The 53,878-nt window shown below is 62.1% G+C and carries 57 protein-coding genes and 2 pseudogenes (1 of these 59 cut by a window edge); 25 read left to right on the top strand and 34 right to left on the bottom strand.

Annotated elements, in window-relative coordinates:
* The 3 genes in view from INT12_RS18415 to INT12_RS18405 are tightly spaced (each overlapping or abutting the next) and all read left to right on the top strand, a layout consistent with a single transcriptional unit that may run on beyond the window.
* On the top strand, positions 1-701 hold the 3' portion of the coding sequence (locus tag INT12_RS18415; RefSeq protein WP_226926243.1) for a MetQ/NlpA family ABC transporter substrate-binding protein. Its footprint begins 94 nt before the window's first position; only the last 701 of its 795 coding nucleotides appear in the window; its start codon lies off the left edge, out of view; its stop codon occupies positions 699-701.
* On the top strand, positions 698-1,444 hold the full coding sequence (locus INT12_RS18410; protein WP_193039920.1) for a methionine ABC transporter ATP-binding protein: 747 nt from the start codon (positions 698-700) through the stop codon (positions 1,442-1,444). Before INT12_RS18415 ends, INT12_RS18410 begins: the two co-directional genes overlap by 4 nt.
* The gene (locus INT12_RS18405) at positions 1,441-2,106 is read left to right on the top strand and encodes a methionine ABC transporter permease (protein WP_126586018.1); all 666 of its coding nucleotides are present in this window, start codon (positions 1,441-1,443) and stop codon (positions 2,104-2,106) included. The genes INT12_RS18410 and INT12_RS18405 overlap by 4 nt, the downstream gene beginning before the upstream one ends.
* Before the next feature lie 4 nt (positions 2,107-2,110).
* On the opposite strand, the gene INT12_RS18400 is transcribed toward INT12_RS18405, so the two are convergent.
* Positions 2,111-3,538 (bottom strand): PLP-dependent aminotransferase family protein, encoded by a 1,428-nt coding sequence (locus tag INT12_RS18400; protein ID WP_193039919.1) that lies wholly within the window; start codon positions 3,536-3,538, stop codon positions 2,111-2,113.
* Positions 3,539-3,680: 142 nt separating this feature from the next.
* Here INT12_RS18400 and INT12_RS18395 point away from each other — a divergent pair, with 142 nt between their 5' ends.
* From INT12_RS18395 to INT12_RS18385, 3 genes are all read left to right on the top strand, one after another.
* On the top strand, positions 3,681-4,313 hold the full coding sequence (locus INT12_RS18395) for a LysE family translocator (protein WP_193039918.1): 633 nt from the start codon (positions 3,681-3,683) through the stop codon (positions 4,311-4,313).
* Between the two features lie 82 nt (positions 4,314-4,395).
* Entirely contained in the window at positions 4,396-5,454 is a 1,059-nt protein-coding gene (locus tag INT12_RS18390; protein WP_102617928.1) for a diguanylate cyclase, read from the top strand.
* Between the two features lie 137 nt (positions 5,455-5,591).
* Positions 5,592-6,458 (top strand): pirin family protein, encoded by an 867-nt coding sequence (locus INT12_RS18385; RefSeq protein ID WP_193039917.1) that lies wholly within the window; start codon positions 5,592-5,594, stop codon positions 6,456-6,458.
* Positions 6,459-6,658: 200 nt separating this feature from the next.
* Here the strand turns inward: INT12_RS18385 and INT12_RS18380 are convergent, their stop codons facing one another.
* Complete coding sequence (locus INT12_RS18380; RefSeq protein ID WP_193039916.1) at positions 6,659-7,885, bottom strand: MFS transporter; 1,227 nt, start codon at positions 7,883-7,885, stop codon at positions 6,659-6,661.
* Between the two features lie 224 nt (positions 7,886-8,109).
* Here INT12_RS18380 and INT12_RS18375 point away from each other — a divergent pair, with 224 nt between their 5' ends.
* Positions 8,110-9,555 carry a mechanosensitive ion channel family protein gene (locus tag INT12_RS18375; protein ID WP_193039915.1) on the top strand — a complete coding sequence of 482 codons (1,446 nt, stop codon included), beginning with the start codon at positions 8,110-8,112 and terminating at the stop codon, positions 9,553-9,555.
* Between the two features lie 5 nt (positions 9,556-9,560).
* Here the strand turns inward: INT12_RS18375 and INT12_RS18370 are convergent, their stop codons facing one another.
* Positions 9,561-9,998, bottom strand: a complete 438-nt coding sequence (locus tag INT12_RS18370; protein WP_193039914.1) for an Rrf2 family transcriptional regulator — start codon at positions 9,996-9,998, stop codon at positions 9,561-9,563.
* Positions 9,999-10,141: 143 nt separating this feature from the next.
* On the opposite strand from INT12_RS18370, the gene INT12_RS18365 reads away from it, so the two are divergent.
* Entirely contained in the window at positions 10,142-11,026 is an 885-nt protein-coding gene (locus INT12_RS18365; RefSeq protein ID WP_046488443.1) for an NAD(P)/FAD-dependent oxidoreductase, read from the top strand.
* A gap of 19 nt (positions 11,027-11,045) precedes the next feature.
* Here INT12_RS18365 and gudD read toward each other — a convergent pair whose 3' ends face one another.
* Positions 11,046-12,395, bottom strand: coding sequence for a glucarate dehydratase (gudD, locus tag INT12_RS18360; RefSeq protein ID WP_193039913.1), 1,350 nt, complete (start codon positions 12,393-12,395; stop codon positions 11,046-11,048).
* Between the two features lie 12 nt (positions 12,396-12,407).
* Positions 12,408-13,757 carry an MFS transporter gene (locus INT12_RS18355; protein ID WP_193058964.1) on the bottom strand — a complete coding sequence of 450 codons (1,350 nt, stop codon included), beginning with the start codon at positions 13,755-13,757 and terminating at the stop codon, positions 12,408-12,410.
* Between the two features lie 318 nt (positions 13,758-14,075).
* Here INT12_RS18355 and INT12_RS18350 point away from each other — a divergent pair, with 318 nt between their 5' ends.
* Both INT12_RS18350 and INT12_RS18345 read left to right on the top strand, forming a co-directional pair.
* Positions 14,076-14,777 (top strand): FadR/GntR family transcriptional regulator, encoded by a 702-nt coding sequence (locus INT12_RS18350; protein ID WP_193039911.1) that lies wholly within the window; start codon positions 14,076-14,078, stop codon positions 14,775-14,777.
* 78 nt (positions 14,778-14,855) lie between these two features.
* On the top strand, positions 14,856-15,443 hold the full coding sequence (locus INT12_RS18345; RefSeq protein ID WP_046383807.1) for a LysE family translocator: 588 nt from the start codon (positions 14,856-14,858) through the stop codon (positions 15,441-15,443).
* Here INT12_RS18345 and INT12_RS18340 read toward each other — a convergent pair.
* The 7 genes from INT12_RS18340 to INT12_RS18310 form a co-directional block, all read right to left on the bottom strand.
* Positions 15,385-16,278 carry an AraC family transcriptional regulator gene (locus INT12_RS18340; protein WP_193039910.1) on the bottom strand — a complete coding sequence of 298 codons (894 nt, stop codon included), beginning with the start codon at positions 16,276-16,278 and terminating at the stop codon, positions 15,385-15,387. The genes INT12_RS18345 and INT12_RS18340 overlap by 59 nt on opposite strands.
* A 65-nt stretch (positions 16,279-16,343) precedes the next feature.
* Positions 16,344-18,806 (bottom strand): TonB-dependent siderophore receptor, encoded by a 2,463-nt coding sequence (locus INT12_RS18335; protein ID WP_057004805.1) that lies wholly within the window; start codon positions 18,804-18,806, stop codon positions 16,344-16,346.
* Positions 18,807-18,903: 97 nt separating this feature from the next.
* Positions 18,904-19,854 carry a FecR domain-containing protein gene (locus INT12_RS18330; protein WP_104903401.1) on the bottom strand — a complete coding sequence of 317 codons (951 nt, stop codon included), beginning with the start codon at positions 19,852-19,854 and terminating at the stop codon, positions 18,904-18,906.
* Entirely contained in the window at positions 19,851-20,372 is a 522-nt protein-coding gene (locus INT12_RS18325) for a sigma-70 family RNA polymerase sigma factor (protein WP_046383803.1), read from the bottom strand. The genes INT12_RS18330 and INT12_RS18325 overlap by 4 nt, the downstream gene beginning before the upstream one ends.
* Before the next feature lie 209 nt (positions 20,373-20,581).
* Positions 20,582-21,007: a GNAT family N-acetyltransferase gene (locus INT12_RS18320; protein WP_046383802.1), complete on the bottom strand. Its 426-nt coding sequence runs from the start codon at positions 21,005-21,007 to the stop codon at positions 20,582-20,584.
* 74 nt (positions 21,008-21,081) lie between these two features.
* Positions 21,082-21,321: a hypothetical protein gene (locus tag INT12_RS18315; RefSeq protein ID WP_193039908.1), complete on the bottom strand. Its 240-nt coding sequence runs from the start codon at positions 21,319-21,321 to the stop codon at positions 21,082-21,084.
* A 70-nt stretch (positions 21,322-21,391) separates the two neighbouring features.
* Positions 21,392-21,883, bottom strand: a complete 492-nt coding sequence (locus tag INT12_RS18310; RefSeq protein WP_102617916.1) for a GNAT family N-acetyltransferase — start codon at positions 21,881-21,883, stop codon at positions 21,392-21,394.
* Between the two features lie 471 nt (positions 21,884-22,354).
* Between INT12_RS18310 and INT12_RS18305 the strand changes: the two genes are divergently transcribed.
* Positions 22,355-22,921, top strand: coding sequence for an isochorismatase family protein (locus INT12_RS18305; protein WP_046488425.1), 567 nt, complete (start codon positions 22,355-22,357; stop codon positions 22,919-22,921).
* A 238-nt stretch (positions 22,922-23,159) separates the two neighbouring features.
* On the opposite strand, the gene INT12_RS18300 is transcribed toward INT12_RS18305, so the two are convergent.
* Together INT12_RS18300 and INT12_RS18295 are read right to left on the bottom strand one after the other, a co-directional pair.
* Positions 23,160-23,453: a hypothetical protein gene (locus INT12_RS18300; RefSeq protein WP_046383799.1), complete on the bottom strand. Its 294-nt coding sequence runs from the start codon at positions 23,451-23,453 to the stop codon at positions 23,160-23,162.
* A 288-nt stretch (positions 23,454-23,741) separates the two neighbouring features.
* Entirely contained in the window at positions 23,742-25,157 is a 1,416-nt protein-coding gene (locus INT12_RS18295; RefSeq protein WP_169882078.1) for a purine-cytosine permease family protein, read from the bottom strand.
* Between the two features lie 216 nt (positions 25,158-25,373).
* Between INT12_RS18295 and INT12_RS18290 the strand changes: the two genes are divergently transcribed.
* Positions 25,374-26,285, top strand: a complete 912-nt coding sequence (locus INT12_RS18290) for a LysR substrate-binding domain-containing protein (protein WP_046383797.1) — start codon at positions 25,374-25,376, stop codon at positions 26,283-26,285.
* A gap of 83 nt (positions 26,286-26,368) precedes the next feature.
* Here INT12_RS18290 and INT12_RS18285 read toward each other — a convergent pair whose 3' ends face one another.
* The 5 genes from INT12_RS18285 to INT12_RS18265 form a co-directional block, all read right to left on the bottom strand.
* Positions 26,369-26,761: a hypothetical protein gene (locus tag INT12_RS18285; protein WP_141123522.1), complete on the bottom strand. Its 393-nt coding sequence runs from the start codon at positions 26,759-26,761 to the stop codon at positions 26,369-26,371.
* Positions 26,762-26,894: 133 nt separating this feature from the next.
* Entirely contained in the window at positions 26,895-28,037 is a 1,143-nt protein-coding gene (argE, locus tag INT12_RS18280; RefSeq protein WP_046488419.1) for an acetylornithine deacetylase, read from the bottom strand.
* Positions 28,034-28,711, bottom strand: a complete 678-nt coding sequence (locus tag INT12_RS18275; protein WP_046488416.1) for a DUF1028 domain-containing protein — start codon at positions 28,709-28,711, stop codon at positions 28,034-28,036. The genes argE and INT12_RS18275 overlap by 4 nt, the downstream gene beginning before the upstream one ends.
* A gap of 10 nt (positions 28,712-28,721) precedes the next feature.
* Positions 28,722-29,132 carry a RidA family protein gene (locus INT12_RS18270; protein WP_046383793.1) on the bottom strand — a complete coding sequence of 137 codons (411 nt, stop codon included), beginning with the start codon at positions 29,130-29,132 and terminating at the stop codon, positions 28,722-28,724.
* Between the two features lie 22 nt (positions 29,133-29,154).
* Positions 29,155-30,486: a flavin-containing monooxygenase gene (locus INT12_RS18265; RefSeq protein WP_413468879.1), complete on the bottom strand. Its 1,332-nt coding sequence runs from the start codon at positions 30,484-30,486 to the stop codon at positions 29,155-29,157.
* Between the two features lie 88 nt (positions 30,487-30,574).
* Here INT12_RS18265 and INT12_RS31330 point away from each other — a divergent pair.
* Positions 30,575-30,814, top strand: a pseudogene (locus INT12_RS31330) (hypothetical protein); the annotation flags it as partial.
* An 18-nt stretch (positions 30,815-30,832) separates the two neighbouring features.
* Complete coding sequence (locus INT12_RS18260; RefSeq protein ID WP_046383791.1) at positions 30,833-31,162, top strand: DHCW motif cupin fold protein; 330 nt, start codon at positions 30,833-30,835, stop codon at positions 31,160-31,162.
* Positions 31,163-31,177: 15 nt separating this feature from the next.
* Here INT12_RS18260 and INT12_RS18255 read toward each other — a convergent pair whose 3' ends face one another.
* Positions 31,178-31,645: a copper chaperone PCu(A)C gene (locus tag INT12_RS18255; protein WP_193039906.1), complete on the bottom strand. Its 468-nt coding sequence runs from the start codon at positions 31,643-31,645 to the stop codon at positions 31,178-31,180.
* Entirely contained in the window at positions 31,645-32,250 is a 606-nt protein-coding gene (locus tag INT12_RS18250) for an SCO family protein (protein WP_046383789.1), read from the bottom strand. Before INT12_RS18250 ends, INT12_RS18255 begins: the two co-directional genes overlap by 1 nt.
* A gap of 181 nt (positions 32,251-32,431) precedes the next feature.
* On the opposite strand from INT12_RS18250, the gene INT12_RS18245 reads away from it, so the two are divergent.
* The 6 genes from INT12_RS18245 to hemN all read left to right on the top strand — a co-directional run bounded on the left by INT12_RS18245 (position 32,432) and on the right by hemN (position 38,285).
* Positions 32,432-32,815: a DUF2946 domain-containing protein gene (locus tag INT12_RS18245; protein WP_193039905.1), complete on the top strand. Its 384-nt coding sequence runs from the start codon at positions 32,432-32,434 to the stop codon at positions 32,813-32,815.
* A 62-nt stretch (positions 32,816-32,877) separates the two neighbouring features.
* Complete coding sequence (locus INT12_RS18240; protein ID WP_193039904.1) at positions 32,878-33,423, top strand: putative natural product biosynthesis protein; 546 nt, start codon at positions 32,878-32,880, stop codon at positions 33,421-33,423.
* 223 nt (positions 33,424-33,646) lie between these two features.
* Complete coding sequence (locus tag INT12_RS18235) at positions 33,647-34,963, top strand: OprD family porin (RefSeq protein ID WP_046488407.1); 1,317 nt, start codon at positions 33,647-33,649, stop codon at positions 34,961-34,963.
* 95 nt (positions 34,964-35,058) lie between these two features.
* Complete coding sequence (locus INT12_RS18230) at positions 35,059-35,502, top strand: CopD family copper resistance protein (RefSeq protein ID WP_193039903.1); 444 nt, start codon at positions 35,059-35,061, stop codon at positions 35,500-35,502.
* 90 nt (positions 35,503-35,592) lie between these two features.
* Positions 35,593-36,903 (top strand): coproporphyrinogen III oxidase, encoded by a 1,311-nt coding sequence (locus INT12_RS18225; RefSeq protein ID WP_046488404.1) that lies wholly within the window; start codon positions 35,593-35,595, stop codon positions 36,901-36,903.
* On the top strand, positions 36,900-38,285 hold the full coding sequence (hemN, locus tag INT12_RS18220; protein ID WP_046383783.1) for an oxygen-independent coproporphyrinogen III oxidase: 1,386 nt from the start codon (positions 36,900-36,902) through the stop codon (positions 38,283-38,285). Before INT12_RS18225 ends, hemN begins: the two co-directional genes overlap by 4 nt.
* A gap of 95 nt (positions 38,286-38,380) precedes the next feature.
* On the opposite strand, the gene INT12_RS18215 is transcribed toward hemN, so the two are convergent.
* Positions 38,381-39,073 carry an NUDIX hydrolase gene (locus tag INT12_RS18215; RefSeq protein ID WP_193039902.1) on the bottom strand — a complete coding sequence of 231 codons (693 nt, stop codon included), beginning with the start codon at positions 39,071-39,073 and terminating at the stop codon, positions 38,381-38,383.
* Between the two features lie 145 nt (positions 39,074-39,218).
* Here INT12_RS18215 and INT12_RS18210 point away from each other — a divergent pair, with 145 nt between their 5' ends.
* The 3 genes from INT12_RS18210 to nadE (INT12_RS18200) are packed head-to-tail and all read left to right on the top strand — an operon-like array spanning position 39,219 to position 41,909.
* Positions 39,219-39,866, top strand: a complete 648-nt coding sequence (locus INT12_RS18210; RefSeq protein WP_104903391.1) for a nicotinamidase — start codon at positions 39,219-39,221, stop codon at positions 39,864-39,866.
* 11 nt (positions 39,867-39,877) lie between these two features.
* Positions 39,878-41,095, top strand: coding sequence for a nicotinate phosphoribosyltransferase (gene pncB, locus INT12_RS18205; RefSeq protein WP_046488396.1), 1,218 nt, complete (start codon positions 39,878-39,880; stop codon positions 41,093-41,095).
* 1 nt (position 41,096) lies between these two features.
* Positions 41,097-41,909: an ammonia-dependent NAD(+) synthetase gene (gene nadE / locus INT12_RS18200; protein WP_193039901.1), complete on the top strand. Its 813-nt coding sequence runs from the start codon at positions 41,097-41,099 to the stop codon at positions 41,907-41,909.
* A gap of 186 nt (positions 41,910-42,095) precedes the next feature.
* Here the strand turns inward: nadE (INT12_RS18200) and INT12_RS18195 are convergent, their stop codons facing one another.
* On the bottom strand, positions 42,096-43,184 hold the full coding sequence (locus INT12_RS18195) for a DUF3396 domain-containing protein (protein ID WP_193039900.1): 1,089 nt from the start codon (positions 43,182-43,184) through the stop codon (positions 42,096-42,098).
* 15 nt (positions 43,185-43,199) lie between these two features.
* On the bottom strand, positions 43,200-43,481 hold the full coding sequence (locus tag INT12_RS18190) for a hypothetical protein (protein ID WP_226926239.1): 282 nt from the start codon (positions 43,479-43,481) through the stop codon (positions 43,200-43,202).
* Positions 43,482-43,488: 7 nt separating this feature from the next.
* On the opposite strand from INT12_RS18190, the pseudogene nadE (INT12_RS18185) reads away from it, so the two are divergent.
* Positions 43,489-43,809, top strand: a pseudogene (gene nadE / locus INT12_RS18185) (NAD(+) synthase); the annotation flags it as partial.
* 21 nt (positions 43,810-43,830) lie between these two features.
* Here the strand turns inward: nadE (INT12_RS18185) and INT12_RS18180 are convergent.
* The 3 genes from INT12_RS18180 to INT12_RS18170 are packed head-to-tail and all read right to left on the bottom strand — an operon-like array spanning position 43,831 to position 46,151.
* Positions 43,831-44,919, bottom strand: coding sequence for a DUF3396 domain-containing protein (locus INT12_RS18180; RefSeq protein ID WP_193039899.1), 1,089 nt, complete (start codon positions 44,917-44,919; stop codon positions 43,831-43,833).
* 15 nt (positions 44,920-44,934) lie between these two features.
* A complete protein-coding gene (locus tag INT12_RS18175; protein WP_193039898.1) occupies positions 44,935-45,636 on the bottom strand; it encodes a VRR-NUC domain-containing protein in 702 nt (233 codons plus the stop codon).
* The gene (locus INT12_RS18170; protein ID WP_102617906.1) at positions 45,633-46,151 is read right to left on the bottom strand and encodes a PAAR domain-containing protein; all 519 of its coding nucleotides are present in this window, start codon (positions 46,149-46,151) and stop codon (positions 45,633-45,635) included. The genes INT12_RS18175 and INT12_RS18170 overlap by 4 nt, the downstream gene beginning before the upstream one ends.
* A 551-nt stretch (positions 46,152-46,702) precedes the next feature.
* On the opposite strand from INT12_RS18170, the gene INT12_RS31325 reads away from it, so the two are divergent.
* On the top strand, positions 46,703-46,966 hold the full coding sequence (locus INT12_RS31325; RefSeq protein ID WP_226926238.1) for a hypothetical protein: 264 nt from the start codon (positions 46,703-46,705) through the stop codon (positions 46,964-46,966).
* A gap of 228 nt (positions 46,967-47,194) precedes the next feature.
* On the opposite strand, the gene INT12_RS18160 is transcribed toward INT12_RS31325, so the two are convergent.
* Genes INT12_RS18160 through INT12_RS18130 form a run of 7 tightly spaced genes read right to left on the bottom strand, consistent with a single transcriptional unit; the run spans position 47,195 to position 53,634 of the window.
* Positions 47,195-48,226 carry an ABC transporter substrate-binding protein gene (locus INT12_RS18160; protein WP_079443607.1) on the bottom strand — a complete coding sequence of 344 codons (1,032 nt, stop codon included), beginning with the start codon at positions 48,224-48,226 and terminating at the stop codon, positions 47,195-47,197.
* A 14-nt stretch (positions 48,227-48,240) separates the two neighbouring features.
* Positions 48,241-49,338, bottom strand: a complete 1,098-nt coding sequence (locus INT12_RS18155; RefSeq protein WP_193058963.1) for an NAD(P)/FAD-dependent oxidoreductase — start codon at positions 49,336-49,338, stop codon at positions 48,241-48,243.
* Positions 49,335-50,678 carry an NAD(P)/FAD-dependent oxidoreductase gene (locus INT12_RS18150; RefSeq protein ID WP_193041084.1) on the bottom strand — a complete coding sequence of 448 codons (1,344 nt, stop codon included), beginning with the start codon at positions 50,676-50,678 and terminating at the stop codon, positions 49,335-49,337. The genes INT12_RS18155 and INT12_RS18150 overlap by 4 nt, the downstream gene beginning before the upstream one ends.
* Complete coding sequence (locus INT12_RS18145) at positions 50,675-50,965, bottom strand: (2Fe-2S)-binding protein (protein WP_046383765.1); 291 nt, start codon at positions 50,963-50,965, stop codon at positions 50,675-50,677. Before INT12_RS18145 ends, INT12_RS18150 begins: the two co-directional genes overlap by 4 nt.
* A complete protein-coding gene (locus INT12_RS18140; protein ID WP_102617903.1) occupies positions 50,965-51,759 on the bottom strand; it encodes an ABC transporter permease in 795 nt (264 codons plus the stop codon). The genes INT12_RS18145 and INT12_RS18140 overlap by 1 nt, the downstream gene beginning before the upstream one ends.
* A 4-nt stretch (positions 51,760-51,763) precedes the next feature.
* Positions 51,764-52,609 carry an ABC transporter permease gene (locus INT12_RS18135; RefSeq protein ID WP_046383763.1) on the bottom strand — a complete coding sequence of 282 codons (846 nt, stop codon included), beginning with the start codon at positions 52,607-52,609 and terminating at the stop codon, positions 51,764-51,766.
* The gene (locus INT12_RS18130; RefSeq protein WP_193041085.1) at positions 52,606-53,634 is read right to left on the bottom strand and encodes an ABC transporter ATP-binding protein; all 1,029 of its coding nucleotides are present in this window, start codon (positions 53,632-53,634) and stop codon (positions 52,606-52,608) included. The genes INT12_RS18135 and INT12_RS18130 overlap by 4 nt, the downstream gene beginning before the upstream one ends.
* Positions 53,635-53,878 lie beyond the last annotated feature (244 nt).

Genomic DNA, 53,878 nt, shown 5'->3' with positions numbered 1-53,878 from the left:
CCCATGCGCAAATCCTCGAATACGTGCAGAAGCTCGACCCGGACCTGAAGCTGAACATCATCGAGATCCCCAGCGGCGTGAACTCCAATGAGTTGCTGGCCCATGGCGATGTCGACGCCAATTACTTCCAGCACCTGCCGTATCTCAAGGCCCAGGAACAGGCGCTCGGCCAGACATTCGCGGTGGCGGCCACCGTGCATATCGAACCGTTGGGGATCTATTCGCACCGTCACACCCGCTTCGACCAGGTGCCGGACAACGGCACCGTCGCCGTGCCGAATAACGTCACCAACCTCAGCCGCGCCCTGTACCTGTTGCAAGCCAATGGCCTGATCACCCTCAAGCCGGGCTTCAACGATGCGTCCAAGGACCAGGCCACGCCCAGGGACATTGCCGAGAACCCCAAGCACCTGAAGATCCTGGAAATCGAATCGCCGCAGATCCCCCGGGCGCTGGAGGATGTCGACCTGGCAGTGATCAATGGCAACTTCGCCCTGGAAGCCGGGCTGCAACCGGCCAAGGATGCGCTGGGGCTGGAGAAGGCTCAGGGCAACCCTTACGCAAATATTCTGGTGACCACGCCCAAACTGGCGCAGGACCCGCGCATCCAGCAACTGGCCAAAGACCTGCGCTCGCCGGCGGTGGCCAAGTTCATCAGCGAGAAATATGCCGGTTCGGTGATCCCGGTGGCGCTCGAATGATCGTCGTCGAGGGTGTCAGCAAAACCTACGCCGACGGCCAGCCGGCGGCGCTGGACAACGTGTCGTTGCAGATCGCCGATGGTTCGATCTTCGGCATCGTCGGCCGCAGCGGCGCCGGTAAAAGCACGTTGCTGCGCTGCCTTAATCTGTTGGAGCGGCCGACGTCCGGGCGCATCCTCATGGATGGCCAGGACCTGACCCGGTTAACCGGCAAGGCGCTGCGCCAGCAACGCCAGCGCATCGGCATGATCTTCCAGGGGTTCAACCTGCTGCACTCGCGCAACGTGGCGGATAACGTCGCGGTGCCGTTGGAGATTGCCGGGGTGCCCAAGGCCGAGCGCGTCGCGCGGGTGGCGCAGTTGCTGGCGTTGGTTGGCTTGAGCGACAAGGCGGCGGCGTTTCCTTCGCAACTCTCCGGTGGGCAGAAGCAGCGTGTCGGCATCGCCCGCGCACTGGCCGCGCGCCCGGCGTATTTATTGTCGGATGAAGCCACCAGCGCCCTGGACCCGGAAACCACCGCTTCGATCCTGGCGCTGTTGCGCGATATCAACCGGCAACTGGGGTTGACCATCGTGTTGATCACCCATGAGCTGGACGTGGTCAAGGCGATCTGCGACAGCGCGGTTTCCCTGGCGGCGGGGCGCGTGGTGGAAAGCGGCACGCTGCTGCAACTGCAGGCCGACCCGTCCTCGCGCCTGGGCCGCGCGCTGGCGCCCAACCTGCAGGTGGTGAGGGCGGGATGAAAACCGACTGGAATGAAGTTCTCCAACTGCTGCTCAACGCCACCGGCGAAACCCTGTACATGGTGCTGCTGGCGGGGCTGTTCACCTTGTTGATCGGCCTGCCATTGGGCGTGCTGCTGTTTATCAGCCGCGCGGGTGGGCAGTTCCCGCTGCCAAGGCTCAACCGTGCGTTGGGTGCGGTGATCAATCTGGGGCGTTCGCTACCGTTTGTGGTGATGCTGATCGCGCTGATTCCGCTGACCCGCCTGATCGTCGGCACCACCCTGGGCAGCACGGCGGCGGTGGTGCCGATCACCATCGGTGCTTTTCCGTTTTTCGCACGCATCGTCGAGACCGCCCTGGATGACGTGGACAAGGGCCGCATCGAGGCAATCGTGGCCATGGGCGGCGATATCCGCCATGTGATTTTCAAGGTGCTGCTGCCCGAAGCCTTGCCGGCGCTGGTGGCCGGGGTCACGTTGACGCTGGTGATGCTGATCGGGTTTTCTTCCATGGCCGGGGTGATCGGCGGCGGTGGGTTGGGCGACTTGGCGATTCGCTATGGCTACCAGCGTTTCAACAACCAGATCATGGTGGTGACGGTGGTGGTGTTGGTGGTGCTCGTGCAGGGCGTGCAAAGCCTGGGCGATCGCTGCGTCAGGTCGTTGGCGCATCGCCGATGAGCCTTCATGTCGATAGTGATCGCGGCTCGCGCACAGCCTTGAGCAACAGCGTTTCGAAGGCTTGTTGCACCCCGGGCCCGTCACTGTGGGCCACATTGAAGCGCATCGAATCAGGCAGCGCCGGGTCGTAACCGAACAATGCCCCCGGTGCCAGCACCATGTTCTGCTTCAACGCCTCCTGGGCCAACTGTTCGCCGTTCACCCCCGGCGGCAGGCGGGCCCAGATGAACATGCCGCCTTCATACGCCATCGGCAATTGGCAGCCGCAGCGCTTGAGCCATTGTTCGACACGCGCACCGGCTTCCAGCAAGCGCTGCACCATGCGCTTGCGGTGCCGGGCGTAACTGCCTTCGCTGAGCATGCGGTAGACGATCTGCTCGAACAGCTCCGAGGTCACGCCGCCGCTCATCAACTTCATATGGGTCAGGTTGGCCGCCAGTTGCGGCGCGGCCACCACGTAGCTGACGCGGGTGTTGGCGCTGAGGATTTTCGAGAAGCCCGACAGGTAGGTGACCTGGTCCAGGCCGGCGATGGTGGCCAGGCGCGGCGGCGGGTTGGGATGCAGGTCGCCGTAGAGGTCATCCTCGACGATATGGCAGTGGTACTGGCGGGTCAGTTGCAGCAGACGAAACGCCTGGCTGGGGCTGAAAGAGTGCCCGGTGGGGTTATGCAACACACTGGTGGTGAGGTACAGGCTGGGGCGATGTTCGGCCAGCAACTGTTCGAGGGCGTCGAAATCGAAGCCATCCGGGCGCCGTTCGATCGTCACCACCTTGATCCCGTGCAGGGCCAGGTTGGCGTGGAAGTTGAAGTAGCAGGGCGCGTCGAGCAGCACCGTGTCGCCGGGGCGGGCGAGCAGGCGCATGAGCATGTCCAGGCCTTGCAGGGTGTTGGGCGTGGTGATGATTTGCTCCACCGGCACCGACAACCCTTCGGCATGCAGTTTGTGTTGCAATGCCTGGCGCAACGGCAGGAACCCGGCCGGCGTGCCCATCCCGGCAAGGCGCAGCGACGGCGCGCGCACCACGCTACGCATGGCTTGGCGAAGCGCCTCGCTGTTCAGCCACTCCTCCGGCAAATGCCCGCCACCGGGGCGCAGATCTCCATTGACGGTGACCAGCGGCCGGCGTAACACGCTGAGCAAGTCCTGGGGCAACAGGTCGACCCAGCTCGTCGAGGCGGCGCGGATGATGTCTGTTGTCACAAAGTGGCCAAGGCCCTGGCTCGAGGTCAACAGGTTGCGCCCGCGCAGGCGGTCCAGCGCTTCGTTGAGGGTGAACTTGCTCACGCCCAGGGTCTGGGTCAGCTCACGTACCGACGGCAACTTGCTGCCGGGCGCCCATTCGCCGTTCTCGATGGCCTGGCTGAACGCCTCGACGATCTGTTGCACCTTGGGTGCGCCAGCCCGAAAGGCGATGGCGGATACAAACATGCGGCTTCCTTGTCTTTGCTGGTGATTTTACCGGTGAAGTAGGGCCGGATTAGGCCTTACTTTACCTGCCCTGCGCAATGCCGCGGCCCTAGACTGCCGGCTATCCGGCCACTTTCCGGCTGTCTTCCCAAGGTCCAAGGCTATGACAAGCGCGTTGACGCTCTCTTCGTTTCTCTACTTTCTGCTGTTTTGCGCCACCGTGACGTTCAGCCCCGGCCCCATGACCTTGCTGCTGCTGAGCCTGGGCTTGAAGGACGGCTTGCGCGGCTCGATCCCGGCGCAGCTCGGCGCCAGTGTGTCGTACCTGGTCTCTATCCTGATCTTTGCCGTGGGTTTCTCGGAATTGATCAAAGGCAACCTCGCCATTACCCAGGGTATCCAGATGGTCGGCGTCGCCTACATTCTCTACCTGGCCTACAAACAGTGGACCGGCAGCGGCGTGTCCATCGACGGGGTCGTTGCCGTGGAAGGCGCACGCAGTCTGTTCGGCAAGGGCTTGCTGACCGGGTTTTCCAACCCCAAGGCGATCATTATGTTCAGCGCCGTGTTCCCACAATTCGCCGGGGCCGGGGAGCACAACTCGATGGCGGACATCGCTATCCTCGGGCTGACCTTTCTATTGCTGCAGTTCGCCAGCGGCTGCCTGTATGGCTATTTTGGCCAGCGCATCAAGCCGGTGCTGGAAAACCCCCGGCGGCGGGTCTGGTTGCAACGGATCACGGCATTGTTGTTGCTGGGCGTCGCCGGGATGCTGGCGCGGGGCTTTTCCCACTGACGGCGCTGAGCTTACAAGGGGTAGTGGCGATATGCTGTTGCCCTGATAGACTCCAGGCACCTACCCAGGATCGCACCTCACCATGCCAGCCGCCGGAGGAAATGGAGTTCCGCTCGCTACCCGCTTGTACAAAACCCGCACGTTGGGGCTGACACTTGGCTTTGCCTGCGTGGCCTTCGGCATGTCCGCGTTGAACCCACCGCTTTGGGTGTGGGTGTTGATGCTGATCAACGGCTTTGTCTGGCCGCACCTGGCTTATCAATGGGCACGCCGCACCGCCAACACATTGCGTTGCGAGCGCCACAACCTGCTGTTCGATTCGTTTTGCGGTGGCTTCTGGGTCGGTGCCATGCACTTCAACCCACTGCCCAGCGTCACCACCTTGTCGATGATGACCATGAACAATGTGGCCATCGGTGGTCCCCGTTTCATGCTGGCGGGCTGGGTGGCGCAGGTGTTGGGCGTCGGCGTGTCGCTGCTGATCTTCACCCCGGCGTTCATCGGCATAACCAGCCAGGCGCAGTTGTATGCCTGTTTACCGATCCTGGTGCTGTATCCGCTGGCCCTGGGCTGGATTTGCTATCGCCAGGCCGTGTCCCTGGCCGGGCACAAGCGTGAGCTGCTGGCCCTGAGTCGCACCGACAGCTTGTCCGGCCTGCTCAACCATGGCGCGTGGAAGGACCATCTGGACATCGAGTTCCAGCGCTGCCACGGCGGGCAGCAGGGCGCGGTGATTGCCCTGATCGACATTGATCATTTCAAAGTGATCAACGACACCTACGGCCATGTCACCGGCGATCTCGTCCTGCGCCAACTCAGTAAAGTGCTGCGCCAGAACCTGCGCGCCACCGACCTGGCCGGACGCTACGGCGGTGACGAGTTCTGCGTGATCCTGCCGGACGTGCCACTCAACCGCGCCACGCAAGTGATGGATACCCTGCGCGATCGCTTCAATGCGCTGGCCTATGCCCAGGACCCGACCCTGCGTGTCAGCTTGAGCATCGGCCTGGCGCCTTATCGGGTCGGGCATAGCGATTCGACCAGTTGGCTCAACGATGCCGACCAGGCGTTATATGACGCCAAGAGCAGCGGGCGCAATCGGGTCAGCGCGGTGCAGGGGCCTTGGTTGAGGTCGGTCTAGTGGGACGGCGTCCCCAGCCAGCAAAAACAAACTGAGGACGTGTTGATTGTCCTATGCATAGAACGAACAACGCCGCGTTTGCCGGCTAGTCCCCAAGGCCCTTGGGACTTATGGTGTAGGCACTTTGGAGGTACACCATGAAAAAACTCATCGGCATCTACACCAGCCCCCGCGCCCACTGGGTCGGCGACGGTTTTCCGGTACGCACGCTGTTTTCCTACGACACCCTGGGCAAGCACATCAGCCCCTTCCTGTTGTTGGACCACGCGGGCCCGGCCGATTTCACCCCGACCACACAGCGTCGCGGTGTCGGCCAGCACCCGCATCGCGGCTTTGAAACCGTGACCATCGTCTACGACGGCGAAGTCGAGCACCGCGACTCCACCGGGGCTGGCGGCACGATCGGCCCCGGCGACGTGCAATGGATGACCGCCGCCAAGGGCATCCTCCACGAAGAGTTCCACTCCGAAGCCTTCGCCCGTAGCGGCGGGGTGCTGGAGATGGTGCAACTGTGGGTCAACCTGCCGGCCAAGGACAAAATGGCCGACGCCGGTTACCAGACGATTGTCGACAGCGATATTCCGCTGCTGCCGCTGGCCAATGAGGCTGGCCAGCTGCGCCTGATTGCCGGTGAGTTCGCAGGCACCAAAGGCCCGGCGCGCACCTTCACGCCGATCGACGTGTGGGACCTGCGCCTCAACGCCGGCAAGGCGCTGACCCTGGACCTGCACGCCGGGCGGAACACGGCGCTGGTGATCCTGCGCGGCACGGTGCTGGTCAATGGCGAAGAAATCGCGCGCCAGGGGCAATTGGCACTGTTTGAGCGCGACGGCACGCAACTGTCGCTGGAATCCAGCGACGACGCCAGGGTGCTGTTGCTCAGTGGCGAACCGATCGACGAGCCTATCGTCGGCCATGGTCCGTTCGTGATGAATACTGAGCAGGAGATCCATCAGGCGTTTGCTGATTTTAACTCCGGTCATTTCGGGCAGATGCAGCACTGAAAGGCTGACGCCAAGCCTAATGTGGGAGCGGGCAAGCCCCCACATGCGTAATTGCATGGACTTGACCCGTGAGGCCGAGAGTGGTCGTTATGCTGTAAACGTTCGGCGGCGATCATGAGTTCGAACCGGCAGACTCTTCTTTGCGGACATGATCCGTATGCTTCCTTGGAATATGCTTACAAGCCTGCCGACGCAACTTTCTATTTTCCGGCTTCTTGGTCAGCTTCGAAAATCAAGCTCGGGGATGGGCCGCGAGCCTTTGCGAACCACCACAGGGCAAATGCCCCAAGAATAGTCGTTAACACGGCCAAAATCAGGATTACGGTCTGGGTGCCCAAGGGCGCAGCTAACAAAGCCACCAGTAAACCTGCCAGAGGCTGGGACATGTTGTTCAGCAGCGTGATCACACCTACCGTCTTGCCGAAGTCCTGAGGCGGTATCACCTGCTGCCGGATAGTGCGTATGTAGACGTTGAACATTTTGTCGAAGCCTGCGATCAACAGGAAACCCAGCACATAGCCGAGCAGACTCGGACTCAGGGCGCTGATGAATGCCCCCGTTGCGATCATCGAATATCCGACACCCCCGAGGACTCGCAGAGGCAGCACCACCCGAGCGAGAAGGAACAGGATCACGATTGTTGTCACCGCACCCGCCGCCTGAAGCCCTGCATAGCTATCCTTGCCGGCGCTGTACTGGCCGATCACCATGGCCGCCGAAGTTGCCAAGGTGACACCAACGATCAGGTTGACGCCTACCGCCAGAATGATGATTTTTTTCAATTCCGCCAGGCTACGGATATGCCCAAAAGCGATCCGCAAGGGCTGCAGCCAGATGTCTTGATGCTGCTCGAACACCTCTAGCGTCATACGGCCAAGACGTTGCCACGCCAGCATGCTCATGTCTGCCAGCAGGAACAATCCGGCGATCCAAAGCACCACCCAGTGCCAAGCCCAAACCTCAAGCATCAGTGCCGCCACCAGAGGCCCGAGGACCAGTCCCGTCTGGTCGGCGATCTGGGAGTAGGACAACGTCTTGGTGTAGCTGTAGTGCTGGAAGATATGCGGCATCAGCACTTCGCGAGCCATGATGCCTTGCGTGGTCAGCACTCCGCACAGTGCCGACAGCACCACTATCCAACCGATGCCACCAAAGATTCCGTAGAGCACCACCCCCAGCACACAGAGCCATGCCCGGTAGACCTGACTGATATGCAGGATCTTAATAGGCGGGTACTTGTCGCACAGCGCGCCGCACAGCGGGAACGCGAGAAATCGCGGCAGCGATTCGACGAAAAATGCTAGCCCTGCCCATGAAGCGCTGTTGGTGGTCTGGAACACCACCAGCGGCACAATAAACAACAGGATCTGATCCGCCAGCCTCGATAGAAAGAGCGCGATAAAAAAGGCGAGGTAATCCTTACGCATAGGGAACTCCTTTGTGTAAGCGACGTGGCATAGCGGTCTGAAGAAACATCAGTATGAGTTTACAAGGTGTCTAGATAATCCGGCGCGATGCAAACGCCTGGTCGGTGCTGATGCAATCAGGTGGTCAGATACGGTGCAATTTCCCACCCGCATTTTGCTCCGCGCTATACCCCCACATCCCCATTTCATGCGATCTTCTCGGCATTCACCCTGGAGTCGCCTGGATGCCCTCATTTATCGCTGATCACCCCATGTTGTGCGCCCTGGCGCTGATCTTTATCGACATCGGTGTGTGGCGCTTGATTTCCGCTGAGCTGGCCAATTGGAAGCTGGCGGCGCGGTTGGTGATTTTTGCGGTGTTCAGCGCCGTGTTGTTCAACGACGGCATGAACCCGATGCTCGTCGCGCCGTATGCCGACAACACCGCGCTGCACCTGGCCGCCACCGCGTTGCAGATCGGTTGGTGGCTGTTCGCGGCGCGGACCCTGACGGTGTTGCTCGGCGCGGTGATGATGCAGCGCGTGGGCCACACCGGTCGGCTGTTGCAGGACCTGCTGGGCGCGGTGATTTTCCTGATTGCGATCATCGCCGCCATGGCCTACGTGCTCGACCTGCCGGTCAAGGGCGTGCTCGCCACCTCCGGTGCGGTGGCGATCATCGTCGGCCTGGCGCTGCAAAGCACCCTCAGCGATGTGTTTTCCGGGATCGTGCTCAACACCACCAAGCCGTACCAGCTCGATGACTGGATTTCCATCGACGGCACCGAGGGGCGCGTCACCGATATTGATTGGCGCGCTACGCGGTTGCAGACCTCCCAGGGCAGCATGGCGGTGATCCCCAATTCGTTGGCGGCCAAGGCCAAGATCGTCAACTTTTCGCGCCCGGCGGATATGTTCGGGCTGTCGGTCAGCCTGCAAGTCAGCCCCCACGCCCGCCCGCAGACGGTGATCGAGGCGCTGGAGCGGGCGATGCAAGGGTGCCGGCTGCTGCTGGCCAAACCGGCGCCGAGCGTGGCGTTCAAAACCTCGGCCAGCGACGGCGTGGAGTATGAAATCAGCGGCTTTGTGCCGTCGATGCCGCTCAAGCGCGAAGTGCGCAACCAGCTGTACGACCTGGCTTTCCGGCACTTGCAGGCGGCGGGCGTCGGTTTGCTGTCTGCCACCGAAAGCAGCGCGCCGCCGGCGCTGTCGGGGGCGCGGGCGTTGCTGGAGCGCTCGTCGATTTTCTCCACCCTGCGCCAGGAAGAGAAAGACACCTTCAGCCAGAACATGACCCTGCACAGCTATCGTGCCGGCGCGGTGATCCTGCCGGCGGGGGAGGTCAGCGATCATTTGTTTATCGTCGAATCCGGCGTGGTCTCGGTGATGCTGGACAAGGCTGGGCACATGTTCGAAGCCGGGCGCATGGGGCCGGGGGAGGTGATCGGCGAGGCTGGGATCTTGTCCGACGAGGCCACGCTGGCGGACTTTCGCGCCAAGACCTTCTGCACCCTCTATCGCATCGAGAAGGAATACCTCAAGCCGTGCCTGGATGCGCGGCATGACATCGGCGAAGCGATGAAAGCGCTGCTGGATTTCCGCATACATGCGGCGCAGACCCTGGCCCAGGAAGCACCGGTGGTGCCGGTGAAGAAGGGGTTCCTGCAGTGGTTGCGCAAACGCCGGCTGTAGTGCGATCAGGGTGCCGGGGCGAGGCGGCAACGCTCGTCGAAATCCTCGGCCAACTGCGCCAGCGTCACATCCCCCAGCCGCGCCAGTAACAGTGCCTGGGCCTGGTCGAACGCGTCGCTCAGTGCCGCGTTCACTGCCTGTTCCACCAGGCATTGCGGGTGGTCGGTGGACAAGCCGATGGCGAATATCGACGGCGTGCCCAAGGCATTGTGGATATTCAGCAAGGTGATTTCACTCAAGGGTTTGCCCAGGGTCCAGCCGCCCTGATGACCTTTTTCCGAGCGGACATAGCCTTTTTCCTTGAGCAGCCCCAGTGTGCGCCGCACCACCACCGGGTTGGTGCCGAGCATCTGCGCGATGGTCTCCGAGGTGGCGCGCGCTTCATGGCGGTCCATATGGATCAGCACGTGCAGCATGCGCGAGAGGCGGGTGTCGTTTCTCATCAAAAAACCTCAAGTCGATTCGGTCGAAAGTATCCTTCGTAACCCAAAAAGTTGCGAGACACTTGACGTGCTATTTTTACGTAACTTATGGTGTGTCGTGAAAGCGCGCGGATAACCGCGCGCACCTGACAAGGGGCACTTTCATGATGCATGACGTCATTATCGTGGGCGGCAGCTATGCCGGCTTGTCCGCCGGCCTGCAATTGGCGCGGGCACGACGCAAGGTTCTGGTGATCGACGCGGGGCAGCGGCGCAATCGGTTTGCCGCCACCGCCCATGGCTTTCTCGGCCAGGACGGCCAGGCGCCGGACGTCATTGCCGCCGAAGGTCGCAGCCAATTGATGGAGTATCCGAGCGTCACCTGGGTGCAGGACAGCGTATTACAGGCGGCTACGGCGCCGGGCGGTTTCAGGCTACACACGCAATACAACGGCGGATTCGAGGGGCGACGCCTGATCCTCGCCACCGGGGTGGTGGACGAATTGCCCGCCCTCGAAGGCTTGGCGGAACGCTGGGGCAAGCACGTGTTTCATTGCCCTTACTGCCACGGCTATGAGCTGGATCAAGGCCGCATCGGTGTGTTGGCCACCTCGCCGCTGGCGATGCACCATGCGCTGATGTTGCCGGACTGGGGCAGCACCACCTTGTTCACCAACGGCGTGTTCACCCCGGATGCCGAGCAACAGGCGCAGTTGGATCGGCGCGGGGTCCGCGTGGAGCGCACCGCGGTGACACGGATCAGCGGTGAGCGCGTGGCTCTGGAACTGGCTGATGGCCGTGTGATTCAGCTGGACGGCGTATTCACGATGTCCCGCACTCGCCTCAGCCCCTTGGCCGAGCAGTTGGGCTGTGTGCTGGCCGACGGCCCCACCGGCCCGTACCTGCACACCAACGAAACCCGCCAGACCTCCGTGGCCGGCGTGTTTGCCTGTGGCGATGCGTCCCTTGCCGCCGGTTCCGTGGCGCTGGCGGTGGCCGAGGGCGTGCGCGCCGGGGTGGGCGCGCACGTTTCGTTGATTCACGGTTGAGGCTGGCCGGGATCGGCGCTCAGCGCACCAGGCACGGGCGCTTGTTATCGAAACTCCAACCGGGGATCAGGAACTGCATGGCCACGCTGTCATTGCGCGCACCCAGGCCCATGTCTTTGTAGCGTTCGTGGGCCTGGGCCACCGCGTCCATGTCGATCTCGACGCCCAGCCCCGGCTTGGTCGGCACCTGGATGTGACCGTCGACAATCTGCAATGGCGCCTTGGTCAGGCGCTGGCCGTCCTGCCAGATCCAGTGGGTGTCGATCGCAGTGATGTCGCCCGGTGCGGCGGCGGCCACCTGGGTGAACATCGCCAGGGAAATATCGAAGTGATTGTTGGAATGCGAGCCCCAGGTCAGGCCCCATTCATGGCACATCTGCGCCACGCGCACCGAGCCTTGCATCGTCCAGAAGTGCGGGTCGGCGAGGGGAATGTCCACCGATTGCAGCTGGATCGCGTGGCCCATTTCGCGCCAGTCGGTGGCGATCATATTGGTGGCGGTGGGCAGGCCGGTGGCGCGGCGGAATTCAGCCATGACTTCGCGGCCCGAATAGCCGTTTTCCGCGCCGCATGGGTCTTCGGCGTAGGCCAATACGTGATGCTGGTCGCGGCACAGGGCGATGGCTTCCTTGAGTGACCAGGCGCCGTTCGGGTCCAGGGTGATGCGTGCGTCGGGGAAGCGCTCGGCGAGGGCCGTGACCGCTTCGATTTCTTCGGCGCCGCGCAACACGCCGCCTTTGAGCTTGAAGTCGTTGAAGCCGTACTTGGCCTGGGCGGCTTCGGCCAGGCGCACGATGGCGTCCGGGGTCAGGGCCGGTTCATGGCGCAGGCGGCACCAATCGTCACCATCGGCTTCGCTGCGGTAGGCCAGGTCGGTCTGCTGGCGGTCGCCGATGTAGAACAGGTAGCCGAGCATCTTCACCGCGTCGCGCTGCTGGCCTTCGCCGAGCAGGGCGGCCACCGGCACTTCAAGGAACTGGCCGAGCAGATCGAGCAGCGCCGCTTCCATCGCGGTGACGGCGTGGATGGTGATGCGCAGGTCGAACGTCTGCAGGCCACGGCCGCCGCTGTCGCGGGCGGCAAAGGTGCGGCGCATGGCATTGAGAATGCTCTGGTACGCGCCGATCGGCTTGCCGATCACCAGGCTGCGCGCGTCTTCCAGGGTTTCGCGGATGCGTTCGCCGCCCGGTACTTCGCCCATGCCGATGTGCCCGGCGCTGTCCTTGAGAATCACGATATTGCGCGTGAAAAACGGCCCGTGGGCGCCGCTGAGGTTGAGCAGCATGCTGTCGTGGCCGGCCACCGGGATCACTTGCAGGTGGGTGACGATGGGGGCATGGCTGGCGTGGTGCTGGTGTTCTGTATTCATCAAAACGCTTCCTTATTTGCTCAGGACGGGGGCGGGGTGCAGCACGCTCGGGCTCTGGGCGCCGGGCCGGGTCTTGGCGAAGAACACCAGGATCGCCGCGAGGATCGAGGTGCCGGCCAGCCCATACAAACCACCCTGGATCGACCCGGTGGTCTGCTCCAGAAAGCCGAAGGTGGTGGGCGCGACAAACCCGCCGAGGTTGCCGATGGAGTTGATCAGCGCGATCACCGCCGCGGCGATGCGCGCATCCAGGTAGCCCTGGGGGATCGGCCAGAACAGCGACGATGCCGACTTGAACCCGATCGCCGCAAAACAGATGGCGACAAAGGCAAAGCCCGGCCCGCCGGTGGTGGAGAAAAACATTCCCGCCGCGGCAATCAACAGCGCCGTGGCCACCCACGCCTGTTGATGCTTGTACTTGCCGGCCAGGGCCGCGAACGAATACATGGCGATGATCGAAATCAGCCAGGGAATGGAATTGTAGAAACCCACCTGGATGTCACTCAGGTCGCCCATCTTCTTGATGATGCTCGGCAGCCAGAATGTGGCGGCATAGATAGTCAGCTGGATGCAGAAATACAGGGCGCAGAACAGCATGATCTGGCGGTCCTTGAGCAGCGCGCCCAGGCTCGGCTTGACCGTCGTGGCGGCGTCACGCTCGCGTTGTTCGCGCTCGATCTCGCCCACCAGCGCGTCCTGTTCGGCGCGGCTGAGCCACTTGGCGTCATGGGGTTTGGAGTCGAGCCAGAACCACACGAAAAAGCACAACAGCACCGAGGCCATGCCTTCGATGATGTACATCCATTGCCAGCCGTGCAGGCCCAGCCCGCTGATTTGCAGCAGCACGCCGGACAGCGGGCCGGAGATCAGCGAGGCCAGGGCCGAGCCGCTGAGGAAGATCGCAATCGCCTTGCCGCGCTCCACCCCGGGCAGCCAGCGGGTGAAGTAGTAGATCACCCCCGGAAAGAACCCGGCCTCGGCCACGCCCAGCAGAAAACGCAGGATATAGAAGTGGGTTTCGTTCTGGATAAAGGCCATCAGCGTCGCGGTGATGCCCCAGGTGAACATGATGCGGGTCAGCCAGATACGCGCGCCGACTTTTTGCAGCAGCAGGTTGGAGGGCACTTCGAACAACGCATAGCCGATGAAGAACAAGCCGGCGCCGAAACCGTAAGCGGCCGCGCCGATGCCCAGGTCGTGTTCCATGTGGGTGCGGACAAAGCCGATGTTGACGCGGTCGATGTAGTTGACGATGAACATGATCACGAACAGTGGCAGCACATGCTGCTTCACCTTCTTGATCGCGCGGGCCAGGACGGGGTCGAGGGCAGGCGCAGCTGTCGCAGGGTTGGAAGCGGTCACGGGGTAGAACTCCCACGGATTATTGTTGTGCGGGGATGGGTTCAGGGCTGCCGGGGGTGCCTGGCAACTTGATAGACATCATACAACTGCTTTTTTCCGCGTCGCAACGTAAATTTTGGCTGTACGAGCACGCGAAAGGGCTTGTATTCCTGTTTTACAGGCGCCATAGCGCATGAAATCAATCGCGCTGATGCAATCGCAGGTAAGCTGGCTTCCATGAAAACGCGGCGCAGTTGTAGCGGAATTTGTTTGTTGTCATACAAGTAGGTGGTGCAAGGGGATGTTAGTATTGACCGGGCCCAACCGATGGAATGACCGATGCACAACGACACCCCCCGCAAGCGCTCCCAGGGCCTGGCCCATGACATCGTGACCACGCTGACCCAGCGCATTCTCCTCGGCCAACTGGCGCCGGGCGAGAAGCTGCCCTCCGAGTCGGCCATCGTCGGCGAGTACGGTGTCAGTCGCACGGTGGTGCGTGAGGCGCTGTCGAAGTTGCAGGCGGCAGGGCTGGTGGAAACCCGGCACGGGGTGGGCACCTTTGTGCTGGCGCGGGACCAGCGCCAGGGCCTGCACCTGAACCACGACACCGCCGTCAGCGTGCGCGGCATCCTCGAGTTGCGCCTGGGCCTGGAAACCCAGGCCGCCGCCCTGGCCGCGCTGCGCCGCAGCGAGGCGCAGTTGCAGCACATGCGCGAGGCCCTCGACGACTACCAGGCCTCGCTGGCCAACAACGACAGCAGCGTCGAACCCGACGTGCGCTTCCATCAGTTGATTGCCCAGGCCACCGGCAACACCTACTTCACCGATGTGATCCAGCACCTGGGCAACTCGGTGATCCCGCGCACGCGCATCAACGCCGAAGAGCGCGGCAATACCGACCTGATGAAGCTGGGCCAGTTGGCCAACCTGGAACACGAGGCGATCCTCAACGCCATCCGTCGCCAGGACCCCGACGCCGCCCGCGCCGCGATGTTGTTGCACCTGAGCAACAGCCTGGAACGCATGACCGGCGAGTAGCAGGGGCATTTTCTTCAATACCCGGCTCGCCGGGGGGTTTACCGTGGCCCCTGTTCATCACCACAACAGGGAACCGCAATGAGCTTGATCCTTTCCATGGCCGCCTTCGCGTTGGCCACCTCCATCACACCGGGCCCGGTGAATGTGGTCGCCCTCAGTTCGGGCGCGCGCTTCGGTTTTGTCGCCAGCCAGAAGCACGTGTTCGGTGCCGCCACCGGCTTCACGCTATTGCTGGTGCTGATCGGCCTGGGGCTGCATGAAGTGCTGCTGCGCTGGCCCATTCTGACTCAGTTGATCCAGTGGGGCGGGGTCGCCTTCCTGCTGTACATGGCCTGGAAACTTGCGGTGGACGATGGCCGGCTGGACGCCGAAGGCACCGCAACGGCACCGTCGATGCTCTACGGCGCGATCATGCAATGGCTGAACCCCAAAGCCTGGCTGGCCTGCGTGGCGGGGATGGGGTTGTTTGTCGCGGATGGCGACGCCCGGCAGGTGTGGCTGTTTGCGGCGCTCTACCTGGTGATCTGCTACCTGTCGGTAGCCTGCTGGGCCTACGCCGGCACGTTTTTGCGCCGTTACCTCGGCAACGCGCAGGGCGTGCGGGTGTTCAACCGTTCGATGGCCGCGTTGCTGGTGGCCAGTGTGGGTTATTTGCTGATGGCTTGAGCAAGTCGCGGTACTGCCCCGGCGTGGCGGCGAAGTGCAGCTTGAAGGTGCGCTGGAAGTGCGCCTGGTCGGAAAAGCCGGCGGCCAGGGCGACGTCGGCGATCAGTTCGCCGTTGCGCAATTGGGTGCGGGCGAACTGGATGCGCCGGTTCACCAGAAACGCATGGGGCGTCAAGCCGTAATACTGCTTGAAGGCGCGGATCAGATAAGACGGCGACAGCTCGGCCGCCAGGCAGATGTCTTCGAGTTTCAAGGCCTGGGTGCAGTGTTCGCGGATGTACTCGGCGGCGCGTTCCAGCTTGTGATTGACCTCCCGCACCGGCGTGTTCGAAGGGTTCAGGCGCTGCTGCACCTCACTGAAATAACTCACCAGCATGCTCTGTTTTTGCAGGAGTTCGGCGTGCTCATCCAACAGCGTCCGGTACAGCTCGATCAGGCCGTTGTACAGCACCGGGTCGCGGGTATAGGGCGTATTGAACGGTCGATAACCCTGGTCGGTGCTGAAGCCCAACTGGTATTGCAGGTCCGTCAGCCAGGGCGTGTCGAGGTAGAGCATGTGATACGACCAGGGTTGGTCGTGGATCGGGTTGCACGCATGCACATCGCCGGGGTTCATCAGCACCACCGTGCCGGCGCTGATCTGGAAGGTGTCCGCGCCGTAGTGGTAATAGCTGCGCCCGGTGGTGATCGCGCCGATGGAGAAATGCTCGTGGGCGTGGCGGGTGTAGGTGACCTTGCGCCCATCGGCGATGGTCCGCGCTTCGATGAACGGCAAGCGCTCGTCGCGCCAGAAGCGCGGCGCTTGCGCGGGGTGAGTGGCGGTGTTCAGCGACATGGCGGCGGCTCCATCCCTCGGGAGATCGAGGGAGGATCATTGCACAGACTGCCTGGGCCGTCAGCCTAGAAGTCCCATTTAGTCGCCAGTTGCAGGCTGCGCGGTTCGCCGTAGAACCCGGTGCCGAAGTTGCCCAGGCCCGTGTAGTACTTTTTATCGAACAGGTTCTTCACGTTAAGCGTGGTGCTCAGGTGCTCGTTGAAGCGGTAGCGGGCCATCAGGTCGACCAGGTAGTAACTGTCCTGGGTGATGCGTGCGTTCTGGCCGAAGTTGACCGTGTCGTTCGGGTCGGGTTGGAACACGTTGCCGAAGAACTCGCTCTGCCAATTCACGCCACCGCCCACGGTGACATGCTCCAGCGCGCCGGGCAGGCGATAGCTACTGAACAGGCGCACCACCTGCTGCGGCGTGGTGGTTTGCAGCACCGAGCTGTACACATAACCGTTGTTGGCATCGCGGGTGTGCTGGTAGGTGTAGCCGGCCGAGATGTTCCAGCCGTCCAGCACTTCACCCGACAGTTGCGCCTCGAAGCCCTTGGTGGTGGCGCCGGCAATCGGGCGGTACACCGAATCGGTCTCGAAGCCCGACACGTACTCGGCGACATTGTCCTGCTCGATGCGGAACGCGGCAAAACTGGCATTCAGGCGGCCGTCGTAGAACGCTGCCTTGAGCCCGGCTTCATAGGTGGCGCCTTCGATCGGATCGAGCAGTTTGCGGTCGGCGTCCTTGCTGCTTTGCGGGCGGTAGATCTGGGTGTAGCTGGTGTACACCGACCAGGTGTCGTTGAGGTCGTAGACGATTCCGGCATACGGCGTGACCACGCCGCTCTGGCGGTAGGTGGTGCGATTGTCGGCCTTGGTCGGGTCATAGAAATCGGTGGTGTCGGTGCCGCTGAACGTGCTGACGCGCGTGCCGAGGATCACTGACAAATCGTCCGTGGGTTTCAAGCGCGTGGCCAGGTAGGCGCCGGTCTGGCGTTGCACGATATCGTTCTGGCCGCTGCGCGGGATATCCGGTTTGGCGTACTCGCCGTGCCAGTCGAAAATGCTGCCGCCCACGGCGGGGTAAATCGAACCGTAGACCGGCACGTCCTGCTTCGAGCGGGTGGCCATAAAGCCCATGATCAGCTCGTGCTCGCGGCCAAACAGGTTGAACGGCCCGCTGAGATTGACGTCCAGGGTGTTCTGTAACTGGTCGCCCTTGTACTTGCCCATGAACATGTACATGCCGTCGCCGCTGACCGGGTCCGGGTTGCCGCCGCTGGCGGAGGCGAGCAGGGTGTCGTGCTGACTGCGCTTGCGGTCGAGGCTGACCTTGAGCGACCAGTCGTTCGCCAACTGCTGTTGCACCGAGGCGAACAGCGTCTGGTTCTGGAAGTCGCGGCGGCTCCAGTCGGCCGCCGGGTTGAACGAGCGCGAGAAGTGCGTGCGCGAGCCGTCGCTGAAGAACATCGGGAAACCGGTCCAGCTGGCGCCACGGGAGCGGGTGTCTTGCTGGTCGATACCGAAGGTCAGCAGGGTGTCGGGCGTAAGGTCCGCTTCAAGGATGCCGTAGCCGATGTCCTTGGTGTGCTGGTAGTGATCGAGATACGACTGGCGGTCCTGATACACGCCGACAAAGCGTCCGCGCAGATTGCCCGACTCGGTCAAGGGGCCGGAAATATCGCCTTCGGTGCGGTAGTTGTCCCAGGAGCCGAAGGTCTGGGTGACCGAGGCCTTGAATTCCCGCGTGGGCTTTTTGCGGATCAGGTTGACCGTGGCCGACGGGTCGCCGGAACCGCTGAGCAGGCCGGCCGAGCCCTTGATGATTTCCAGGTGGTCGTACACTGCCATGTCGGTGCTGGTGGTGCCGTAGTCGTACACGCCGTCATAGGTGGCGTTGACGCCGTCGTACTGGAAATTGGTGATCGGCAGGCCACGGCTGGAGAACTCCCAGCGTTCGCTGTCGTAGTTCTGCACGCTCACGCCGGGGGCGCGGCGCAGGGTGTCGGCGATGCTGTTGGAGCCCTGGTCGTCCATCTGCTGGCGGGTGATCACCGTGACCGACTGCGGGGTGTCGCGCATCGACAGCGGCAGGCCGGTGGCCGAGGCCATGACACCGGTAGTGTAGGCATGGGTGTCTTCGGTGATAGCGCCCAGGCCCTGGCCGGAAATCGTCGTGGCGCCCAGCTCCAGCGCGCCGCTGTGGGCGGGGATCAGCTCCAGCACGTAACCGTTGTTGCCTTGGGGCAGCGCCTGCAAACCGCTGCCCTGCAACAGGTGCTGCAAACCGCTGGTCGGGGTATAGCTGCCGTTCAGGCCGGGGCTGGTTTTACCGGCGGCGAGGCTGTTATGGCCGGCGATGAACATTCCGGACTGTTCGGCGAAGCTGTTCAGCACGGCGACCAGGGCGCCGCCCGCGATGCGATAACTGCGCGCGGCTTCCTGGGTCGAGGTCGGCTCGGCGGCGTACAGCGTCGGCGCGCCGAGGCAAAGCAGGGAGGTGGCCAGCGCCAGTGGGCGCAGCGCGAAGCGAGCAGGTTGCGGCATGGAGGTGTCCCTTTGGATCAAGTCGATCTGCGAGTTGAAAGCGTCTGCAGGGTTAACCGAACGAGTGTCGAAAAAGGGAACTGGCGGGTGAAATTTTTTACTGCGGCCCGACGCTGACCCACCACGGCATCGGCCGCTCGACCCGAATTGGCAGCGCGGCTTGCAGCAGGTGCAGGGCCTGGTCGCTGTCCTTGAGCGGGAACGAACCCATCACCGGCAGCTGCGCCACGGCCGGGTCGCAGCCCAGGTGGCCGGGGCTATAGCGGTTGAGTTCGGCGATCAACTCGCCGAGCGGCAGGTTGTCCGCCAGCAGCACGCCACGGCTCCAGGCTTCACGGGCCGGGGAGGCGACGCTGGCGGTGTTGAAGTGGTTGCGGGTAAATGTCAGCTGTTGGCCGGTGTCGACAATCCGTGGGTGCGGGTTGAGCGTACTGACCCGCACCCGACCCTCGAATACCGTGAGCTGGGTATGTTCATCGCCTTGCACCACGCTGAAGCGCGTGCCCAGCGCCTGCAGCCGGCCTTGTTCGGTGTCCACCAGGAACGGACGGTTGGGGTCCTTGGCGGTGTCGATCAACACTTCGCCAAAGCGCAGGCGCAGCAAGCGTTGCGCGGCATCGAAGCGCACATCCAGCGCGCTCAGTGCGTTCAACCACACATGGCTGCCATCGGTCAGCAGCGCGTCGCGGGTCTCGCCGTTGGCGGTTGCATAGTCGGCACTCCAGCCGCTTGCCAGGCGGGGCAGGGGGCTGTGGCGCCAAGTGCCCCAGGCCAGTGTCGAGCCGACACCCAGCACCAGCAGGGTCTTGAGCGTCTGGCGCCGCGAGCTGCGCAAGGCCCGGCTGGCGCCATGGGGTTGCTCCAGCAACGGCGCAAAACGCTGGCTGACGCGCTGCACGTACTGCCAGGCCGCCAGGTGCTCGGGGCTTTGCGCGACCCAGGTTTGCCAGCGCAACTGTTCGAGCGCACCGCCTGGGGCCTGCAGGCGCACGTACCAGTGCGCAGCCTGCTCCAGGCTGGCGTGGCTGAGCTGGCCGGGGCGGCTCATTGCACCAGCATCCCGTCGAGTTCGGCTTCCAGAATCGCGCAGTGCAGCAGGGCCTGGGCCATGTACTTCTTGACCATGCGCTCGCACACGCCGAGCTGTACGGCGATCTGCTTGTAGGGCAGGCCGTGCAAGTGCGCGAGTAAAAAGGCCTCGCTGACCTTCTTCGGCAGGCGCGCGAGCATCGTGTCCACTTCGTAGAGGGTTTCGACGATGATCGCCCGCTGCTCCGGCGACGGCTGCTGCGCTTCCGGGCGTTCGGCCAGGGTTTGCAGCCAGGCGCGTTCCAGTTGGCGGCGGCGCCAGTGGTCGATACACAGGCCACGGGCGATGGTGGCCAGGTAGGAGCGTTGGCCGACGTGATCGGTTTCGGCCAACGGGCGGCCGAGGATGCGGATAAACGTGTCGTGGGCCAGGTCGGCGGCATCCCAGCGGTCGTTCAGGCGCCGCCGCAGCAGGCCGAGCAGCCAGCTGTGGTGGGTGCCATAGAGGTGGGTGAAGGAGGTCGACACACTGTCCATCCAGCGCAAAGGCTTTGGCGTAAATAAGAATTGCTCGCGATTAAACCAGAGCGTCGGGTTGTGCGCAAATGATATTGGTTTGCTTTTGGGAGGCTGTATCGATGGATTGAAGAAATCAGCTCGGGCATCAAGAACCTGGATACCCAGGCCATCATCTATTCACTCGTCGGTACCGGCACGTTGATCTCCAACGAGTGAACGCCTGAATCTCACAGCTGTTTCGACAGAAACACCCGGCTGTTGCCCTCGGGTTCACAGGCGATTTCGCCAAACCGCACCCAGCCGTTCTTCTCATAGAACCCCGGCGCCTGGAAGCTGATGGTGTAGAGCACGGCATTGCGACAACCGCGGCGTCGGGCTTCGTCTTCGAAGGCGCGCAGCAATCGGCTACCGATGCCGGAACCGCGCAGGGTCTCGGGCAAGTGGAAGAGGTCGAGGAAGGCCATGCCGAATGCGCTCCGGCCGGTGATGCCGCCGAGCACCTGCTGGGTGTGCGGGTCTTTGACCAGCACGCTCAGCGGGCGCCGGTCATGGTAGCCGGTGGCTTGTTCGTTGAACGCCGCCAGGCCGTTGCCGAGGATGCGTTCGGCGTCGGGGTTGGGCTGGTCGCTGATTTCAATGAGAGGAGGCTGCATCGCGCTGGATTCCTTGTGGCCCGTTGTCCGACAAGCGTCTAGACAGTTCTTTATACGATTGAGTGTGGGCGTGATCAGGGGTTTTCGAGCAATAAAGCGCGTACCTCCTCTTCCTGCAACTGCTTTTCCCTGGCTTCCTGGCGCGCCTGCTCCTCGGCGCGTTGCTTGGCCTCCCGGCGGAACTGGTCGACGGATAAGTTTCTGAGGTGCTCGATGTCCTGCGCAGTGGCACCGAATGCAACCGGCACCATGGCCATCAACGGGGCTGCGATCAAAGAGGAGGTCAACAAGCGGCTGATACGTGCCCTGGACATCAAAGCAGTCCGAGTCAATTCGTGGTGCCTTGTTGGGCGCTGCAACAGGGATAAGTTCCCAGGGTGGCTATTAAAAGGCCATCACCATCTCATGCCACGCCATCCCGCCATGATCCGACGCCGACGGCTGCACATAGCGGTAGCCCAGGCGCGTGTACAACGCCACATGGCGGTCCTTGCACATCAAGTGAATCGTCTGCTTGCCCAGCGCGCGCATGCGCTGCACAAACTCGCGCATCAACGCGGTGGAATAGCCCTTGCCCTGGTGCGCCGGGGCGACCACCACCGACATGATCACCACATTCGGCGCCTCGGCCGCATGGCCGACCAACTCCTTGAACGCCTCATCCGACATCACCACCTTGTGGGCGCAGCCGCTGTTGATGAAGCCCACCACCTCGCCATCTGCCTCCAGGATCAAAAAGCCTTGCGGGTATTGCGCAATGCGCGTGGCGATCTTTTCCAGGGTCGCGGCTTCGTCGCCTTCGTAGGCAGTGGTTTCGATGTCGAAGCAATGGGCGGCGTCGCTGGGGAGGGCGTTGCGAAAGGAGAGGGCGGGCATGCGGTTTCCTCGGAGGGTAAGCGAAAGGCCACATGATAGCCGGGTGTCAATAGCGCCGCCATTGTGGCCTCTGGGTCGACACAGGATGTTCGGCCAGCGTGGTTTAACGGGGCCAAGTGACGGGGCGTGGTGACCGTCCAACTGCTGGAGGCCGGACTCGGTCAACTGTGGGAGCTGTCGAGCCCCAGCGAGGCTGCGATGGCGGCGGTACAAACGCCATCAAATCCACTTCGTCCGCCAACTTCCAGTTCACCAGAAAACCCGCCAAAGCGGGTTTCCTCAGCACTTACATCACATCAACTCACCGCAGGCGAATCGTAAGTGTCTGCCGAAGTCACCTTGCATAAGCTGAGATTCATTAGGAAGGGCTTCGCAGAGAGCTGTAGGCAGGTTTGGACTGCAATCAGTTGCTGGTCGAGGCTCGTTTCAGCACACTCGGCCTGCTGCCCTAGCCAAAGGAGATGAGATTACATGAACGATCAATCTGGCCCTATCCCGCTTGTTATCCTTGACGTTCAAGATGCCATTGATCGCCCGAACTGGGATGGCAAAAATAATCCTGACTATCTGCTGGTCATCCTGCGCCTTCTCAATCACTGGCGATCAATCGGTTGGCCGGTTGTTCATGTGAAGCACGATGAGCAGACTCCTACATCCAGCTATTACGTCCATGGCCCATGGAATGGCATTAAGAAGGACGTTGCCCCGATAAAGGGAGAAACCGTCGTCACCAAACAGGAAAATTGCGCGTTCATTGGCACCGAATTAGACGCCGTTCTTAAACGGATGCAGGTAAAGCGATTGGTGCTGACGGGTGTTGTCATTCACAACAGCATGGATGCCACGGTCCGTGCGGGAAAAGCACTCGGATACAGCATCATCCTTCCCTCAGACGCGACGACAGCCGTGCCCGTCATCGGGGCGCATGGAAAATCATGGGACGCCACAACCGTCCATGAATTGACCTTGGCTATATTGGGTGATGAGTATGCCGATGTCATGTCATCGGATGAAGTGGTCGCACAGTTCACCCTATGACGTTATGGGGTACCCACCGATGCGGTAGCAGCGGACCTACTCAGCCTTGAGTGCCGAAAAAAAGGCGTGGTGACCGTCCAACTGCTGGAGGCCGGACTCGGTCAACGGTGGGAGCTGTCGAGCCCCAGCGAGGCTGCGATGGCGGCGGGACAAACACCATCAAATCCACTTCACTCGCCAACTTCCAGTTCACCAGAAACCAGAAAACCCGCCAAAGCGGGTTTCCTCAGCACTTACATCAACTCACCGCAGGCGAATCAAACCCACGCCGCTCCATCACCGTAAACACATCCGCCACATCCTGGACCATGATCCGGGCGGTGTTGGCGACGGTATTGATGTCGTGCTCGGCATAGTCGGACACTTTGGAACAGGCCATCAGGTGCAGGTAGGCGAGCGCGGCATTGAGGCGTTCGCTGGCGCAGGCGTGCAACTCGCTGAGCGGGGCGTCGCTGTCGATCAGCAGGACCGGGTAGTCGGTTGCGGTTTGGGACATGGGGGTGAAGCGGCGGGGCGGATTTTGATTGGTCATGAGGTTCGATTCTATTTGGGTAAAAAGAATCACCACCTTGCTGCTGCGAAACAGATTGGGTGGCAACTGTGCGCGGGTTCGCAGACCAGGAAGAATCACCCCCGGCAGACCCGAAGGTCTCCCACGCACAGCCGCCATAAACGAGGCGCAGGCGGACTTCGCCTGAGGGTCTGATGACTGTGCAGGTTGATTCTATTGTGTAGGGCTGCGAAACCCTGTCGCCGACCAATGCCAGCGACGGGGCGAACTATAAAGTGCGGTTAATCGAGGCGCAACCGACAGGCTGTTTCAAACTCCACTCACCAGCGTCCCCTCCGCCATCCGCCGCTTATACGCACTGTCCCGACTCGCCAACCAGAAATACAACGGCGACGTCACCACCAACCCCACCACCCACGACAAATCCGCGCCGTTGATGTGCTGCGAAATCGGCCCCACGTACAGCGGTGTGTTCATGAACGGAATCTGCACCGCGATCCCCACCGCATAGGCCAGCAGCGCCTGGGGGTTGTAGCGCCCGTAGATCCCGCCGTCCACGCGGAAGATCGATGCAATGTCGTACTTGCCTTTATGGATCGCGTAGAAGTCGATCAGGTTGATCGCCGTCCACGGCACCAGTACCACCAGCAGCACCAGGACCATGTCGACGAAGTGGCCGATAAAGTCTTTCGAGGCAAATACCGCGGCCACCGAACAGGCCGCGAGTACGATGATCGAGATCACGGCGCGGCTTTTCGCGGTGGGGATCCAGCGGTAGGCGAAGGTCTGCACCAGCGTGATGATCGACAGCACCGCACCGTACAGGTTGAGGGCGTTGTGGCTGATCACGCTGAGCAAGAACAGCACCAGCATCAATGGGCCGATGGCGCCGGTGGCGAGTTTGACCGCGTCCATGGTGTCCATGCCCACCGGGGTGGCGAGCACCGCGACGGCGCCGAAGATGAACGACAGGCTCGAACCCAGCGCCGAGCCCAGGTAGGTGGTCCAGAAGGTCGACGCGACGGGTACGTCGGCCGGCAGGTAGCGCGAATAGTCGGAGACGTAGGGCGCGAACGCGATCTGCCACAGCGCCGCCAGGGACACGGTGGCCAGCCAGCCGGAGAGGTTGAAGCTGCCGCGGGTCAGAAAGTCGCTGGTCTGTATATGGCTGAAGATGTAGCCGAAACCCAGCACGATCCCCGCGCCCAGTACCCAGGTGCCGATGCGGTTGAGTACGTGGATGAAGCGGTAGCCGATGATGCCGATGATCCCGGAACCGATGGCGCCGATCACGATGCCCACCGGCACAGGCACGCTGTCGACCACGCCGTGCAGGGATTTACCGGCCAGCACGATGTTGGAGGCGAAGAAACCGATGTACATCACCCCGGCGATCACCACCACCAGCAACGCGCCGAGGGAGCCGAATTGTGCGCGGCTCTGGATCATTTGCGGGATGCCCATCTGCGGGCCCTGGGCCGAGTGCAATGCCATCAGCACGCCGCCGACCAGGTGGCCGACGAGGATGGCGACGATGCCCCAGATCAGGTTGAGGTGGAACAGTTGCACGCCCAGCGCACCCGTGACGATCGGCAACGGCGCGATGTTGCCGCCGAACCACAGGGTGAACAGGTCTCTTACCTTTCCGTGGCGATCTTCCGGGGGCACGTATCCAATCGTGTGTTTTTCGATAAGCGGGGCGCTGGATGTTGCAGTGGTAACCATGACGAGCTCCAAGGCAAGGTGAGTACGTTGACGTACTTCGCTGTGCGCCGCTCAGCGGCGCTTTGTTGTTGGAGCGATCATCTGCAATGGGGGCGGGGAGGTAAATTAGTAAGTTTGTTGCTATAGACCTTAAAAAAAGTATCTCGCGTGGCCACGCGCTCCGGTATGTTGCCCGCTTGTGTCCTGGGGCGAAGTCCCACATTTGCGGAGGGCCCGATGGCTGCCTATAACCTGCGCCAGCTCAGATATTTCGTCACCACGGCCGAGTGCGGCAGCGTCGCCGAGGCGTCGCGCAAGCTGTATATCGCGCAACCGTCGGTGTCCACCGCGATCAAGCAACTGGAAGACAGCTTTGGCGTGCAGCTGTTTATCCGCCATCACGCCCAGGGCGTGTCGCTCACCCCCAGCGGCGCGCGCTTTTATCGCAAGGCGCTGGAGCTGCTGCGGGTGGCCCACGAGTTCGAGCAGAACGCCCTGGCCGACAATGACGTGGTGGCGGGGCAGATCGATATCGGCTGCTTCGAAACCGTCGCGCCGCTGTACCTGCCGCGTTTGATCGCCGGTTTCAAGGCGCGCTGGCCGGGGGTGGAAATCCGCATGCGCGATGGCGAGCAGCAGGAGTTGGTGCAGGCGCTGACGGCCGGCAGTATCGACGTGGCGATGCTGTTCGAGCATGACCTGGGCGCGACCATCGAGACCACGCCGTTGATGCCGCCGCAGCAGCCGTATGCGCTGTTGCCGGCCGATCACCGCTTTGCGCAGCAGGCCAAGGTGTCGCTCGCGGACCTGGTGCTGGAGCCGATGATCCTGCTGGATGTACTGCCGAGCCGCACGTACTTCGTGAGCATCTTTGAAGAGCGTGGCTTGACGCCGAACATCGTGTTCAGCTCGCCGTCGATCGAGATGGTGCGGGGCATGGTGGGGCGCGGGTTTGGCTTTTCGATCCTGGTGACCAGGCCGTTTACCGAGTACACCTATGACGGCCAGAAAGTCGTGTGCCTGCCGCTGGCGGAAACCGTCACCGGCTCGGGCTTGTCGGCCGTGTGGTTGCGCCGCGCACCGTTGACCAAGCCGGTGCAGTTGTTCGTCGATTACTGCCGCGAGGAGCTGGCGCGTTTGCTCGCCTGATCGGCGCGCTCAAGCCTGGGCCAACAACGCATCGGCCCGGCTGTCCTGGGTCACGCAGGCGTCAACTCTGATCGGCGCTGGGATTACTCCTCGGGCCCGACATTCCGGATGTTCAGTTGCTTCAACCGTGCGTCGAGTTGTGTGCCGAAGTTGTTGACCGCCTTCAAGTGCCCTGGGCTGTAAGTGTCATCCGGACGGTCCGGGCGGAAGTGGACGGACAGCGGCACCACGTTGCCCGGAGGGTTCAAGTTGTTATCGAGGTAGGGCCTGCCGTGGCTCGGGTTCAGATCCTTGATGCCGTTAGCTTCTGCCACGTCAAAAAAGACATCCAGCGTGCGGTATGCATCCTCTTCTCTTACGCCCATGCGTATGCTTTCCCTGTCAGGTACACCCGCTTCGGGGCGCTGACGCAACTCTTCAGGCGGCGCAGCGTTGAGCGGGTTGTTCAACGGCGAGTGCGGTGGAATTCCTATCATGGTCAATACTCAAAGGCTGTTGAAGTGAAAACGGCTATTAGCCGTTTTCCTATGTGGGCCGCCTTCAAGTACGGTTCCATCAGCTGCGGGTAGCGATTGATGCAGGGTATGTCGCCGGCACAGCCGAGGGCCGTCAACGCAGCGCGTTCAGTATGCTGTGCAACATCTGATCGCACTGTGCCAACTGCGCCACACTCACAAACTCGTCCGGCTTATGCCCCTGGTCCATGCTGCCGGGCCCGCACACCACCGTGGGAATGCCCACCGCGTCGAACAACCCGCCCTCGGTGCCGAACGCTACCGTGCCGAACGCCCGCGAGCCGCAAAATGCCGCGATCAACTCGGCCGCCTCGCTACGCTGATCGGTCATCAGCCCCGGATACGCCGACAGCTCGGTAAAGCGAATCGCACTCTGCGCGCTCACCGCCTGCATGCGCGGCAATACCTGCTGCTCGGCGTAGGCGCGCAATTCATCCGCCACCGCTTGCGGGGCCTGGCCCGGCAGCGCGCGGACCTCAAAATCAAACCGGCAGTCGGCGGGCACGATGTTCAACGCCTTGCCCCCGCCAATCACCCCGGTTTGCACCGTACTGAATGGCGGATCAAAGCGCGCATCCTGCTTATCGCGCAGCCGTTGGCCGATGCGTCCCAGTTCTCCGATCAATTCGGCGGCATGCTCGATCGCATTCACGCCATGGGGCGCATACGCCGAATGACAGGCCGCGCCATGCACATCGCAGCGCATCGCCAGCTTGCCTTTATGGCCGAGCACCGGCTTGAGTTCGGTCGGTTCGCCGATGATGCACAGCATCGGCTTCACCGGCCGCTGCGCCAGCACGCTGAGCAACGAGCGCACGCCCAGGCAACCGACTTCTTCGTCGTAGGAGAGGGCGATATGCACCGGCCGGCGCAACGTCGCTGCGACCAGCGCCGGCACCAGGGCCAGCACGCAGGCGATGTAGCCCTTCATGTCCGCAGTGCCCCGGCCGAACAGCCGGCCGTCGCGTTCGGTCAGTTCAAACGGCGGCACGCTCCACGGCTGCCCATCCACTGGCACGACATCGGTATGCCCGGACAGCACAATCCCGGGCACCTCCACCGGGCCGATGCTGGCAAACAGGTTGGCCTTGGTGCGGGCCTCGTTGTAGATCAGTTCGCTGGCCACGCCGTGACTCGCCAGGTAATCGCGCACAAAGGCGATCAACTGCAGGTTGGACTCGCGGCTGGTGGTATCGAACCCCACCAGCGTCTGCAGCAATGCGCGGCTGCGGCTCATCGCTCGTCCCCGGCGACGCCATAGCCGGGCGCGTGGTCGGGGGCCAGGGCGCGGTCGATGTAGGCCTGCACTTGTGGGCGATAGGCATCCCACAGCGTGTGCAGTTGGCCGATCGGGTTGGCGTCGGCCCAATCCACCCGCAGGTCGATGATCGGCCAGGTCAGTTCGCCCACCACCTGCAACGCGGCCGAATGCACCGGGCCGGCTTCGCCACCGGCGGCGATGGCGGCATGCATCGCGGCCAAGAGTCGCTCGGCCAGTTGGCCTTCGCCTTGCTCGAAGGCCTGGACCATCGCCTCGATCACTGCGCGGTCGGCGAGCATATTGCCGGCCGCGACGCACTGTTCGCCCGACACCGCGTGGTGCTTGCCGAGGGTTTGGCTGCCGCTGAAATGCACGCTGCGGCCCAGGTGATCGATCGCGGTCAGTTGGCGGTATTGGCTGTAGCCGTTGCGGGTCAGCGCCTGGTCGATTGCGGCGGCGGGGGCGAGGCCTTGTTGCAGCAGGTCGAGCACGTCCGGGCCGAGGGCCGGCAGCGTGATGTTCTGGGTCGCGACCGCACCGACACCCGGCCGCAGCCAGGGGCAGCGTGCGCCGACGGCGATGCTCGAAGAGCTGATGGCGATGCCCAGTTGGCCGGTGTCGGCGCAACGGCCGACGATTGAAAAGGTCATGTACGGCTCCTTACTCGGGAATCACGGCGATCACATCGATTTCCATCAGCCACTGCGGCTGGCCCAGGGCCGATACCACCAGCCCGGTGGAAATCGGGAACACGCCCTTGAGCCATTTGCCGACTTCCTGGTACACCGGCTCGCGGTAGCGCGGGTCGATCAGGTAGGTGGTGGTCTTGACGATATGGCTGAGGTCGCTGCCGGCTTCTTCCAGCAGTTGCTTGACGTTGCGCATGGCCTGCTCGGCCTGGGCACGCGGGTCGCCGAGGCCCACCAGGTTGCCGTCGAAATCGCTGCCGACCTGGCCGCGCACATACACGGTGTTGCCGGCGCGCACGGCCTGGCACAGGTCGTTGTCCAGGCTCTGGTTGGGGTAGGTTTGTTTAGTGTTGAACATGCGGATGCGCGTGTGGGTAGGCATCAAAAAACTCCGGGAAAAATGATCAGGCGCTGACAGGAGACGGGCGCACGAGCGGGGCCGCGACGCGATATTCGAGGTACTGACGCTGGGTGGCGATATGGTCGGCGAGGTATTTGGCGTCATGCCACACGCCCCAGATAAACGACGAGCCACGGCGCGACTGCCAGGGCAAACCGAGGAAGTAGATGCCGGCCTCGCTGGACACGCCGCGCTGGTGCTGCGGCTTGCCGGCGGCGTCGAACGCATCGACCTTCAGCCAGCCGTAATCCACGGCAAAGCCGGTGGCCCAGATGATCGAGGTGATGCCGGCGCGGGCCAGGTCCAGTTGCAGGATCGGCTGTTTCACGCACTCGGCATCGGCGAAGACGCGCCGGGCTTCGGGCTCCACGGGCAGGTCGAGGCCGTTGCGTTCGATATATGCATCCGCCGCGTCCAGCAGGGCCAGGTAGTTTTCGTCGCCGCGTGCGAGGTTCTCCAGCAGGGTGGGTTGGAAGGTGGCCACGCCGCCATGGAAAGACTCGGTGGGCCCGACCAGGGTCATGCCGCGCAGGGCCAACTCACGGAAGTCGATGGTCTTGCCGCCGTGGGCGCCGCTCACGGCAATGGTCACGTGTTCGCGGCCGGGCTTGATCGCGGCCTGGTCCCATTCGCCCAGTACACCGAGCCACCAGCAGAAATCACGCTGGCGATAGGCACGCGGCGGGCGGTCGTGGGCGCCGACCGACAGGTACACCTGGCGGCCGCTGCGCTGCAGTTCATCGGCGATCTGCACCCCCGACGAGCCGGCGCCCACCACCAGCACCGCGCCTTGGGGCAGTTGGTCGGGGTTGCGATAGTCGGCGGAATGGATCTGATGCAGTGCCGTGTCTGTCGGCGCGATCGCCGGGATCACTGGCGTCTGGAACGGCCCGGTCGCCGCCACCACGCGGTTGGCTTCGATCACGCCGTCGCTGGTGTGTACGGTAAAACCGGGGCGGCCGACATTGCGCAGCACCGAGGTGACTTCCACGCCGGTGCGGATCGGCGCATTGAACTGGCGTGCATAGGCTTCGAAGTAATCCGCCACGCGCTCTTTCGGCGCGAAGGCATCCGGGGCGAGCCCCTCGAAGGCGAGGCCGGGAAAGCGGTCGTGCCAGGCCGGCCCGTTGGCCACCAACGAATCCCAGCGGCCGCTGCGCCAGCGCTCGGCGATCCGACTGCGTTCCAGCACCAGGTGCGGCACGCCGTGCTTGCTCAAATGCTCGCTCATGGCCACGCCGGCCTGGCCGGCGCCTACCACCAGGGTGTCTGTTTGGGTGATTGCTTGCGTCATGTGTCTGTCCTTGCGTAATGCAGTTGGATTCAGCTTGGGCATGACTTCAAGGTAGGGGCCGGGCGGTTTTTAATAAAATATTATTAAGCTGGGAAGTGAGCATAAATATCGGATGCAAAGGGCCTCGGCAGGCGATGGCAAGGCGATGCTGGATCACCTCGAAGCGCTGGCGAGGACGCTCAGGATCGAGGAGTTGGTGCTGGATGCGAGGTTGAATGCGGCCACCCGTTACCGGCGGTGCGGGTAGGTGGAGCACGATGAGGCGATTTACCACTCGCCGTCGGGGTTGCAGTGGGCGTGTATCCCAAAAAAGCCGGCGATCTGTGTCTGTCGCGCAGCCCTCCAGGTGGTTAGGGTCGAGTCACGTTAACTGACGACCGAGCCCACCATGGAACTCACTGCTGTCCCGTTTGGCATCACCGACTGGTCCACCCTCGAACCCGAGCTTCATCCAGGCATCACCGGCAGTGCCTGGTGGCGCACTGGCCACTTTGGCACCACCCGTGTACGCATGGTCGAATACACCCCCGGCTACCTGGCCGATCACTGGTGCTGGCGTGGGCATGTGCTGCTGTGCCTGGAAGGCGAGCTGCACACGGAACTGGAAGATGGCCGTCAATTCACGCTGACGGCCGGGATGAGTTATCAGGTGGGAAACAACATGGAAGGGCATCGCTCCTCGACGCGGGTTGGCGCCAAGCTGTTCATTGTGGATTGAACCGGCGCCAGCCCATCAATGCATCTTGCCAGGGGCCATGCCATCCAACCCGCGGGCAGCGGCCTTGACCTCGACGGTCTGCCGCTCGCCCTTGGCGTTTTCCACGGTCAAGGTCAGCGGCACCTGGTCGCCTTCCTTGATCTGCCCGGTCAGGCCCATCAGCATCACGTGATAACCGTCCGGGTCGAGCTTGACCGGGGTGCCTGCGGGCAGGGTGATCGAGTCCACCGGGCCCATTCGCATCACATCGTCCTTCATGCTCATTTCATGGATCTGCACGTCCTTGGCCACCGGCGAGGCGACGCGCAGCAGTTTGCTGTCGCTGTCGGCCGTCACGGTCATGAACGCGCCACTGGATGGCTGGCCCGGCACCGTGGCACGCACCCACGCGTCGCTGACTTGGACCTGGGCGCTGGCGTGCGCGGCGAGGCCCAGCAGGGACAGGCCGATCAGGGTGTGCTTGAGGTGTTGAACGGCAGTCATTAGCAGACCTCCATGACGGTGAGCAGGTCTTCTGCACACTCTTTAGCGTTAAGGGATGCCGACAGGCCCAGGCGCAGGTTGCCGCGGGTGTCGAACACGAAACTGGTGGCGGTGTGGGACAGGGTGTAGGTGTCGCCGGCGGGGACCTTTTCATAAAAGATCCCGAATTCCTTGGCGGCCACGGCGATCTCTTCCGGGGTGCCGTACAGCGCTTCGAAGCTGGGGTCGAAGGCCTTGACGTAGCGGTCGAGGATCTCTGGCGTGTCGCGTTCGGGGTCGAGGGTGATAAAGATCACCTGCATGATCTCGCCGTCGCGGCCCATCAGTTTCTTGGCCTGGGCGGCGCGGGCGAGGGTGGTCGGGCACACGGCCGGGCACTGGGTGAAGCCGAAAAACACCACCGGCATCAGGCCACGGTACGAACTCAAGGTGACGGTTTCACCCTGGGTATTCTTGAGCTTGAAGGTGCGGCCCATGATCTTGTCGCTCAAGTCCTTGCCGTACTTGAAATTCAACTTGGGGCTGTTGTCACAACCGGCCAGCAGGCCCAGACCCAACAGGCCCATGCCGGTCAGGACCTTGCGGCGGGTGAATAACGTACTCATCAACTGTGCATCCTGTGAAGCGCCTGCCTTGCTCTGGATCTATACGCCAGGCGTTGAAAAGGAGTAAACGCGGAGGGCGCCAAGTCTACCAACCCTGGCCGATGCGCGTAATCTGCGACGTTCTGCCACAGGGGCGCGCCGCGCTTCATCCCTTCGGGGCTTCGATGGTAGAGTCGCCGCCATGAAACTGCGCTGCTCGGACCGTTCGCTGATCGCCTGGACCCTGTACTTCTGCGTCCTGCTGAACCTGTTTGTGTGCGGTTTGGGCCATGGCCAGATGCTCGGCCAGCAGCTCAATGGTGTCGGTGGCGCGTTCTGTTCGGTGGACAGCAACCAGGCGCCACTTTCCGACAAAGGGTTGGGTAGCCCGGCTTCCAGCGATATCTCGAATTACTTTGCCTGCCCGGTGTGCGCTGCCGTGAGCGTGGCCATCGTGTTCCTGATCGGCCTGGCCTGGCTGCTGGGCCTCGGCCAGACCCCGCGGCCGGCCCATGAACGGCGTAACAAGGCGCCGCCGCGTTATTCCTGGCCCTCGGCCAACCCCCGCGCATCCCCCGCATTCTGACGTGTGCCTTGGGCTTCCTGTGATCAGGAGGCGTTTTATCGTCACGACTGTGAGTGCGTTTTATGAACCCTCTATTGCCTGCCGGCGCCAGCCGCCTGGTCAGCAAGGCGTCGCGCCGCCTGCACACGGAGCCGGCGCGGCCGGAATACCCGAGCAATTCGCGTAGCTTCGTGCATCTGGATGCACGCCTGTTGCCCTATTGGCACACCTTGTTCGACATCTGCCCGGCGCTGCTCAAGCTCGACCCGCCCGAAGGCTTGAACCTGTTTCGCAGCTTCATGACCTGGGCCTACCGCAACCAGCTGGCGCAGGACTGGACCTGGCACCTGAACATCGGCCGCTGGCTGCTGGGCTCGCCGTACCGCGCGCAGATCGACGATGAACCGATCGACGCGTTCATGGCCGCGGCGGCGGCGCGGTGGGTCGACACCGATGACAGCCAGGCCCAGGGTGTGGTCCTGGTCTGGCAGGGTTCGGAAGTCTTCGATTGGAAGGGCAGCGCGTTTGCGCTTGATGAACAGCCGCCGTTGCCGCCTCCCGCCTGGGACTTCGCCTGGCGCCCGCTGACCCGGCGTGGCGGTTTTAGCGCTTGGTTGCCGGTGCCGTGAAGTGCCCGCCGCCGACGCCCCGTGGAGGCTTGCACGCCCCGGCGAGGCTGGTGGGCTCCGGCGATTGTTACAAAAAATGAAAAACTGAATAACGGTTTTAGCGACTATTTCCCGGCTGCCCAACGCTATACCGTGCGCGCACCCGTTAGATGCAGCACCACCCGACCAACAAAGAACAGGGTTGGGCTGTGACGGGTCGCCTCAATTACTTTCAGGAGCCTTCATGAACCACAAGACTTGCATGGCGCTCGCCGTCTCCCTGGGCGCCGCGCAGCAGGTGGCTGCGTCGGGTTTTATCGACGACAGCAAAGCCACCCTCGACCTGCGCAATTTCTACTACAACCAGGACACCCGTAACGCCAAAGCCCCTACGGATAAGGAGTGGGGCCAGGCGTTCATGTTCAACTACCAGTCCGGTTTCACCGAGGGACTGGTCGGTTTTGGTCTGGACCTGCAAGCCATGTATGGCCTGCGCCTGGACGCCTCGGGGCGCGCGGGCAAGGCTGGTGAAGACAACACCCCCGGCAGTGTTTTCCCGTTGTCCGATGGCAAGGCCGCCAACGACTTCAGCAAGACCGGTGCCACCGGCAAGATGCGTATCTCCCAGACTCAGTTCAAAGCCGGCACGCTGATGCCCAAGCTGCCCGTGCTGACGACTGAAGACGGCCGGCTGTTGCCGCAGACGTTCCGTGGCTATCAAGTGGACTCCAAGGACCTGCAGGGCTTCAACCTGATCGCCGGTAAAATCGAGCAGGTACTGGACCGTAACTCCAGTAACGGCCAGGGCATGTCCATTGTCGGTGCGAATGATCCGGTCAAGGGCAAGTCCAGCAACCAGTTCTACTACGGTGGGGTGGATTACGCCGTCAGCAAGCAACTGCAACTGCAGTACTACTACGCCAACCTGGAGAACTTTTACCAGCAGCACTTCTTGGGCCTGATCCACAACTGGCAGTTGCCGGTGGGCCAGTTCAAGACTGACCTGCGCTATTTCTACAGCACCGCCGACGGCAAGAACGCCAGCGCCGCCGGGCGTGGCGAAGGCTATGTCAGCTCGGGGTATTACGGCGCGGGCGTCAACGCCGGCAAGGTCGACAACCGCCTGTGGAGTGCGCTGTTCACTTACGGCCTGTACGGGCATTCGCTGAGCCTCGGTTATCAGAAGACCACCGGTGAAAGTGACTTTCCGCATATCAACCAGGGGCAGGGCCGTTCGCTGTACCTGATCACCAACTCCCAGTCGCTGAAGTTCGTCAATGCCGGGGAACAGGCCACGGTAGGCAGCTACGCCTACGACTTCAGCAGCCTTGGCCTTCCGGGCCTGCGCTCGAGCGTGACCTACATCCGCGGCAGCCACATCCAGACGGCAGGTCGCGACAACAGCGAGTGGGAGCGCGACCTGCGTGTCGATTACGTGATCCCCTCGGGCACGTTCAAGGGCCTGGGCCTGACCTGGCGCGGTGCGGTGTGGCGCGGTAACGACTCGGCCGACAAGGACGAGACGCGACTGATCGTCAGCTACAGCATCCCACTGCTGTAAGCCGCACTCTCGCAACGCTTGATCGGTATCAAGGCCACGCGTTGCGCCAGGCCGCACACTGAAGTCCCAACGGCCGGTCCCCTTGAGAGGCCACCATGCTTTACCCCGTGTTTTTAGTGGCCCACCTGTTCGCCGCGCTGATCTTCATCGGCACGGTGTTTTTCGAGGTGCTGATCCTGGGGCACCTGCACCGGCAATTGCCGGCGCGGGTGATGGTGTTGGTGGAGCAGGGCGTCGGCCAACGTGCCCGGGTATTGATGCCGTGGGTGTTGCTGGTGCTGTTCGGCGCAGGCCTGGGCATGGTCTGGCTGCGTTACCTGCCGGTGCTGGCTGCGCCGACGGCCTCTGCTTTCGGCACCTTGCTGACCCTCAAGCTGATCCTGGCGGTCAGCGTGCTCCTGCATTTTCTACTGACCATGGCGCGCATGCGCTGGGGCTCGGTGAGTGCGCGCTATGTCCGCTGGGTGCATCTGAGCCTGTTCGCGCATATGGTCGCCATTGTGCTGCTGGCCAAGGGCATGTTTTACCTGAACTGGTAGACGGGCGGGGCTGCGACCTTGATGCACATCAAGGCGTGTGGCCCAAGCGCACCGGACAATGCACCACCGCCGCCCGAACCGGAGTCCGTCATGCGTACCCTTCTTCATCCCGCTCGCTTTCGTCACGATCAAGGCGTGTTGGACTTGGCTTGCCAAACGGACACCCGTCGCTTCCATGCCGGTGTCGGCTCCCTTGACCTGTTGCGCGCCTTGCGCAACAGCCGCCAGTGCCAGCGGCCCCTGGCATTGAACCTGCACTGGCCGGCGGGCGACGTTGGCGCTGAGTATTTGCACAGCCTCACCCAGGAAATCCAACTGATCGGCTGCCAACTCGGCGGCCGCCAGCCGGTCGATCACTTTCACCTGCGCGGCACCACACCGGCGTTCGCCCAGGTGCAGCAGTTGATGGCGCAGTTGCACGAGCGCTTCAATTTTCTCGACCACGACCGGGGTGACTACTGCGTCGACCTCGACCCCGGGCACACGGACTGGGCCACCATGGGCCTGCTGCGCGAACAAGGCTTCAACCATGCAAGCATCGGCGTGCCGGACGCCAACCGCGAGGGGCCGCTGTGCCAGGCGCGGTATCAGGACCCGGCGCCGATCGAATCGCTGGTGGATGCGGCCCGCACCTTCGGGTTTCGCTCGGTGAACATCGACCTCGGCTACGGCCATGCCTGGCAGACCCCGGCCAGTATCGAGCTGAAACTGGCCAGCCTGATCGCCCTGGAGCCGGATCGCTTGCAGGTATTCGATTACGCCCATGCGCCTGTGCGCTATCAATCCCAACAACCCCAGGCGTTCAGCAGCGAGGCGGATAAGAGCGCGATGCGCCGTATTTGCTTCCAGCTCCTGGCCGCGGCGGGCTATCACTACATCGGCCTGGGGCAGTTCGCCCGGGCCGACGACGACCTCAAGCAAGCCCAGGAACGCGGGCGCCTGAGCCGTAACTGCGAAGGCTTCACCCTGCACGGTTACTGCGACCACATCGGTTTCGGCGTGGGCGCCATCAGCCAGATCGACACGTTGTGCGCGCAGAACACGGCCGATGCCCGCGAGTACCGTGAGCAATTGGGCAATGGTCAGCTCGCCACATGCCGGGGCTGGTTCCGCGAAACCTCTGACCCGGTGCGCCTGCACGTGGCCGAACGCCTGGCCTGTGACCTGGAGCTGGATGTGCAGGCGGTGGAACGGCGCTACGGCCTGGTGTTCGCACGCTATTTCGCCTACCTCTGGCCGTTGCTGGAAGCGCTGCACCGCGACGGTCTGATCGAGCTGTCCCCGACGTTCATCTGGTTGCTGCCCGCCGGCCTGCCGCAGGTGGACGGTATTTGCGCATTGTTTGAACGTGCCGTGCTCGCCACCCCGGTCAGCGCCAACGACGAGGTGATCGACACATGAGTGCTTTTGAATTCGACCGTGCCCTGGTCCACAAATACGACCGACCGGGGCCACGCTATACCTCGTACCCGACCGCGCCGCAGTTCAACAGCGCCTTTGCCCTGGATGACTATCACCAGGCGGTCCGCGCCAGCCATGAGGTGGCCGCGCCCAAGGCGTTGTCGGTGTACATCCACATCCCGTTTTGCCAGAGCCTTTGCTATTACTGCGGTTGCCACAAGATCATCACCCGCAAGACCCATCGGGCCGTGGAGTACCTGGCGTATCTCAAGCGTGAGATCCAGATGCAGGCGGCGCTGTTCGAGCGTTCCCGGCGCCTGACCCAGTTGCACCTGGGCGGCGGCACGCCGACCTATCTGGACGACGCGCAATTGGCCGAGCTGATGGCCTGCCTGGCCGAACACTTCACCCTGGATGACAGCGACGCCCATGAGTTCTCCATCGAGGTCGACCCGCGCACCATCAGCGTTGAGCGGATCAACACGCTGCGCGGCCTGGGCTTCAATCGCCTGAGCTTCGGCGTGCAGGACTTCGACCCCGACGTGCAGGCGGCGGTCAATCGGGTGCAAAGCGAAGCGCAGATCCTGCAACTGGTGGCCGCGGCGCGTGAGGCGCGCTTCAAGTCGGTGAGTGTCGACTTGATCTATGGCCTGCCGCTGCAAACCGTGGACAGCTTCGACGTGACCTTGAGCAAGCTGATCGCCCTGCGCCCTGATCGGGTGGCGGCCTACAGCTACGCACACCTGCCGAGCCAGATCCGCGCCCAGCGCATGATCCGTCCCGAAGACATGCCGCCGCCGGCGCGCAAGCTGGAACTGCTGGAACTGACCATCCGCCGCCTGACCGAGGCCGGTTACGTCTACATCGGCATGGACCACTTCGCCTTGCCCGACGACGAACTGGCGCTGGCCCGTGCCAACGGCACCTTGCAGCGCAACTTCCAGGGGTATTCGACCCATGCCGACTGCGACCTGATCGGCCTCGGCGTGTCGGCCATCGGCAAAGTCGGTGACAGCTACAGCCAGAGCGTCAAGGAACTGTCCCAGTACTACGCCCGACTCGACGCGGGGATGCTGCCGGTGCAGCGCGGCTATCGGCTCAACCCGGATGACGTACTGCGCCGCGAGGTGATCAATGGCCTGATGTGTGATGGTCGAGTCGACTTCCCACAGATCGAGGCCACCCATGGCGTGCGCTTCAACGACTATTTCGCCGAGGCACTGCTGCAATTGGACGAGCAGGTGGCGGACGGGTTATTGCTGATCCAGGCCGACGCGCTGCAACTGTTGCCCAAGGGCCAACTGATGGTGCGCAGCGTGGCGATGGCCTTTGACGCCTACCTGGGCGGCGCGCACAAAGGCCAGTTTTCCCGCACGGTTTAAGCGAAGAGGCCTGTATCCGCTGTGGGAGCTGTTGATCGCCATGTCCGCCCGCAGCGCGGTCCCACATTTGATCGTGGTTGTTTTTGAATACCGAGCTAGTCGGCAAAACTGCGATCGAAGAAATAAACCTTCCCAGGCTTCAAGTTCTCCATCGTCGCCTGGGGCCTGCCGCCTTCGCCTTGTTTCTTGCGCCCCGTTTCCCGCAAATACCCCTGCTCAGTCAGCTTCAGCAAACGCTGGCGAATGCTGGTCTTCAACACCGGCCGCGCGAGCACCAGTGAGAAGATCGCCGTCGCTTCCGGCGCGCTGAATTCCTGGCCCAGGAACATCAGCGGCAAGCTGCTGTACAGCGACTTGGACAGTAACCGCTCCTGCACGGCGGCCACGATGGTGTTGTGATCGAACGGCAACTTGATGCGGCCGTCGGCTACCGCATCCAGCGAAAACCAGCCTTGATGCTCGCCCAGTGTCACCTCATCCGCGATGATCGCCAGGTAGAACGTGGACGACGACCAGCAACGCGGGTCGCGGAACGCGTCGCCCACCGTACCTACTTGCTCGCTCCACACCAGGTCGAGGCCGACTTTGTCACTCGCACGCAGGCGCTCCACGGCATCCGTGAGGCTCAGGTCCTGCACGCCGCCATTCACCACCACACCCGGCAGGGCCCAATGCCCGGCGAAGGGTTCGGCGTCGCGCTTGTTCAGCAGCAGCTTCAGTTCCCCTGCCGCGCGGCAGTAGAACAGCACGCACAGGTCGACGGTGTGGAGGTAGGCGCTAAGTGGCATGTGCAGTCCTTCTAAACAGCGGGGGGCACAGTCTAACGGATCGAACAAATATGTCATGTACTGACTAAAGCCTAGATAAACAAATCTTTCTTGCAATGAAAGTACATGACGTGTACTTTTGTTTTCAGGCCACAGGAGACCCGCCATGACCCTCTCGAAACATGCCATCGCTTCATTCGACGTCGACGCCCAGAAGAGCTTTACGCCGCTGTGCCCCAACGAATTGCCAGTGGCCGAAGGGGACCTCATCGGTGCCGAACTCAACTACATGGCCAGCCTCGCGGGCTACCGTGTCGGCAGCAAGGACGCCCACACTCCGCATGCGCCGTGGGTGGTCAAGCAACACAGCGAGATGCTGCAACCCACCGGCCTGGCTCACGCCGATGTCACCTGGGTCAGCCACTGCGTGCCGGGCACCGAGGGCTTCACCCTGCTCGACGAACTGCCCGCCCCGTATGACTACGATTACTTCATCTGGAAAGGTGTCGAACCCGACCTGCACCCTTACGGCGCCTGCTACCACGACCTGCACGACAAGCTGTCCACGGGCGTGATCGAGTACCTCAAGGCCCAGGGCGTAAGCCGCGTGATCGTCGGCGGCCTGGCCCTCGACTACTGCGTCAAGACCACCGCGTTGCAACTGCTCAAGGCCGGCCTGGAAGTGGTGCTGCACCTGCCGGCGTGCCGCGGTATTACGCAGGAGGGCGGCGTACAGGCCGTCAACGAGTTGCTCAAGGCCGGTGCCGGCATCAGCCGCACCCGCGAAGAACTGGCCGCGATGGCCACGCGTTAAGGAGATACGCCATGGAAAGTGCCTACGACTACGAAACCCCGGTGATCCAGGGTTTGCTCGACACCGACTACTACACCTTCACCATGATGCAGGCTGTGTTGCACCAGCATCCGAATGTCGACGTCGAGTACAACTTCATCGTCCGTTCCAAGGAAAAACTGGGCCACTTGATCCCGCAACTGCGCGATGAACTGGAAAAACTCGCCGGCCTGCAGATGCGCGAAGGCGAGCTGCGCTTTCTGTTCAACCCACGCTTTCGCGAATACCTCACGCCGGATTATGAGCGCTTCCTCGGCCTGTTCCGCTTCAACCTGCGCTATATCCACGTCAGCGAAGTCGACGGCCAACTGAACATCCGCGTCGTCGGCCCGATGTTGCACTGCATCATGTTCGAACAGCCGGTATTGGCGCTGGTCAGCGAGCTGCGCAACCGTGACAAATACCCCGATGTGAGCCTGGAGGACGTCACCCGCAAGCTCTACCAGAAATTCGACTGGCTGGAGAAAAACCTCAGCCGCGACGAACTTGCCGACCTGCGCGTCTCCGACTTTTCCACGCGCCGGCGCCTGTCGTTCAAGGCCCAGCGCGAAGTGGTGGACATCATGCGCCGCGACTTCCCCGGCCAGTTCGTCGGCACCAGCAACGCGCACCTGGCCTACGCGTTCGACCTGCCGCTGATCGGCACCATGGCCCACCAATGGTTGATGGTACACCAGCAACTGGGCCGCCTGCGCGAAAGCCAGAACGCCGCCCTGGAAAACTGGGTACGTGAATACCGCGGCCGCCTGGGTATCGCCCTGACCGACTGCATCAGCACTGACTTCTTCCTGAAGGACTTCGACCTGTACTTCGCCAAGCTCTACGACGGCCTGCGCCAGGACTCCGGCGACCCTATCGTCTGGGCCGATAAAGTCCTGGCCCGCTACAAGCAACTGGGTATCGACCCGATGACCAAGGACCTGATGTTCTCCGACGGCCTGAACTTCGAGAAATGCCTGCCGATCCTGCGCCACGTGCGCGGCAAGGCCAGGTTCGGCTTCGGCATGGGCACCAGTCTGGCCTGCGATGTGGAAGGCGTTGAGCCGCTGAGCATCGTGATGAAACTGGTGCGGGTACACGGTGAGCCGGTGGTGAAATTCTCGGATGACCCGATCAAGAATGTCTGCGAAGACGCCTCGTTTTTGCGGTACGCAACGCAAGTCTTCAACGTCGGCAGCGTGGAGGTGTGACATGCAAACCCAGGACCGTATTGCCCTGGAACTGAATATCAACCGCTCGTTGGTCAAGGGGGGAGCGCCCCGGGAAATCCAACGGCGTATCGACTTCATCAAAACCACCCTGCGCCATTCCGGTTGCAAGGCTCTGGTGCTGGGCATCAGCGGCGGCGTCGATTCGCTGACGGCCGGGCGCCTCTGCCAACTGGCGGTAGAGCAACTGCGCAGCGAAGACTACGCCGCAGGCTTTATCGCCCTGCGCTTGCCCTACAAAACCCAGGCCGACGAAAGCGACGCCCAGGCTTCCCTGGCCTTCATCACCCCCGACCACATCGACACCCTCAACATCGCCGCCAGCGTCGACGGCCTGATGGCCTGCCTCACCGCCACCGAAGCCAGCGCCGCACAGGTCGACTTCATCAAAGGCAACGTCAAGGCCCGCACCCGCATGATCGCGCAATACGCGATGGCCAACCTGCACAATGGCCTGGTGGTCGGCACCGACCACGGCGCCGAAGCATTGATGGGGTTTTTCACCAAGTTCGGCGACGGCGCGTGCGACCTGGCCCCGTTGTCGGGCCTGGCCAAGACCCAGGTGCGCCTGTTGGCCAGTGCCCTTGGGGCTCCGACGAACCTGGTGCACAAGCAGCCCACTGCCGACCTGGAAGAACTCGTACCGGGCAAACTGGATGAACATGCCTACGGCTGCACGTACGAAGAGATTGATGCGTACCTGATGGGCGAGCCAGTGAGTGAGCGGGTGAGGACGATTGTCGAAGGGGCGTACAGCAAGACAGCGCACAAACGCGCGCTGCCGATTGCTCCTTGATTTCTGCAATGCATTTTTGACACCTCTATCGCTAGGGATTGGGAGGAGGCGTGTTTGCTTGGACTTATCTACAAATGGGCTTCAAACGGGGGGAGAGGAGGATGATTGTAGAGTGGCTGCGACCAGAGGGAGCTGCGACAGCAGCCAGATTATTTGTTACGTCGGCAGCCGCGCAGTCCATCTATTCTACAAACGCCCTGGCAGAGTATTTGTAGCATCCAGGCAGGGTTCGTCGCGAAGTAACTTGGCACGCCAGCCGGGTATGTCGTCTGCATCCACATCCAAGCGCTTGAGCCACTGGTCAGCCGACCAGTCCACCAGTCGCAACTCGCCATCATGAGAGCCGCCGTGCAATGAACCTACCGTCTCGTAGCGAATGCCCTTGAGTACATGGTTCAGTAATACGTAGGCAGCGGGCTTCGGATCATCGGCATCACCGGCAAGGTACGGGTATGCACCGGCCTGAATCACGACGCCGTTACCGTAGTCATAGAAGGCAAAATGGCTTGAGGGTAGCTGCGCACGCAGCCCCTCCAGGCCGCCAACAAGATCCAGGCGCGCTTGGTCGAGCAAGGTCAGCCAACTGACCGTCTTGATTTTTGTAGGTTTGAACTCGGGGATATTGGTCAGCAGACCTGCTGTTCCCACATCCAAGCCAGGCATGCGCGCCGCCATAAAAGCTTCGGTAGGCTCGTTGCCATCTCGGTTGGTGACGGAAAGGTTGAAGGCATGTCCGGCGTAGCCCTGCTCTGGAGCCAGTCGGCGTGCTGAGTCAAGGAACAAACGCAGGAAACTGAGTGGGTTCTGCTCTTGGTACAGAAGTGGTATTGAGAACTCCAGAGCGCTTAGGTCATCTCCCATCTTTGCCTTCCATCCCCGCATACCAAAAACATCGAAGAGCCAAGCGCTGGCGTCATTTGGTTGCTTGCCACTGAGGTAGTAGAAGCTGAGAAGATCATCTTCATCCATTGCTTCGACCATATCGCGCAATGGCTTTGCGTCAGCATAAGCTGACAGCGGTTTACCCTGAGGAGGTTCTTCGCGCCAGAGCCACGTGAGGTAGGGCTCAGCCAAGCGCTTGAAATCGTCGAAGCACTGGCATAGTGACTCGCGTACCAAGCGTGTGTGCGCATCCCTGAAATAAAGCGTCCCGCGCAGACATAGCACTGCGCCAATATAGTTCTGGCTCCCGCCCTTCATTAGCAAGTGGCCGGGTATTTCCAGCAGGTGTGGTTGCTTGGCAAGTTCTTCGGCTACATTGAATTCCGGTTCCATGGGTGTTCCTTAGAATCAGTAAGCGGGGATCATTGGCCGAGGGGAGCGGCCACGCGTCAGGATAAACATCACACTCCCAGCGATGGCTGCGGCCCACCCGAGCTGCTCCACTGGCACATTGGACTGCTGATTTTCCTGGCTACAGTCGCATTCGGTGGATGTCATCTCAACGACCTTGTTTTTGTTGCCAGCAACTTTTGCATAATCCTGCACCTGCTCCACTTTCCGTGGGTCAGGTGGAAACTTCATCTCGACAACTTGTTTGATGGTGGTGTTGTCGCTGTCGGAGTTGGTCATCCTCGCCTTGGTCAACGGCCACGGGTCCCAGGCCACGGCGGCCTATGGGGCGGTGACGCAGATCGTCAGCGACCTGGCGCCGCTGTCGGGCCTGACCAAGACCCAGGTGCGCCTGTTGGCCAGTGCCCTTGGAGCCCCGACGAACCTGGTGCACAAGCAGCCCACTGCCGACCTCGAAGAACTGGCGCCGGGTAAACTGGATGAACAGGCCTATGGCTGCACGTACGAAGAGATCGATGCGTACCTGATGGGCGAGCCGGTGAGGGCGATTGTCGAAGGGGCGTACAGCAAGACAGCGCACAAGCGGGCGCTGCCGATTACTCCTTGATTTCAGCAATGCATTCTATATCTACAAGCGCCCTGGCAGAGTGTTTGTAGCATCCAGGCAGGGTTCGTCGCGAAGTAACTTGGCACGCCAGCCGGGTATGTCGTCTGCACTCACATCCAAGCGCTTGAGCCACTGGTCAGCCGACCAGTCCACCAGGCGCAACTCGCCATCATGAGAGCCACCGTGCAATGAACCCACCGTCTCGTAGCGAATGCCCTTGAGTACATGGTTCAGTAATACGTAGGCCACCGGCTTCGGATCATCGGCATCACCGCCAAGGTAGGGGTATGCGCCGGCCTGGATCACTACGCCGTTACCGTAGTCATAGAAGGCAAAATGGCTGGAGGGTAGCTGCGCACGTAGCTCCTCCAGACCGCCAACAATATCCAGGCGCGTTTGGTCGAGCAAGGTCAGCCAACTGACCGTCTTGATTTTTGTAGGTTTGAACTCGGGGATATTGACCAGCAGACCTGCTGTTCCTACATCCAATCCAGGCATGCGCGCCGCCATAAAGGCTTCGGTAGGCTCGTTGCCATCCCGGTTGGTGACGGAAAGGTTGAAGGCATGTCCCGCGTAGCCTTGTTCTGGAGCCAATCGGCGTGCTGAGTCAAGGAACAAACGCAGGAAACGGAGTGGGTTCTGCTCTTGGTACAGAAGCGGTATTGAGAACTCCAGAGCACTAAGCTCATCCCCCATCTTCGCCGCCCATCCCTGCATCCCAAAAATATCGAAGAGCCAAGCACTAGCGTCGTTGGATTGCTTGCCGCTGGTGTAGTAGAAGCTGAGGTAGTCGTCTTCATCCATTGCGCCCAGCATTTCACGCAGTGACTTTGCCTCACCATACGCTGACAGTGGTTGACCCTGTCTAGGCTCCTCACGCCAGAGCCAGGTGAGATGGGGCTCGGCTAGACGCTTGAAGTCGTCGAAGCACTTGCATAACGCTTCGCGCACCAAGGGGGTATGGGCCTCCTTGAAATACAATGTTCCTCGCAGGCAGAGTACCGCGCCGATATAGTTCTGGGCCCCGCCCTTCATCAACAGGTGGCCGGGTATTTCCAGCAGGTGTGGTTGCTTGGCAAGTTCTTCGGCTACATTGAATTCCGGTTCCATGGGTGTTCCTCCGAATCAGTAAGCGGGGATCATTGGCCGAGGGGAGCGGCCACGCGTCAGGATAAACATCACGCCACCAGCGATGGCTGCGGCCCACCCGAGCTGCTCCACTGGCACATTGGACTGCTGATTTTCCTGGCTACAGTCGCATTCGGTGGATGTCATCTCAACGACCTTGTTTTTGTTGCCAGCAATTTTTGCATAGCCCTGCGCCTGTCGCGTATCCGGTGGGTCAGGCGGAAATTTCATCTCCACCACTTGCTTGATGTTGTCTTGACTTGGTGGCTTGGTCGAGTCTTTGACGATCACCACGTCGGGCCGGCGAATCATTCCAGTCCCGGATTTGAACGGTGGATGCTCTGGGTCCTCATTCCAATACTTGTTGATCCAACCCGGTATCCAGCCATGAGGGCTGTTCCCTGTTTGGCTGTCGAGGATTGGCTGTGGTGGATTCTTGGTCATGTCGTAACTGACCTCGGGCTTATACGGACTGCGCCTCTGGAGAATCTCGTCAAGCTCCCCAAGGCGCTGGGCCACACAGCCCTGTTTGAGATGCTTGCCATCCTGGCTGATGTTGGGTGTGCTGCTGCAATAGCAAATTGCCGAGCAAAGTACGTTCTTGTCCTGGGGATCGAGCTTCGGCTTCAGGATGCCGACAGGGTTAGTTTTTCCTTCGGGGCTCATGCCACCCTGAGAAAGGCCGGGTTGATCATTCATTCTTCGCCTTCCTGCACCAAGTCAATATAGATAGACTCCGACGCAGCATGGCTAACCCACGATGTCATGCCTTCGATATTCGTGGTGTCGAGCGTGCTCCAACCGGCACTAGACCAGACCTTTACCTTGCGGCCAACAATGGGTTTGCCGGTTTCCTGATCTATGAGTTGAAAGCGTCCGGAGTAAGGGGCTGTGGAACGGCTCAATGGCACGATGGGGGTGAATGGGGTCGGTGTGAATATGTCGCCGATAATCACTGTTCCCGATCCACCGATGATCACGTTGCCATGTTCACCGACACTGCCGAGCGTTGCGGCAGGTTTTCCGTTGATAAAAACCGTCGATGATACGGCCGAGCTGATCGGGCTCCCGCAAGCAGATACATCACCTTGGCGCGCTGCGGGCAAGCCATCGAAGAAGACGTCAGGAGAACCTTCGATGATAGGGTTGGTGCCGTGCTCCGGCATTGGACATGCCGTAGGGTCAGTAACGCGGGCGGCGGGCTTTCCACTCATAATGCCTATCCTTGCAAAAGTGGTTGGAGGTCAAGAAAACGTGCTGAGTTAACGAGTCGCTTCAAAAACATATCAATTGCCATACTCGTTCCTTGTCTGATCGTTCGCCGGTAGTGACGAATGGCGTACTTTTCCTATTCCTCCGATTAACTACAAGATGCTTAGCCGAGAACGGGAAGTGCCTGTCAAGAAAAAGGAAAATTTCCTACATTGTTGCGGGATATTGAGTCTTTACGCTCTGCACTCTTATGAGTTCGGGAGTAAAGGAATGGCAGTTGGCATATTCAAGGATGTTTCCCCTGCACTCATCTCACTACCCGTGAGTGCATTGAAGGCAATATCAATCTGCGTCGGCTGTTTGCTTCCATCGATGCCGATCCGGCGATTGCCGGGGCAGGGGTGATTTGCCAAAGAGGTTCGCCCAAGTCGAGCTGCGACAAGCAACTCTCGTTCAAAACAAGGATGTGGTGGGGCTCACCGGTCGCGATAGGCAGCGCCATGACCGGTAACTTTCGAACAACCGCAGTGGGGCTCTACGAGGAGTTTGACGAATGATATTTCTGATGAGCCTGGAGGAGCTTTGGCGTCTTCTGAAATGTTATTTTCCGGTCTTTGCTGCGGCAAACTTTTCTCAGCTATTTGCTTTGGCAATTGGCATTCCGATGATGTTTGACCGTTACTTCGGCGCTTTGCCCGTTAACGTAAATCTCAAATACACATTTTTTTTACTATCGGCTCCGCCGTTCCTATTGCTCACTGCAACTTCATGGTCGTCCGTGGCTATCCAGGCTGGATATGGATCCCTGTCATCTTGATGCTCTTGTGCTTGCTGGGCGTTTTACCCACCATCGAATATGGGCCCCACAAAGTACTTTATGCATCAGGCATTCTGTTCCCGCTGCTGGCTCTATTACTGCTCAACAGCAAACGCCACCGCGAAGCCCGCAACGAATGGGTAAAACTGCGCCAAAAACGCCAGCGCATCAGTAGGATAATCCGTACCCAGCGCCAAAGAGTTCGGCGCCGAGCAGGCTGATGAAACGCTACCGCTCAATCGACCGACTCCACCGCGCATTCCACTCCGGCCGCGCCTGGTTCACCTGGTCCCAATCAATCGAAATCGCCGTCTGCAAATAACCCTGCATCGCCTCCACTCGGGCGCGGGTCTTGTCGCTGGTGGGCGTGGTCGGGTTTGACGGGATCTGATCACCTTCCTCCAGCGCCGGCGCCTGGGCTTCGGCGGTCAGCAGGAAGGCCGCGAGTTTCTGTGCCAGTTCCGGTTGGTCGTTGCGTGCGATCACGCATTCGGCCACGTTCAGTACCACGGCGCCTTCCTTGGGTTGCGCGTATTCCATCGGCACGCCGAGCAGTTTCTGGGTAGCGACCTGGGTCGGGGTGAGGGGGAAGATCGCCGCTTCGTCGGTTTGCACCATCTCGGAGATTTTCGCGGAGCTGGCGATGTACTCCAGCACGTTGGGGCCGACGGTTTTGGGCCAGGCCTTGAAGCCCGGTTCCACGTTGGTCTCTGAGCCACCCTGGAGGCGGTTGAACATCAGGAAGCCGTGCAGGCCGAAGGTCGATGAGGCCAGGGACTGGAACACCACTTTGTCCTTGAAGCGCGGGTCGGCCAGGTCCATCCACGAGGTCGGTGCAGCCCAGCCTTTCTCTTTGAACAGCCTGGCGTTGTAGCCCAGGCCGGTGACGCCGAGGGTCACGGCCACGGCTTGGTCCTTGATTTTTGCCTTGGCCGGGATCTGCTCCAGGGTCGGGCTCGGCGCCAGTTTGTCGCACAGGCCCATGGAGATGGCGCGGTACATGATGCCGTCGTCGAGGAACATCACATGCATCTGCGGGTTGTCTTTGTTGGCCTGGACCTTGGCGAGGATGTCCGACGACGTGCCGGGCACGATCACCACCTTGACGTTATTGGCCTTTTCGAACGCGGGCAGCACCTTGTCGGCATACACCCGTTCCATGGTGCCGCCGTTCATGCCCAGGTACAGCGTCGGGGCCGCATGGGCGGTGGAGGCGAGCAGAGCGAGGGACAAGCAGGACAGCGCAATACGAGTATTCATGGATGTTTTTCCTCTCAGGCTTGGAAACGACGGATGGAAAACGCTTCGATGGGTTGCCGGCTGGCCCCTGTGCAGACGATCTCTGCCAGGGCTTCACCGACCGCCGGGCCCAGCTGGAACCCGGCGCCGGCAAAGCCGAAACCGTGGAGCAGGCCAGGCCGGGTGCTGCTGGGGCCGATCACCGGTTCATGATCGGGTAGGTAACCTTCGGTGCCGCTCCAGGTGCGAATCGCCTGGGCACCCTTGAGAAACGGGTACAGCTCGCCGGCATGGCGTAGAATCTCCAGCACCGCCGCTTGCCCGGGCCGCGCCTGCCGGGGACCAAGCGCAAAGCCGCGACCGCCGCCGAGGATGCAATTGCCCCGGGCCACCTGGCGCGCATAAATCCCGCCGCCTTCGACACCGGTGCTGACGTTCATCACCACGGCCAGCGGCTCGGTGACCAGCATGGCCGGGTGCGCAGATGTCATGGGGACCGGCTCGCCGAATTGCGCGGCGACGGTCCCTGCCCAGGCGCCGGCGCAATTGAGCAGCCATGGCGCCTGCAGGTGCAGGCCGTTGGCGCAATCCACCTGGAACTGGCGGCTGTCATGTTCGATGCGGATCACCGCGGCCTGCTCGTAGACACACGCGCCAAGGCGTTGCGCGGCACGGGCGAAGGCGGGGGATACCAGGCGCGGGTTGGCATGGCCATCTTCGGGGCATAACGACGCACCCACTGCGATATCCCCGACCCACGGAAAACGTGCGCGCAGTTCGGCGTAATCGAGCAACTGCAAGCCCAGGCCAAAGCCCCGCGTGTGTTCGGCATACGCCTGCAACGCGGCGAAATCCCCATGACTGCGCGCCAGTTTCAAATGCCCGGAGCGCACGTATTCGCCGTCGATACCGATCAAGCCGGGCAGGTCGGCCCACAATTGATGGGCGCGCTGCGACAACGGCAACTGATGCAACGGGCGTCCCTGGCGCCGCACGCCGCCATAATTCACGCCACTGGAGTGCGAGCCGCAGAAGTCCCGTTCCACCAACGCCACACGCTGACCTTTGTGCGCCAGCATCATGGCCGCCGACGCACCGACAATCCCGCCGCCGAGGACGATGACGTCGATCATGGCTGCACCTCCACGCCAAACGGTAGCGGCTTGATCGGGGCCTGGCCGCGCAAACGCCCGACGTCTTCTATCCCGCGACCGCTGCGCTCGGCGACGACTTCAGCCGCCGCCAGCCCGCACATGCGCCCCTGGCAGCGGCCCATGCCCACCCGGCAATGGGCCTTGACCCGATTGATTTCCCAATGACCTTCGTCCACCACGGTGCGGATATCGCCAACCCGGACTTCTTCACAGCGACACAGCATCAAGTCGTCCGGCGCCTGCGCGGCCCAGTCTGCCGGGAAGGGAAACGCAGTCTCCAGGCCCTGGCGAAAGCGCTGGATGCGCGCCAATTGCCGCTCAAGCAGGGCCGGGCGCTGATGATCGATCGCGACGCCTGCGTCTTCCAGCACCGCCAACGCCGCCCGCTCACCGGCCATCTGCGCGGCATCGGCACCCATGATCCCGGCACCGTCGCCCGCCAGGTACACACCGTCGACGCTGCTGCGCCCGGCACAGTCCCGTTGCGGCAACCACGCACGGTTCAAGGCATTCCAGGCAAATTCACAACCGAGCAGGTCTGCCAACTGCGTTTCGCTGCGCAGCGCATGGGCGAAGGCCACGGCGTCGCAGGCCAGGGTGTGCTTGCGCCAACGTATGCCGCTGACCCGTTGTTCACCGTCGATCTGCTGCAGCGTCACGCCCTGATGCACGGGAACGCCATGGGCCGTGAGCCAGGCGCGGTAATACAAGCCCTTGGCCAAGGTCGCCGGTTGTCCGAGCAGCGCCGGCAAGGCGCGGCATTGGGCGCTGAACGGCGCGCTGTCGAGCACGGCGACCACATCGGCGCCGGCCTTGGCGTATTGATACGCCACCAGATACAGCAACGGCCCGCTGCCACAAAACGCCACGCGTTCGCCGATGGCGCAACCTTGGTACTTCAAGGCGATTTGCGCCGCACCCAGGCTGTAGACACCGGGCAAGGTCCAGCCCGGCACCGGCAGGATACGGTCGGTGGCGCCGGTGGCGACGATGATCCGCGAATACTCGACACTGGCTGCGTGACCGTTGCTCAACAAGTCCAGGCGCCGATCCTCGGCATTCCACACCAGGGTTTCGGGGCGGTAGTCGATCAGCGGCGCCAGTTCATCCAGGGTGCGATGCACGGCCTCGGCCTTACCCGCCTCAAATCCGTATATTTGCCTGGCGGTACGTTGGAAGCCTGGGGGTTGGCGGCGATAGATCTGCCCGCCGCCGCGCAGGCTTTCGTCCACCAGGCAAGGCGTTACGCCGTGGTCGAACAGGGTGCGCGCGGCACTGATTCCTGCCGGGCCTGCGCCCACGATCACCACCGGCTTCATAGCTGGCGCCCCGGGTCGCGGCTGATCGCCTGGCCTTCTTCCAGCAGGGTCGAACAGGCGCGCACGCGTTGTCCGTCCGCCAGGCGCACCCAGCAGTCCTGGCAGGCGCCCATCAAGCAAAACCCGGCGCGGCGTTCGGCACTGAAATCGCTGCCGCGCAGGTGCTCGGCGCAGGTCAGTACCGCCGTCAGCAGGGTGTCGCCGAGCAAGCCTGTGGCCGGTTGCCCGTCGAGGGTAAACGCCAGGGCAGGGCGTGCGGTTTCGGTCAATCGTTTGAACAAGGCCATCAGTGTTTTCCCACCAGCACGCGATCCAGGCCGTAGACCCGGTCGAGCACAATCATGGCCGCCGCCGTGAGGGCAATCACCAGCGCCGACACTGCAGCCATCATCGGGTCGATGGATTCGGTGGCGTACACGTACATACGCACCGGCAAGGTTTGCGTGGCCGGCGAGCTGACGAAGATCGATAAGGTCACTTCGTCGAAACTGTTGATGAAGGCCAGCAACCAGCCGCCGGCCACGCCGGGCAGGATCATCGGCAACGTCACCAGGCGAAACAACGTGAAGCGTCCGGCACCGAGCGATTCGGCCGCCTGCTCGGCACTGCGATCGATCCCGATCGCTGCTGCCAATACCAGGCGCAGCACATAGGGCGTGATGATCACCACGTGCGCCAGCATCAGCCAGGTGAAGCTGCCGTTGACGCCCATCAAGGCGAACAACCGCAGCATCGCCACCCCCAACACCAAGTGCGGGATGATGATCGGCGACAGGAACAACGCACTGAAGAAGTTACGTCCCGGGAACTGATACCGGCTGATTGCAAGCGCCGCCGGCACTGCAATCAGCGTCGCCAGGGTTGCAGCGGTAAATGCCAGGATCAGGCTGTTGTAGAACGCCTGGATAAAGTCAGCACGCTCGAACACCGCGCGAAACCAGCGCAGGGAGAAGCCCGACGTGGGCAGGCTCAAGGTATTTTCCGGGGTGAAGGCCACCAGGCACACCACCACCAGCGGCGCCATCATGAACACCACTACCAGGCCGTGGAAGCCAAGGGCCAAAGGACCGTTTCTGGACATGCGCTTAAACCCCCAGGGACTTTTTGTAGCGGCCTTCGACCATGCGGTTCCAGCTCAGCATGATCAGCAGATTGACCAACAGCAGGACCACCGCGATGGTCGCGCCCATGGGCCAGTTGAGTTCCGAGAGGTACTGGTCGTACACCACGGTGGCGACCATTTTCAGGCGCCGCCCACCGAGCAGGCCGGGGATCGCAAAGGAGCTGGCGGCCAGGCCGAACACGATCAGGGTGCCGGACAGCACGCCCGGCATTACCTGGGGCAACACGATCTTGCGCATCACCGTGGCCTGGCTCGCGCCGAGCGACAAAGCCGCCTGTTCGGCCGAGGGGTCGAGCTTTTGCAGGGAGGTCCACACAGGGATGATCATGAACGGCAGCATCACGTGTACCAGCGCAATGATCACCGCGAACGGCGTGTACAACAGCTTCACCGGGCGCCCGCCCAGTGCCTGGATCACCTGGTTGACCAGCCCGTCGGCGCCGAGCAGCAGGCTCCAGCCGAACGCTCGCACCACCACCGAAATCAACAACGGCGTGAGGATCAGGATCAGGAAGATCGAGCGCCACGGCGTGCCCATGCGGCTGAGGATGTAGGCTTCGGGCACACCAATCACCACGCAGAGCAGCGTCACTAGCGCGCTGATCCAGAAGGTGCGCCAGAAGATTTCGTAGAAGTACGCGTCGCTGAACAACGCCAGGTAATGAGCCAAGGTCCACTCATCGGCCTTCACCCCCACTTGGTAGTCGAACACGTTGAACGACAGCACCAGGGTCAGGCCCAGCGGCAGAATCAGCAGCCCGGCGAACAGCAGCAACGCCGGCAGCGAGAGTAGATAGCCGCGACTCATGGGTGTACCTCATCCGCCGTCAGCACCCGCAGCAACTCGGCTTGCCAGTCCAGGCCGACTGCCGCGCCGCAATCCAGCGGCGCGCTGCCGTCGTTGCTGCGCACCACGGTGATTTCGCCCAGCGCGGTATGGATTCGGTACAGCCACTGGCTGCCGAAGAAGTAGCGGTCGAGCACCTGGCCTTGCAGGCGACCTTCGCTTGCGCCCACCAGCTGGATTTTTTCCGGGCGCAGGCTCAAGACCAGTTCGCCGTCACCCGCGGCGTGGCGCACCTGCGGGATGCCGCGTGCGTCGTAATCGCCGGCCAGCAGGTTAGCCTTGCCGACGAAGTCCGAGATAAAGCGCGTCCGCGGGTGTTCATACAGCTTGTAGGGCACGTCGATCTGCGTCACGCGCCCGGCCTGCATCACCACCACACGGTCGCTGATGGACAGCGCCTCGGCCTGGTCATGAGTGACCATCAGGGTGGTGATGCCCACCGCGTGCTGGATGCGGCGGATTTCAAACTGCATCTCTTCGCGCAGGTTCGCGTCGAGGTTGGACAGCGGCTCATCCAGCAACAATACCGGCGGTTCGATCACCAGCGCGCGCGCCAGGGCCACGCGTTGGCGCTGGCCGCCGGACAATTCCCGGGGGTAACGGTCGGCGTGGGGGGCCAGGCGCACCAGCTCCAGCACGGTCTTGACCTTGGCGGCGATCTCGGCGGCCGGCACTTTGCGCATCTTCAGGCCGAAGGCGATGTTGTCGCGCACGGTCATGTGCGGGAACAGCGCATAGCTTTGGAACACCACGCCCAGGCCACGGCTGGCGGGCTTGGCGTAGGTGATGTCGCGACCGTCGAGCAGGATCTGCCCAGCGCTCACGTCGACGAAGCCGGCGATCATTTGCAGGGTGGTGGTCTTGCCGCAGCCCGAGGGGCCGAGCAGGGAAACGAACTCGCCTTTTTCCACCGCAAGGTCAGTGGCGACCACCGCATCGACGGCGCCGTAGCGTTTGCTCAAGGCGTTGAGTTGGAGAAATGCCATGTCTGCGTTCCACCTTTTTTGAGTCGCGTCGAAACGCGCTTTTTTGTTTTGGGCAGATGCGAAAAGGGTGTTGCGGGTGCGTTGGCGCTCGATCTTGAGTCGGCTGCCGGTTGTTGTTCATTTCGCCCCTGTGGACGCAGATTAGGACGAAGACTAGGATGGGCGAAAGATAGAATTTCACTGAATGGAGTGTTTTTTTCAGTTTTATTCACTAACAAGAATTATTGATGAGATAACACGCTAT

This window comes from Pseudomonas sp. K8 (assembly GCF_014889455.1).
GTDB lineage: Bacteria > Pseudomonadota > Gammaproteobacteria > Pseudomonadales > Pseudomonadaceae > Aquipseudomonas > Aquipseudomonas veronii.
The sequence above is the reverse complement of the archived record's forward strand: the minus strand, read 5'-3'. Positions and strand labels throughout refer to the sequence as shown.

What these genes read in the sequence shown, in the direction of transcription:
- INT12_RS18410 (WP_193039920.1), top strand. Translation starts at nt 698, where the DNA reads ATGATCGTCGTCGAGGGTGTCAGCAAAACCTACGCCGACGGCCAGCCG.
- INT12_RS18255 (WP_193039906.1), bottom strand. Translation starts at nt 31,645, where the DNA reads ATGACTGCCGTTCAACACCTCAAGCACACCCTGATCGGCCTGTCCCTG.
- INT12_RS18160 (WP_079443607.1), bottom strand. Translation starts at nt 48,226, where the DNA reads ATGAATACTCGTATTGCGCTGTCCTGCTTGTCCCTCGCTCTGCTCGCC.
- INT12_RS18375 (WP_193039915.1), top strand. Translation starts at nt 8,110, where the DNA reads ATGCCCTCATTTATCGCTGATCACCCCATGTTGTGCGCCCTGGCGCTG.
- INT12_RS18345 (WP_046383807.1), top strand. Translation starts at nt 14,856, where the DNA reads ATGAGCTTGATCCTTTCCATGGCCGCCTTCGCGTTGGCCACCTCCATC.
- INT12_RS18230 (WP_193039903.1), top strand. Translation starts at nt 35,059, where the DNA reads ATGCTTTACCCCGTGTTTTTAGTGGCCCACCTGTTCGCCGCGCTGATC.
- INT12_RS18130 (WP_193041085.1), bottom strand. Translation starts at nt 53,634, where the DNA reads ATGGCATTTCTCCAACTCAACGCCTTGAGCAAACGCTACGGCGCCGTC.
- INT12_RS18390 (WP_102617928.1), top strand. Translation starts at nt 4,396, where the DNA reads ATGCCAGCCGCCGGAGGAAATGGAGTTCCGCTCGCTACCCGCTTGTAC.
- INT12_RS18365 (WP_046488443.1), top strand. Translation starts at nt 10,142, where the DNA reads ATGATGCATGACGTCATTATCGTGGGCGGCAGCTATGCCGGCTTGTCC.
- INT12_RS18145 (WP_046383765.1), bottom strand. Translation starts at nt 50,965, where the DNA reads ATGGCCTTGTTCAAACGATTGACCGAAACCGCACGCCCTGCCCTGGCG.
- INT12_RS18295 (WP_169882078.1), bottom strand. Translation starts at nt 25,157, where the DNA reads ATGGTTACCACTGCAACATCCAGCGCCCCGCTTATCGAAAAACACACG.
- INT12_RS18310 (WP_102617916.1), bottom strand. Translation starts at nt 21,883, where the DNA reads ATGCCCGCCCTCTCCTTTCGCAACGCCCTCCCCAGCGACGCCGCCCAT.
- INT12_RS18155 (WP_193058963.1), bottom strand. Translation starts at nt 49,338, where the DNA reads ATGATCGACGTCATCGTCCTCGGCGGCGGGATTGTCGGTGCGTCGGCG.
- INT12_RS18235 (WP_046488407.1), top strand. Translation starts at nt 33,647, where the DNA reads ATGAACCACAAGACTTGCATGGCGCTCGCCGTCTCCCTGGGCGCCGCG.
- INT12_RS18245 (WP_193039905.1), top strand. Translation starts at nt 32,432, where the DNA reads ATGAAACTGCGCTGCTCGGACCGTTCGCTGATCGCCTGGACCCTGTAC.
- INT12_RS18150 (WP_193041084.1), bottom strand. Translation starts at nt 50,678, where the DNA reads ATGAAGCCGGTGGTGATCGTGGGCGCAGGCCCGGCAGGAATCAGTGCC.
- INT12_RS18260 (WP_046383791.1), top strand. Translation starts at nt 30,833, where the DNA reads ATGGAACTCACTGCTGTCCCGTTTGGCATCACCGACTGGTCCACCCTC.
- INT12_RS18405 (WP_126586018.1), top strand. Translation starts at nt 1,441, where the DNA reads ATGAAAACCGACTGGAATGAAGTTCTCCAACTGCTGCTCAACGCCACC.
- INT12_RS18250 (WP_046383789.1), bottom strand. Translation starts at nt 32,250, where the DNA reads ATGAGTACGTTATTCACCCGCCGCAAGGTCCTGACCGGCATGGGCCTG.
- INT12_RS18190 (WP_226926239.1), bottom strand. Translation starts at nt 43,481, where the DNA reads ATGACCAACTCCGACAGCGACAACACCACCATCAAACAAGTTGTCGAG.
- nadE (WP_193039901.1), top strand. Translation starts at nt 41,097, where the DNA reads ATGCAAACCCAGGACCGTATTGCCCTGGAACTGAATATCAACCGCTCG.
- hemN (WP_046383783.1), top strand. Translation starts at nt 36,900, where the DNA reads ATGAGTGCTTTTGAATTCGACCGTGCCCTGGTCCACAAATACGACCGA.
- pncB (WP_046488396.1), top strand. Translation starts at nt 39,878, where the DNA reads ATGGAAAGTGCCTACGACTACGAAACCCCGGTGATCCAGGGTTTGCTC.
- INT12_RS18140 (WP_102617903.1), bottom strand. Translation starts at nt 51,759, where the DNA reads ATGTCCAGAAACGGTCCTTTGGCCCTTGGCTTCCACGGCCTGGTAGTG.
- INT12_RS18175 (WP_193039898.1), bottom strand. Translation starts at nt 45,636, where the DNA reads ATGAATGATCAACCCGGCCTTTCTCAGGGTGGCATGAGCCCCGAAGGA.
- INT12_RS18215 (WP_193039902.1), bottom strand. Translation starts at nt 39,073, where the DNA reads ATGCCACTTAGCGCCTACCTCCACACCGTCGACCTGTGCGTGCTGTTC.
- argE (WP_046488419.1), bottom strand. Translation starts at nt 28,037, where the DNA reads ATGAGCCGCAGCCGCGCATTGCTGCAGACGCTGGTGGGGTTCGATACC.
- INT12_RS18180 (WP_193039899.1), bottom strand. Translation starts at nt 44,919, where the DNA reads ATGGAACCGGAATTCAATGTAGCCGAAGAACTTGCCAAGCAACCACAC.
- INT12_RS18270 (WP_046383793.1), bottom strand. Translation starts at nt 29,132, where the DNA reads ATGCCTACCCACACGCGCATCCGCATGTTCAACACTAAACAAACCTAC.
- INT12_RS18170 (WP_102617906.1), bottom strand. Translation starts at nt 46,151, where the DNA reads ATGAGTGGAAAGCCCGCCGCCCGCGTTACTGACCCTACGGCATGTCCA.
- INT12_RS18385 (WP_193039917.1), top strand. Translation starts at nt 5,592, where the DNA reads ATGAAAAAACTCATCGGCATCTACACCAGCCCCCGCGCCCACTGGGTC.
- INT12_RS18290 (WP_046383797.1), top strand. Translation starts at nt 25,374, where the DNA reads ATGGCTGCCTATAACCTGCGCCAGCTCAGATATTTCGTCACCACGGCC.
- INT12_RS18300 (WP_046383799.1), bottom strand. Translation starts at nt 23,453, where the DNA reads ATGACCAATCAAAATCCGCCCCGCCGCTTCACCCCCATGTCCCAAACC.
- INT12_RS18285 (WP_141123522.1), bottom strand. Translation starts at nt 26,761, where the DNA reads ATGATAGGAATTCCACCGCACTCGCCGTTGAACAACCCGCTCAACGCT.
- INT12_RS18195 (WP_193039900.1), bottom strand. Translation starts at nt 43,184, where the DNA reads ATGGAACCGGAATTCAATGTAGCCGAAGAACTTGCCAAGCAACCACAC.
- INT12_RS18330 (WP_104903401.1), bottom strand. Translation starts at nt 19,854, where the DNA reads ATGAGCCGCCCCGGCCAGCTCAGCCACGCCAGCCTGGAGCAGGCTGCG.
- INT12_RS18350 (WP_193039911.1), top strand. Translation starts at nt 14,076, where the DNA reads ATGCACAACGACACCCCCCGCAAGCGCTCCCAGGGCCTGGCCCATGAC.
- INT12_RS18320 (WP_046383802.1), bottom strand. Translation starts at nt 21,007, where the DNA reads ATGCAGCCTCCTCTCATTGAAATCAGCGACCAGCCCAACCCCGACGCC.
- INT12_RS18240 (WP_193039904.1), top strand. Translation starts at nt 32,878, where the DNA reads ATGAACCCTCTATTGCCTGCCGGCGCCAGCCGCCTGGTCAGCAAGGCG.
- INT12_RS18340 (WP_193039910.1), bottom strand. Translation starts at nt 16,278, where the DNA reads ATGTCGCTGAACACCGCCACTCACCCCGCGCAAGCGCCGCGCTTCTGG.
- INT12_RS18325 (WP_046383803.1), bottom strand. Translation starts at nt 20,372, where the DNA reads ATGGACAGTGTGTCGACCTCCTTCACCCACCTCTATGGCACCCACCAC.
- INT12_RS18370 (WP_193039914.1), bottom strand. Translation starts at nt 9,998, where the DNA reads ATGAGAAACGACACCCGCCTCTCGCGCATGCTGCACGTGCTGATCCAT.
- INT12_RS18305 (WP_046488425.1), top strand. Translation starts at nt 22,355, where the DNA reads ATGAACGATCAATCTGGCCCTATCCCGCTTGTTATCCTTGACGTTCAA.
- INT12_RS18395 (WP_193039918.1), top strand. Translation starts at nt 3,681, where the DNA reads ATGACAAGCGCGTTGACGCTCTCTTCGTTTCTCTACTTTCTGCTGTTT.
- gudD (WP_193039913.1), bottom strand. Translation starts at nt 12,395, where the DNA reads ATGAATACAGAACACCAGCACCACGCCAGCCATGCCCCCATCGTCACC.
- INT12_RS18265 (WP_413468879.1), bottom strand. Translation starts at nt 30,486, where the DNA reads ATGCCCAAGCTGAATCCAACTGCATTACGCAAGGACAGACACATGACG.
- INT12_RS18275 (WP_046488416.1), bottom strand. Translation starts at nt 28,711, where the DNA reads ATGACCTTTTCAATCGTCGGCCGTTGCGCCGACACCGGCCAACTGGGC.
- INT12_RS18400 (WP_193039919.1), bottom strand. Translation starts at nt 3,538, where the DNA reads ATGTTTGTATCCGCCATCGCCTTTCGGGCTGGCGCACCCAAGGTGCAA.
- INT12_RS31325 (WP_226926238.1), top strand. Translation starts at nt 46,703, where the DNA reads ATGATATTTCTGATGAGCCTGGAGGAGCTTTGGCGTCTTCTGAAATGT.
- INT12_RS18315 (WP_193039908.1), bottom strand. Translation starts at nt 21,321, where the DNA reads ATGTCCAGGGCACGTATCAGCCGCTTGTTGACCTCCTCTTTGATCGCA.
- INT12_RS18380 (WP_193039916.1), bottom strand. Translation starts at nt 7,885, where the DNA reads ATGCGTAAGGATTACCTCGCCTTTTTTATCGCGCTCTTTCTATCGAGG.
- INT12_RS18335 (WP_057004805.1), bottom strand. Translation starts at nt 18,806, where the DNA reads ATGCCGCAACCTGCTCGCTTCGCGCTGCGCCCACTGGCGCTGGCCACC.
- INT12_RS18210 (WP_104903391.1), top strand. Translation starts at nt 39,219, where the DNA reads ATGACCCTCTCGAAACATGCCATCGCTTCATTCGACGTCGACGCCCAG.
- INT12_RS18225 (WP_046488404.1), top strand. Translation starts at nt 35,593, where the DNA reads ATGCGTACCCTTCTTCATCCCGCTCGCTTTCGTCACGATCAAGGCGTG.
- INT12_RS18135 (WP_046383763.1), bottom strand. Translation starts at nt 52,609, where the DNA reads ATGAGTCGCGGCTATCTACTCTCGCTGCCGGCGTTGCTGCTGTTCGCC.